Origin of the sequence: Streptomyces sp. NRRL S-118 (genome assembly GCF_000716335.1) — a bacterium.
In the GTDB taxonomy this organism is placed as follows: Bacteria; Actinomycetota; Actinomycetes; order Streptomycetales; family Streptomycetaceae; genus Streptomyces.
Genome location: NZ_KL591016.1, coordinates 2,999 through 60,240 on the forward strand (window position 1 = coordinate 2,999; position 57,242 = coordinate 60,240).

The 57,242-nt window shown below is 72.7% G+C and carries 50 protein-coding genes and 1 pseudogene (1 of these 51 cut by a window edge); 16 read left to right on the plus strand and 35 right to left on the minus strand.

Annotated elements, in window-relative coordinates; genetic code table 11:
* Positions 1–239: 239 nt before the first annotated feature.
* Positions 240–635, minus strand: a complete 396-nt coding sequence (locus IH00_RS0124405) for a winged helix-turn-helix transcriptional regulator (protein WP_031077059.1) — start codon at positions 633–635, stop codon at positions 240–242.
* A 94-nt stretch (positions 636–729) separates the two neighbouring features.
* Between IH00_RS0124405 and IH00_RS0124410 the strand changes: the two genes are divergently transcribed.
* Together IH00_RS0124410 and rarD are read left to right on the plus strand one after the other, a co-directional pair.
* The gene (locus IH00_RS0124410) at positions 730–1,593 is read left to right on the plus strand and encodes an SDR family oxidoreductase (RefSeq protein ID WP_031077061.1); all 864 of its coding nucleotides are present in this window, start codon (positions 730–732) and stop codon (positions 1,591–1,593) included.
* A 127-nt stretch (positions 1,594–1,720) separates the two neighbouring features.
* Complete coding sequence (gene rarD / locus IH00_RS0124415) at positions 1,721–2,821, plus strand: EamA family transporter RarD (protein ID WP_052411607.1); 1,101 nt, start codon at positions 1,721–1,723, stop codon at positions 2,819–2,821.
* A 6-nt stretch (positions 2,822–2,827) separates the two neighbouring features.
* On the opposite strand, the gene IH00_RS44245 is transcribed toward rarD, so the two are convergent.
* On the minus strand, positions 2,828–3,229 hold the full coding sequence (locus tag IH00_RS44245; RefSeq protein ID WP_234334947.1) for an SRPBCC family protein: 402 nt from the start codon (positions 3,227–3,229) through the stop codon (positions 2,828–2,830).
* A gap of 18 nt (positions 3,230–3,247) precedes the next feature.
* A pseudogene (locus IH00_RS44250) lies at positions 3,248–3,814 on the minus strand (CGNR zinc finger domain-containing protein); the annotation flags it as partial.
* Between the two features lie 144 nt (positions 3,815–3,958).
* On the opposite strand from IH00_RS44250, the gene IH00_RS0124425 reads away from it, so the two are divergent.
* A complete protein-coding gene (locus IH00_RS0124425; protein ID WP_031077066.1) occupies positions 3,959–4,414 on the plus strand; it encodes a VOC family protein in 456 nt (151 codons plus the stop codon).
* A gap of 203 nt (positions 4,415–4,617) precedes the next feature.
* Positions 4,618–5,931 carry a M28 family metallopeptidase gene (locus IH00_RS0124430; RefSeq protein WP_031077068.1) on the plus strand — a complete coding sequence of 438 codons (1,314 nt, stop codon included), beginning with the start codon at positions 4,618–4,620 and terminating at the stop codon, positions 5,929–5,931.
* A 345-nt stretch (positions 5,932–6,276) separates the two neighbouring features.
* On the opposite strand, the gene IH00_RS0124435 is transcribed toward IH00_RS0124430, so the two are convergent.
* Complete coding sequence (locus tag IH00_RS0124435; RefSeq protein WP_031077070.1) at positions 6,277–7,476, minus strand: LolA family protein; 1,200 nt, start codon at positions 7,474–7,476, stop codon at positions 6,277–6,279.
* 124 nt (positions 7,477–7,600) lie between these two features.
* Entirely contained in the window at positions 7,601–8,611 is a 1,011-nt protein-coding gene (locus IH00_RS0124440) for a polyprenyl synthetase family protein (RefSeq protein WP_031077073.1), read from the minus strand.
* Between the two features lie 184 nt (positions 8,612–8,795).
* On the opposite strand from IH00_RS0124440, the gene IH00_RS44255 reads away from it, so the two are divergent.
* From IH00_RS44255 to IH00_RS0124480, 8 genes are all read left to right on the plus strand, one after another.
* Entirely contained in the window at positions 8,796–11,120 is a 2,325-nt protein-coding gene (locus IH00_RS44255; protein WP_031077075.1) for a CocE/NonD family hydrolase, read from the plus strand.
* Positions 11,121–11,178: 58 nt separating this feature from the next.
* Entirely contained in the window at positions 11,179–12,414 is a 1,236-nt protein-coding gene (fahA, locus tag IH00_RS0124450; RefSeq protein ID WP_031077077.1) for a fumarylacetoacetase, read from the plus strand.
* A 119-nt stretch (positions 12,415–12,533) separates the two neighbouring features.
* Positions 12,534–13,304: a GntR family transcriptional regulator gene (locus IH00_RS0124455; protein ID WP_031077079.1), complete on the plus strand. Its 771-nt coding sequence runs from the start codon at positions 12,534–12,536 to the stop codon at positions 13,302–13,304.
* A 136-nt stretch (positions 13,305–13,440) separates the two neighbouring features.
* Positions 13,441–13,668 carry a 4Fe-4S dicluster domain-containing protein gene (locus IH00_RS0124460; protein ID WP_031077081.1) on the plus strand — a complete coding sequence of 76 codons (228 nt, stop codon included), beginning with the start codon at positions 13,441–13,443 and terminating at the stop codon, positions 13,666–13,668.
* A gap of 10 nt (positions 13,669–13,678) precedes the next feature.
* Positions 13,679–15,061 (plus strand): ABC transporter substrate-binding protein, encoded by a 1,383-nt coding sequence (locus IH00_RS0124465; RefSeq protein ID WP_052411608.1) that lies wholly within the window; start codon positions 13,679–13,681, stop codon positions 15,059–15,061.
* Complete coding sequence (locus tag IH00_RS0124470) at positions 15,058–16,029, plus strand: ABC transporter permease (protein ID WP_052411609.1); 972 nt, start codon at positions 15,058–15,060, stop codon at positions 16,027–16,029. The genes IH00_RS0124465 and IH00_RS0124470 overlap by 4 nt, the downstream gene beginning before the upstream one ends.
* Positions 16,026–16,763 carry an ABC transporter ATP-binding protein gene (locus IH00_RS0124475; protein WP_031077088.1) on the plus strand — a complete coding sequence of 246 codons (738 nt, stop codon included), beginning with the start codon at positions 16,026–16,028 and terminating at the stop codon, positions 16,761–16,763. Before IH00_RS0124470 ends, IH00_RS0124475 begins: the two co-directional genes overlap by 4 nt.
* 166 nt (positions 16,764–16,929) lie before the next feature.
* Positions 16,930–19,704: a fumarate reductase/succinate dehydrogenase flavoprotein subunit gene (locus tag IH00_RS0124480; protein WP_031077090.1), complete on the plus strand. Its 2,775-nt coding sequence runs from the start codon at positions 16,930–16,932 to the stop codon at positions 19,702–19,704.
* Between the two features lie 11 nt (positions 19,705–19,715).
* Here the strand turns inward: IH00_RS0124480 and IH00_RS0124485 are convergent, their stop codons facing one another.
* From IH00_RS0124485 to IH00_RS0124560, 16 genes are all read right to left on the minus strand, one after another.
* Positions 19,716–20,546, minus strand: a complete 831-nt coding sequence (locus IH00_RS0124485) for a dioxygenase family protein (RefSeq protein WP_031077093.1) — start codon at positions 20,544–20,546, stop codon at positions 19,716–19,718.
* A 41-nt stretch (positions 20,547–20,587) separates the two neighbouring features.
* Positions 20,588–21,541: an AraC family transcriptional regulator gene (locus tag IH00_RS0124490; RefSeq protein WP_031077094.1), complete on the minus strand. Its 954-nt coding sequence runs from the start codon at positions 21,539–21,541 to the stop codon at positions 20,588–20,590.
* Between the two features lie 198 nt (positions 21,542–21,739).
* Complete coding sequence (gene nuoN / locus IH00_RS0124495) at positions 21,740–23,407, minus strand: NADH-quinone oxidoreductase subunit NuoN (RefSeq protein ID WP_031077097.1); 1,668 nt, start codon at positions 23,405–23,407, stop codon at positions 21,740–21,742.
* On the minus strand, positions 23,404–24,975 hold the full coding sequence (locus IH00_RS0124500; protein ID WP_031077099.1) for an NADH-quinone oxidoreductase subunit M: 1,572 nt from the start codon (positions 24,973–24,975) through the stop codon (positions 23,404–23,406). Before IH00_RS0124500 ends, nuoN begins: the two co-directional genes overlap by 4 nt.
* A 5-nt stretch (positions 24,976–24,980) precedes the next feature.
* Positions 24,981–26,921, minus strand: a complete 1,941-nt coding sequence (gene nuoL / locus IH00_RS0124505; protein ID WP_031077101.1) for an NADH-quinone oxidoreductase subunit L — start codon at positions 26,919–26,921, stop codon at positions 24,981–24,983.
* Positions 26,922–26,935: 14 nt separating this feature from the next.
* Positions 26,936–27,235 (minus strand): NADH-quinone oxidoreductase subunit NuoK, encoded by a 300-nt coding sequence (gene nuoK, locus IH00_RS0124510; protein ID WP_031077103.1) that lies wholly within the window; start codon positions 27,233–27,235, stop codon positions 26,936–26,938.
* Positions 27,232–28,116: an NADH-quinone oxidoreductase subunit J gene (locus IH00_RS0124515; RefSeq protein ID WP_031077105.1), complete on the minus strand. Its 885-nt coding sequence runs from the start codon at positions 28,114–28,116 to the stop codon at positions 27,232–27,234. The genes nuoK and IH00_RS0124515 overlap by 4 nt, the downstream gene beginning before the upstream one ends.
* Positions 28,113–28,751, minus strand: coding sequence for an NADH-quinone oxidoreductase subunit NuoI (gene nuoI / locus IH00_RS0124520; RefSeq protein WP_031077106.1), 639 nt, complete (start codon positions 28,749–28,751; stop codon positions 28,113–28,115). The genes IH00_RS0124515 and nuoI overlap by 4 nt, the downstream gene beginning before the upstream one ends.
* Positions 28,738–30,102, minus strand: a complete 1,365-nt coding sequence (gene nuoH, locus IH00_RS0124525; RefSeq protein ID WP_031077107.1) for an NADH-quinone oxidoreductase subunit NuoH — start codon at positions 30,100–30,102, stop codon at positions 28,738–28,740. The genes nuoI and nuoH overlap by 14 nt, the downstream gene beginning before the upstream one ends.
* On the minus strand, positions 30,099–32,588 hold the full coding sequence (locus IH00_RS0124530) for an NADH-quinone oxidoreductase subunit G (RefSeq protein WP_031077110.1): 2,490 nt from the start codon (positions 32,586–32,588) through the stop codon (positions 30,099–30,101). Before IH00_RS0124530 ends, nuoH begins: the two co-directional genes overlap by 4 nt.
* On the minus strand, positions 32,585–33,928 hold the full coding sequence (nuoF, locus tag IH00_RS0124535; RefSeq protein ID WP_031077111.1) for an NADH-quinone oxidoreductase subunit NuoF: 1,344 nt from the start codon (positions 33,926–33,928) through the stop codon (positions 32,585–32,587). The genes IH00_RS0124530 and nuoF overlap by 4 nt, the downstream gene beginning before the upstream one ends.
* The gene (nuoE, locus tag IH00_RS0124540) at positions 33,928–34,767 is read right to left on the minus strand and encodes an NADH-quinone oxidoreductase subunit NuoE (RefSeq protein WP_031077112.1); all 840 of its coding nucleotides are present in this window, start codon (positions 34,765–34,767) and stop codon (positions 33,928–33,930) included. Before nuoE ends, nuoF begins: the two co-directional genes overlap by 1 nt.
* Positions 34,768–34,817: 50 nt before the next feature.
* On the minus strand, positions 34,818–36,140 hold the full coding sequence (locus IH00_RS0124545; RefSeq protein WP_031077114.1) for an NADH-quinone oxidoreductase subunit D: 1,323 nt from the start codon (positions 36,138–36,140) through the stop codon (positions 34,818–34,820).
* Positions 36,137–36,865, minus strand: a complete 729-nt coding sequence (locus IH00_RS0124550) for an NADH-quinone oxidoreductase subunit C (protein WP_031077117.1) — start codon at positions 36,863–36,865, stop codon at positions 36,137–36,139. Before IH00_RS0124550 ends, IH00_RS0124545 begins: the two co-directional genes overlap by 4 nt.
* On the minus strand, positions 36,862–37,416 hold the full coding sequence (locus IH00_RS0124555; protein WP_031077121.1) for a NuoB/complex I 20 kDa subunit family protein: 555 nt from the start codon (positions 37,414–37,416) through the stop codon (positions 36,862–36,864). Before IH00_RS0124555 ends, IH00_RS0124550 begins: the two co-directional genes overlap by 4 nt.
* Positions 37,417–37,444: 28 nt before the next feature.
* Positions 37,445–37,804 (minus strand): NADH-quinone oxidoreductase subunit A, encoded by a 360-nt coding sequence (locus IH00_RS0124560; RefSeq protein WP_031077122.1) that lies wholly within the window; start codon positions 37,802–37,804, stop codon positions 37,445–37,447.
* A gap of 692 nt (positions 37,805–38,496) precedes the next feature.
* Here IH00_RS0124560 and IH00_RS0124565 point away from each other — a divergent pair.
* The gene (locus tag IH00_RS0124565) at positions 38,497–39,336 is read left to right on the plus strand and encodes a C40 family peptidase (RefSeq protein ID WP_031077124.1); all 840 of its coding nucleotides are present in this window, start codon (positions 38,497–38,499) and stop codon (positions 39,334–39,336) included.
* A gap of 96 nt (positions 39,337–39,432) precedes the next feature.
* On the opposite strand, the gene IH00_RS0124570 is transcribed toward IH00_RS0124565, so the two are convergent.
* Complete coding sequence (locus IH00_RS0124570; protein ID WP_031077126.1) at positions 39,433–40,725, minus strand: geranylgeranyl reductase family protein; 1,293 nt, start codon at positions 40,723–40,725, stop codon at positions 39,433–39,435.
* A 98-nt stretch (positions 40,726–40,823) separates the two neighbouring features.
* Between IH00_RS0124570 and IH00_RS0124575 the strand changes: the two genes are divergently transcribed.
* Positions 40,824–41,357 carry a GNAT family N-acetyltransferase gene (locus tag IH00_RS0124575; protein ID WP_031077128.1) on the plus strand — a complete coding sequence of 178 codons (534 nt, stop codon included), beginning with the start codon at positions 40,824–40,826 and terminating at the stop codon, positions 41,355–41,357.
* A gap of 22 nt (positions 41,358–41,379) precedes the next feature.
* Here IH00_RS0124575 and IH00_RS37665 read toward each other — a convergent pair whose 3' ends face one another.
* From IH00_RS37665 to IH00_RS0124605, 6 genes are all read right to left on the minus strand, one after another.
* Positions 41,380–43,830, minus strand: coding sequence for a zinc-ribbon domain-containing protein (locus tag IH00_RS37665; RefSeq protein ID WP_039947383.1), 2,451 nt, complete (start codon positions 43,828–43,830; stop codon positions 41,380–41,382).
* Between the two features lie 81 nt (positions 43,831–43,911).
* Positions 43,912–44,607, minus strand: coding sequence for a demethylmenaquinone methyltransferase (locus IH00_RS0124585; RefSeq protein WP_031077132.1), 696 nt, complete (start codon positions 44,605–44,607; stop codon positions 43,912–43,914).
* 98 nt (positions 44,608–44,705) lie between these two features.
* Positions 44,706–45,305 carry an imidazolonepropionase-like domain-containing protein gene (locus tag IH00_RS0124590; protein WP_031077135.1) on the minus strand — a complete coding sequence of 200 codons (600 nt, stop codon included), beginning with the start codon at positions 45,303–45,305 and terminating at the stop codon, positions 44,706–44,708.
* A 7-nt stretch (positions 45,306–45,312) separates the two neighbouring features.
* Positions 45,313–46,512 (minus strand): cyclic dehypoxanthinyl futalosine synthase, encoded by a 1,200-nt coding sequence (mqnC, locus tag IH00_RS0124595; protein WP_031077137.1) that lies wholly within the window; start codon positions 46,510–46,512, stop codon positions 45,313–45,315.
* A gap of 100 nt (positions 46,513–46,612) precedes the next feature.
* Entirely contained in the window at positions 46,613–48,253 is a 1,641-nt protein-coding gene (locus IH00_RS0124600; RefSeq protein ID WP_031077139.1) for a serine/threonine-protein kinase, read from the minus strand.
* A gap of 186 nt (positions 48,254–48,439) precedes the next feature.
* Complete coding sequence (locus tag IH00_RS0124605; RefSeq protein ID WP_031077142.1) at positions 48,440–49,318, minus strand: menaquinone biosynthetic enzyme MqnA/MqnD family protein; 879 nt, start codon at positions 49,316–49,318, stop codon at positions 48,440–48,442.
* A 260-nt stretch (positions 49,319–49,578) separates the two neighbouring features.
* On the opposite strand from IH00_RS0124605, the gene IH00_RS0124610 reads away from it, so the two are divergent.
* Positions 49,579–49,782, plus strand: a complete 204-nt coding sequence (locus tag IH00_RS0124610) for a cold-shock protein (protein WP_003967102.1) — start codon at positions 49,579–49,581, stop codon at positions 49,780–49,782.
* Between the two features lie 101 nt (positions 49,783–49,883).
* Here IH00_RS0124610 and IH00_RS0124615 read toward each other — a convergent pair whose 3' ends face one another.
* From IH00_RS0124615 to IH00_RS0124635, 5 genes are all read right to left on the minus strand, one after another.
* Complete coding sequence (locus tag IH00_RS0124615; RefSeq protein WP_031077144.1) at positions 49,884–51,011, minus strand: CapA family protein; 1,128 nt, start codon at positions 51,009–51,011, stop codon at positions 49,884–49,886.
* Positions 50,978–51,652, minus strand: a complete 675-nt coding sequence (locus tag IH00_RS0124620) for a tyrosine-protein phosphatase (RefSeq protein ID WP_078887932.1) — start codon at positions 51,650–51,652, stop codon at positions 50,978–50,980. Before IH00_RS0124620 ends, IH00_RS0124615 begins: the two co-directional genes overlap by 34 nt.
* Before the next feature lie 76 nt (positions 51,653–51,728).
* Entirely contained in the window at positions 51,729–52,874 is a 1,146-nt protein-coding gene (locus IH00_RS0124625; RefSeq protein ID WP_031077147.1) for an MFS transporter, read from the minus strand.
* 76 nt (positions 52,875–52,950) lie between these two features.
* The gene (locus IH00_RS0124630) at positions 52,951–53,553 is read right to left on the minus strand and encodes a dihydrofolate reductase family protein (protein ID WP_031077150.1); all 603 of its coding nucleotides are present in this window, start codon (positions 53,551–53,553) and stop codon (positions 52,951–52,953) included.
* A 156-nt stretch (positions 53,554–53,709) separates the two neighbouring features.
* Positions 53,710–54,492: a hypothetical protein gene (locus IH00_RS0124635; protein WP_031077153.1), complete on the minus strand. Its 783-nt coding sequence runs from the start codon at positions 54,490–54,492 to the stop codon at positions 53,710–53,712.
* A gap of 699 nt (positions 54,493–55,191) precedes the next feature.
* On the opposite strand from IH00_RS0124635, the gene IH00_RS0124645 reads away from it, so the two are divergent.
* Complete coding sequence (locus IH00_RS0124645) at positions 55,192–55,998, plus strand: maleylpyruvate isomerase family mycothiol-dependent enzyme (RefSeq protein ID WP_031077156.1); 807 nt, start codon at positions 55,192–55,194, stop codon at positions 55,996–55,998.
* A 76-nt stretch (positions 55,999–56,074) separates the two neighbouring features.
* Here IH00_RS0124645 and IH00_RS0124650 read toward each other — a convergent pair whose 3' ends face one another.
* The gene (locus IH00_RS0124650) at positions 56,075–56,692 is read right to left on the minus strand and encodes a hypothetical protein (RefSeq protein ID WP_031077158.1); all 618 of its coding nucleotides are present in this window, start codon (positions 56,690–56,692) and stop codon (positions 56,075–56,077) included.
* A 176-nt stretch (positions 56,693–56,868) separates the two neighbouring features.
* Positions 56,869–57,242, minus strand: the 3' portion of a protein-coding gene (locus IH00_RS0124655; RefSeq protein WP_031077161.1) for a TetR/AcrR family transcriptional regulator. It continues 277 nt past the right edge of the window; only the last 374 of its 651 coding nucleotides appear in the window; its start codon lies off the right edge, out of view; the stop codon is at positions 56,869–56,871.

The window sequence follows — 57,242 nt, forward strand, 5'->3', positions numbered from 1 at the left end:
GACCTCACCACACTCCTCACCGGCAACGACACCTGGACAGTCGTCGGATAGCGGAAGCGAAACCGCTGCGACACGACGAACGAGGGGCGTCCTCCCCGGGAGGGCGCCCCTCTGGCGTGCGCACCCTGTCCGTGTGCGCACCGTGTCCGTGTGCGCACCGTGTCCGTGTCCCGGTTGGACCCGCACGACCGGGTGCGGCCCGCCCGACCCGCAGGGCGGTCGTCACGGCACGGCCGGTATCACCGGTCCAGTGGGCTGTCGGTCTGCTGCTGCTTGGCCCTGTCGTACGCGGCGCGTGCCTCCACGACGTCGCCCAGCCTTCGCTCCGTCCAGCGCGCCAGGCCCCAGACCTGCTCGGCCGCCTCCTTGCCGAGCTGCGTGAGCGAGTAGTCCACCCGCGGCGGGATGACGGGCCGGGCATCGCGGTGGACGAAGCCGTCCCGCTCCAGGGTCTGGAGCGTCTGGGCGAGCATCTTCTCGCTCACCCCTCCGATGGTGCGGCGCAGCTCGCTGAACCGGTACGACCGCTCGAGCAGGGCAGCGAGGACGAGCACGCCCCAGCGGCTGGTGACGTGTTCCAGGACGAGCCGGGAGGGGCACATGCGCTCGTTGACATTCGGTGCGCTAACGCTCATGCCAGTACCTTACTTCAAAGTGGGTACTTTCAAATAGTTAGCGCTCCCCCTACGGTCGATGGCGAAGCGACAGGAACAGCAACGGAGACCATCCATGAGCATCGTCATCACCGGCGCCACCGGACAGCTCGGCCGCCTCGTCATCGCCGAGCTGCTGGAGCGGGGTGTCCCGGCGGCCGGTATCGCAGCCGTCGTACGCGACAAGCAGAAGGCCGCCGACCTGGCGGAGCGCGGCATCGAGCTGCGGATCGCCGACTACAACCGGCCCGAGAGCCTGGCCGGCGCGTTCGGGGCCGGTGACCGCGTCCTGCTGATCTCCGGCAGCGAGGTGGGGCAGCGCGTGCCGCAGCACGCCGCCGTCATCAGCGCGGCCAAGGCGGCGGGCGTCGCGCAGCTCGCGTACACGGGCGTCCTCGGCGGCCCCGACGCGGACTTCGAGCTGGCCGCCGAACACAAGGCGACCGAGCGACTGATCCTCGACTCCGGTGTGCCGTACACGCTCCTGCGCAACGGCTGGTACACCGAGAACTACACCGCCCGCCTCGCCACGGTCCTGGAGCACGGCGCCGTCGTGTCCAACACCGGCGAGGGCCGCGTCGCCTCCGCCGCCCGCGCCGACTACGCGGCCGCGGCCGCCGTCGTCCTGACCGGCGAGGGCCACCTGGGCACGGTGTACGAGCTGAGCGGCGACGTGGCGTGGTCGATGAGCGAGTACGCCGCCGAGGTCACCCGCCGGTCCGGCAGGACGGTGGTCCACCGCGACGTCCACGCCGAGGCGCATCTCGCGGTGCTCACCGGCGCGGGCGTCCCGGAGCCGTTCGCCGCGATCCTCGTCGACGTCGACGAAGCCATCCGGCGCGGGCGGCTCGCGGGCACCGGCGGCGACCTGGCGCGGCTGATCGGGCGCCCCACGACGCCGCTCGCCGACACCGTCGCCGAGGCGCTCCGGCAGCTGTGACCGCCCCCACGCAGGCGTCATGACCGTATCGCGATACGGGCATGACAGCCTGTCCCGTCCGGCGCTACCTTCTCCAGAAGGCCCTGGAACCAGCGGCTGCGGAGCAGGACGGGACAGGAGGCGGTCGATGGCGGCGGCGAAGAATGGCGGCGACCAGCGGGCGGGACTCCTGTACGGGATCGGGGCCTACGGCATGTGGGGCCTGGTCCCCCTCTTCTGGCCGCTGCTCAAGCCCGCGGGCGCCGTCGAGATCCTGGCCCACCGGATGGTGTGGTCGCTGGCGGTCGTCGGTATCGCGCTCCTCGCGCTGCGCCGCTGGGGCTGGATACGTGAGCTGCTGCGGCAGCCGCGCAAGCTGGGTCTGATCGCGGTCGCCGCGGCCGTGATCACCGTCAACTGGGGCCTGTACATCTGGTCCGTCAACACCGGCCACGTGGTGGAGTCGTCCCTGGGCTACTTCATCAATCCGCTGGTGACCATCGCCCTGGGCGTCCTGCTCCTCAAGGAGCGGCTGCGGCCCGCCCAGTGGGCGGCGGTGGGGACCGGTTTCGTCGCGGTGGTGGTGCTGACCCTGGGCTACGGGCGTCCGCCGTGGATCTCGCTCACGCTCGCCTGCTCCTTCGCCGTGTACGGCCTGGTGAAGAAGAAGGTCAATCTGGGCGGCCTGGAGTCGCTGGCCGCCGAGACCGCGATCCAGTTCCTGCCCGCCCTCGGCTACCTGCTGTGGCTGGGCTCCCAGGGCTCGGCCACCTTCGGTACGCAGGGCCCGGGGCACGCGGCGCTGCTCGCCGCGACGGGTGTGGTCACCGCCACGCCGCTGGTGTGCTTCGGCGCCGCGGCGATACGGGTGCCGCTGTCGACGCTCGGGCTGTTGCAGTACCTGGCGCCGATGTTCCAGTTCGGGCTGGGCATCCTCTACTTCCACGAGGCCATGCCCCCGGAGCGGTGGGCGGGCTTCTCGCTGGTGTGGCTGGCGCTGTCGGTGCTGACGTGGGACGCGCTGCGCACGTCGCGGCGTACGCGGGCGGAGGCGGCGCGGCTGGCAGCGGCTGCGCGGGCGTCCCGGCCCGCGCGCCCGGCCGACGCCGGCTCGCCGGGGTCCGGGGACTCCCCGGCCACGGCCTCCGAGCCGGCCGCACCGGTGGTTCCGGCGACGGCGGCACCCACGGCTCCGGCGACGGCGGCTCCCGCCGTCGCCGACCCGTCCGGGCAGGCGCCGCGCCGCTGACCCCCCTCAGGTTCGCAGCTCCCCGGCGACCCGCTCCATGACCGCCTTCCAGTGCGTACGGCGCCGTTCGCGCTCCCCGGCATCCGCCAGGTGCTCCTGGTGGAAGCGGAGCACCGTCTTTCCGGGCCCCGTGGCGGAGACGGCGACCTGGATGGTCGTGCCGCCGTAGGTGACGCGGATCCGGTCGCCCGGCCGGTGGCTGCGCACCTCACCGGTGACGCCGTCGGCCGTCTCGTACCGTGCGCCCTTCTCCGTGGGCAGTCCGTCGACCACCCCGAGCCACAGTGCGACGCCCTCAGGGCTCGCGATGAAGTCCCACACGGCGTCGGCCGGCAGGGGCAGGGTCTTCGACACGCCGATCTCCCAGCCGGCGTCCTTCGTCAGTCCGGTCGTACCGCTTGCAGGCATCGGGTCTCCTTCCGGTCCGGTGCGGGCGCGATGGGCCCGGACCTTGTGGCGGTTGCCGCACCGTTCCATCGCGCACCAGCGGCGACGGCCGGGGCGGGAGGTGTCGACGAAGAGCAGGTGGCAGTCGTGGGCGCCGCACTCGCGGATGCGTCGTGCGTACGCGCCGGTGAAAAGGTCGATCGCGTCGCGGGCGACCGTCGACAGCAGCCCGGTCACCGTCCCGGTACCCGGCACCCACTCCCGCGTGCCGTCGGAGGTCATGCGGACGGCGAGCGGCGGCCGGGCGGCGCAGGCGTTGAGCACCGCGACATCCGCCGGATCGGGATCGCGGCCGTGGGCGCGGCGGGAGGCGAGGCCGTGCAGGGCGTCGCGCACCTCCCGTGCGGCGGCCAGGTCCCCGTCGCGGACGTCGAGCCGGAGCCCGGGATCGAGCCGCGAGGCCGCCACCCAGTCCCGCAGCCCGGCCGGGGTGTCCAGCACCTCGTAGCGCGCGAGCGGGCCGGGACCGCCCGTCGTCAGCAACTCCAGGCACAGCGCGCCCGGGTCGAAGCGGTACGGGCGGCCTTCCGGCGTACGCAGGACCAGGCCGGGTCCTCCTGCGCCCCGTTCGGCGGCACCCTCCGCGCTCGCCGCGTCCACCCCGCTCGCCCCGCTCGCCCCGCTCGCCGCGCACGAAACGTCCGGCGCGTTCGTTGCCCTCTCCCTCACGTAACCAATATAAGTGGTTACATGACGACGCTCCACTGGAAACTCGTGATCGACGCCTCCGACCCGCACGCCCAGGCAGAGTTCTGGGCCCAGGCCCTGGGCTACCTCGTCGAGGACAACTCCGCCCAGATCGCCCGGCTCATCACCCTCGGCCATGTCTCGGAGGAGCGGGACACCATCGAGGCACACGGCCGACGGGCCTGGCGGGATCTGGTCGCCGTCCGGCATCCGGACGATCCGTACGACGAAGCGACCGGCATCGGGCACGGACGGCGGCTGCTGTTCCAGCGCGTGCCGGAGGTGAAGACCGTCAAGAACCGTCTCCACCTCGACCTGCACGCCGGCCCCGGGCGGCGGGACGCCGAGGTGACCCGGCTGGAGGGGCTGGGGGCGACCGTACTGCGCCGGGTGGAGGAACCCGGGGGCGAGTGGACCGTGATGGCCGATCCGGAGGGCAACGAATACTGCGTGCAGTGACATGTAACCGACAGATGAACAGTCCGTCCGGTGAGCGAACGCGCGTGTCCGGAACCGCACCTTGACGGCACGTCAAAATCTCGCTGAACATTCAGCACGCACAGCGCACCAGAAGCTACAGCTCCAACGCCCCGCGCCCGCCCGGCGCGGGGCGTCTCGCACGTTCCGTTCCCATCCCCGTACGGAATCCCCGGAGCCCCCACATGAACCTCTCCAGAGGAACCGCCGCGGCCGCCGCGGCTCTCGCCGTCGCAGGGCTGCTCGCCACGGCGTCCCCGTCCGTATCGGCCCCCGCCGCGGCCGGCACCGCCGCCGCTGCACCCGACATACCCATAGCCAACGTCAAGGCGCACCTCTCGCAGTTCCAGTCCATAGCCGGCGCCAACGGCGGCAACCGCGCCCACGGCCGCTCCGGCTACAAGGCGTCGATCGACTACGTGAAGGGCAAGCTGGACGCCGCCGGGTTCACCACCACCGTCCAGCAGTTCACGTACAACGGCACCACCGGCTACAACCTCGTCGCCGACTGGCCCGGCGGTGACGCCAACCAGGTACTGATGGCCGGGGCGCACCTCGACTCGGTCTCCTCCGGCGCCGGCATCAACGACAACGGCTCCGGCTCCGCCGCGGTCCTGGAGACCGCGCTCGCCGTCTCCCGCGCCCAGTTCAAGCCCGCGAAGCACCTGCGCTTCGCCTGGTGGGGCGCGGAGGAGCTGGGCCTGGTCGGCTCGAAGTACTACGTCAACAACCTGCCGACGACCGAGCGCGCCAAGGTCACGGGCTACCTCAACTTCGACATGATCGGGTCGCCGAACCCCGGTTACTTCGTCTACGACGACGACCCGACGATCGAGAAGACCTTCAAGGACTACTTCGCCGGTCTCGGCGTCCCGACGGAGATCGAGACCGAGGGCGACGGCCGCTCCGACCACGCCTCGTTCAAGAACGTCGGCATCCCGGTCGGCGGCCTGTTCACCGGCGCCAGCCGTACGAAGACCAGCGCGCAGGCGCAGAAGTGGGGCGGTACGGCCGGCCAGGCCTTCGACCGCTGCTACCACTCCTCGTGCGACTCCACGTCGAACATCAACGACACGGCGCTCGACCGGAACAGCGACGCGGTCGCGCACGCCATCTGGACGCTGTCCGCCGGTACGACGGAGCCGCCGACCGGTGACACCTACGAGAACGCCGCGGACGTGGCCATCCCGGACAACGGCGCCGCCGTGACATCGACGGTCACCGTCGCGGGCCGCACCGGCAACGCCCCGGCCGCCCTCAAGGTGGGCGTGGACATCATCCACACCTGGCGGGGTGACCTGGTCGTCGACCTGGTTGCTCCGGACGGCACGGCGTACCGCCTCAAGAACTCCAGCAGCAACGATTCCGCGGACAACGTCCAGACGACGTACACGGTCGACGCGTCGAGCGAGGCGGCGAACGGGGCGTGGAAGCTGCGCGTCCAGGACGTGGCGGCCCAGGACACGGGCTACATCAACGCGTTCCGCCTGACCTTCTGAGCGCGGCACTCCCAGCGGCCGGTGGCCGTACGCCCGGGACGTCCCGCGTACGGCCACCGGTATTCACCTGCCGGCAGGCACCCGGCGGTGCTCACCCACCGGTGCTCACCACCCGGTGCTCACCATCCGGAGTTCGACCGCCGGCCTACGACCGCCGACCTTCACCGACCGGCGTTCACCGACCGCCTTCGCCCACCGGCCTTCACCTGCCGGTGAGCAACCGCCGGCTTTCGCCCACCGGCCTTCACCCGCCGGTGAGCAACCGCCGGCTTTCGCCCACCGGCCTTCACCCGCCGGTGGGCATCCGGCGCCGGGCGACCGCCGGTGGCCGACCGCCGTCCTCCGTCACTTCGCGCCGTCGGCGACCTCGACGAGCCGCTCCGGGCTGACCGCGCCCGCGTACAGCGTGCCGTCGTCCGTCAGCAGGGCGTTGACCAGCCGGGTCTTGAAGATGGTGCCCGAGCCGAACTTCCCGGAGACCTTGTCGCCGAGGACGTCCAGGAACCGGTCGGCCTCCGCGGGGACGCCCTCTCCGCTCTCGCCGCCCGGGGCGCTCAGCTGCGCCACGGCCGTCCAGCCCTCACCGATGACGTTCGGACCGGCGAAGTCCTCCGGCAGGTCCTTGGAGAGGTCCTTCCCGAGATCCTTCGGCATGTCCTTCGGCAGGTCCTTCGCGAGGCCCTCCGGAAGCTCCTCCGGGGCCTGCGGCTCCTCCGTCACCTTCGCGTCCTTGGGCGGGGCGAACGTCGAGGCGGCCGGCGCGCCGAAGTCGACCTTCGTGAAGCCCGCGTCGATCGCGGCCTTGCCGCCGCCGCTCGGCATGAGCGTGAACTTCAGCGGGACGCCCTTCTCCGCGTCCACCGCCACCTTGATGGAGCCGATCGTGGAGCCGCTCTGCTTCGGCTTGATGAGCAGCTGGTACGCGTCGCGCCCGGCGATCCGCGCCGTGCCGTCGACCGTGACCGACGTCGTGTCGTCGACGGCCTTCAGCGCCTCCTCCGCGAGGCCCTGGGGAGTGGCCTGGAACTCCGGCTCGTGACCGCTGCCCGAGCCCTTGCCGTCCGCGTTCTTCTCGGTGGAGTGGACCGCTTCCCGGCTTGCGCCGTCGTACGCCCACACGTCCTCGCCGTTGCGGATCAGGCTGTACTCGGCGGCGTCGTCCACGAAGTCCAGGCGCTGCTTGCCGGGCCCGTCGGCGGCCACCCGAAGGGTGTGCGTGCCGGAGGCGAGCTCCATCAGCTTGCCCACGGCCGGGTCGTCCCCGCCCTCGCCGCCACCGCCGGCCGCACCGACGAGGCCCTCCAGGCCCGCGAACGACGGCAGCCCCAGGTCCGTCGTGACCTTCACCGTGCCGGACAGCTGCTGCACATCCGACGCGGCGATCTTCTCCACCAACTGTTGTGCCGTGATCTGCGGCAGTTCGGGGTCACCGGAGGCCGCGAGCGCCGGGACCAGCCCGATCGTCGCCGCCGCCACCCCCGCCACCGCGACCGGAACCGCGTACCGCGCCGTCCTCCGGCGCCCCGCGCTGTCGTTCGGTGCCATGTGTGCCTACCTCCGTGGTCAGCGATCCTTCCGGTATCCATCTGACCAAGGCGGCACCCCGGGAGGCGTCAGCCCCCGGGCTCAACTTCCGTACTGCTCAGGGATGACCCCGACCCCGAGATCCCTAGCCCGCGCGGTGCACCACGAGGTCGCACAGCTCCTCGAGCGCCGCCTTCGCGTAGCACTCCGGCAGCGGCGCCAGCGTCGCCCTCGCGTCCTGGGCGTACCGCACGGTGTCGCGGCGCGCCAGCTCCAGCGCCGGGTGGACGCGCAGCCGTCGCAGTGCCTCGGCGTGCCGGTCGTCGTCCGTCAGGTCGCTGTCCAGCAGCGCGACCAGCTCCTGGTCGTCCGCGGTCCCGGACGCCGCCGCCTGCGCGCGCAGGTGGAGCACCGGAAGCGTGGCGATGCCCTCGCGCAGGTCCGTACCCGGCGTCTTGCCGGACTCGTGCGAGTCGGACGCGATGTCCAGCAGGTCGTCGGCGAGCTGGAAGGCGACGCCCAGGCGCTCGCCGTACTGCGTGAGGATGTCCACCACCTGCTCGTCGGCGCCGGACATCATCGCGCCGAAGCGTCCGGAGACGGCGATCAGCGAGCCGGTCTTGCCGGCGATGACGTCCAGGTAGTGATCGACCGGGTCGCGCCCGTCGCGCGGGCCCGCGGTCTCCAGGATCTGCCCGGTGACGAGGCGCTCGAACGCCTCCGCCTGGATGCGTACGGCTTCGGGGCCGAGATCCGCCAGGATGTGTGAAGCCCGAGCGAACAGGAAGTCACCCGTGAGGACGGCCACCGAGTTGCCCCAGCGCGCGTTGGCGCTGGGAACGCCGCGCCGCACGTCGGCCTCGTCCATGACGTCGTCGTGGTAGAGCGTCGCCAGGTGGGTGAGCTCGACGACCACGGCCGAGGGCACGATCCCGGGGGCGTGCGGGTCGCCGAACTGCGAGGCGAGCATCACCAGCAGCGGGCGGAAGCGCTTGCCCCCGGCCCGCACCAGGTGCTGGGCGGCCTCGCTGATGAACGGCACGTCGCTCTTGCAGGCATCGAGGAGCCCTGCCTCGACAGCCGCCAATCCGGTCTGGACATCGGCTTCGAGAGCCTGGTCCCGCACGCTCAGCCCGAACGGCCCGACTGCGGTCACGAGGGGATCTCCTGTCTGCTGACGATCACACGGATTGTCGATGTGTCGCTGGATTCACTCAAGTCAGCGTATCCGGTCGCCTTTCGATCACCGTGGGCGCCTTCCCGCCACCCCCGGTATGTTCAGGATCAGCCGATACGCCCGGAAAAAGGGGTATACATCCGGAACCTTGGTGAGGTCCCCCATGCGCCTGCGCTCCTCCTTTCCTTACGGGACGACGCACGAGGACGTTCGCGTCACCCTGCCCGACAGCACCCGTCTGTACGCACGGGTCTGGCGGCCGCTGACCGACGAGCCGGTGCCCGCGCTGCTGGAATACGAGCCGGGCCGGCTGACCGACGCGACCGCCCCGCGGGACACCCAGCGCCACCCCTGGTACGCCGGCCACGGTTACGCCTCGGTACGGGTGGACGCACGCGGCCACGGCAACAGCGAGGGCGTACCGGGGCCCGCCCACGACACGGCCGGCCCCGCCGACGGCACGGCGGTGGTGGACTGGCTGGCCCGTCAGCCGTGGTGCACCGGCCGGGTCGGCATGTTCGGTATCGGCGCGGGCGGCTCCGCCGCACTACGGGTCGCGGCACTCGCCCCCGAGCCGCTGCGGGCCGTGGTGGCGGTGTGCGCCACGGACGACCCGTACGACACCGGGGTCCACTACCTGGGCGGAGCCGTCATGGCCGCGGGCCTGCACGCCGCGTCGGCGGCGCGGCTCGCCCGCGCCGCGCGGCCGCCGGACCCGGTGTACGCGGGCGAGCTGTGGCGCGAGATGTGGCTGGCCCGGCTGGAGACCCTGGACCCGCCGGCCCGTACCTGGCTGGCCCACCCCACGCGGGACACCTACCGGCGCGGTGCCCGCGGACCGGTGGACCTCGGGGCGGTCCGCGCCGCGGTCCTCGCGGTGGGGGGTCTGCACGACCCGTACCGCGACGCCGTGCTGCGGCTGGTCGAGCGGCTGCCGCGGGAGCGGGTGCGCGGGATCATCGGCCCCTGGGCGCACCGGTACCCGGACCAGGACCTGCCGCCCGGCCCCGCGATCGGCTTCCTCCAGGAGACCCTGCGCTGGTGGGACCACCACCTCAAGGGCCTCGACAACGGGGTCATGGACGAGCCGCTGCTGCGCTCCTGGATCGGCTCCTCGCGCCCGCCCGCGACGGCGTACCGGGAGCTGCCGGGACGCTGGGCGGCCGAGGACGCCTGGCCGTCCCCGCACGTCGCACCCGTCGCGTACGCCCTGCAGGGGTCGCCCGTCCCGGTGCGCTCCCCGCTGCGCACCGGCCTGGACGCGGGCCGGGTGGTCCCGTCCGGGAACGACGCCGACCTGCCGCCCGACCAGCGCGCGGAGGACGCGTACGCGGCCTGCTTCGACTTTCCCGTCCCCGAGGACGGCCCTCCGCTCGAAATTCTCGGCCGCCCGCGCGTCACCCTCGCCCTTCACCCCCTGGACCTGCACCCCCTCGACCTGCGCCCCCTCACCCGGCCCGGATCCCCGGGCACCGCCGCCACCACGGCACCACCGCCCCGGCCGGGCCCGTCCACTGCGCCCCCGGTGCCTGTCGCGCCCGGCACCGAAGCCGACGAAGCCGCCGAGGTCAACGAAGCCGCCGAGGTCGACGAGGCCGACGCGCCCGACCGACCCGCCTCGTCTACCGCGCCCCCGGAGCCTGCCGCGTCCACCGAGCCCACCGACGCCGACGCCGACGCCGACGGTGACGGTGACGGTGACGCGCCCAGCCCACCCGACGCGCCCGGCCCGTCCAGTCCGCCCGGCCCACCCGACGCGCCCGGCCCACCCGCCGGGCAGGTCGTCGTCCGGATCTGCGACGTCGCGCCGGGCGGCGCCTCCACGCTCGTCACCCGCGGCGCCCTCGCCCTGTCCCCCGGCCGTACGGTCCACACCGTCGAGCTGAACGCCACCGGCCACGCCTTCCGGCCGGGCCACCACGTGCGTCTCGCCGTCTCGTCCGCGTACTGGCCCTGGCTGTGGCCCCTCCCGGACGCCCCGGGCTTCACTCTCGACCCGGCCGGCAGCTCCCTCGCCCTCCCCCTGCGCGCGCCCGCGCCCGCAGGCCGCGGCCGCGACGGCGCCGTCCGCTTCGAGCCCCCGGAGCAGGCCGAACCGCTCGGGGCCAACCATCCCGCCACCCTCGACGAGGCCCAGCGGCCCGCGCTGCTCCTCGTCCGTGACGTCGCGCGGGGTGAGTGGCGGCTGGAGGCCGACGTCCCGGGCAGCGGCCTCCGCATCCACCCCGACGGCCTCGAATTCACCGAGGACGCCGTGGAGACGTACACCGTCACCGAGTCCGATCCGCTCTCCGCCCGCGCCCGCTCCGAGTGGCACATCCGCCTCCACCGCCCGGACCTGTTCTGGAACGTCACCGTCGACACCCGCTCCGAGATCGCCTGCGAGGCCGGCCACTTCCTCACCACCGACGAGGTGATCTGCGCGGCAGGCACCGAGGTCCTCTTCCACCGGACCTGGCACGACCGCATTCCCCGTACCGCCGGATGATCACTGCGGCGCCGTCGTAACGTGTCCCCCACACACGTGGAAAGCGAGGCAAGCACCGATGCCCGAGCAGTCCGAGCACAGCCCGCTCGACCTGGCCGAAGGCGACCCCTTCGGTCCGCACAACCTCCCGTACGGCGTCTTCAGCACCGCCGACGAACCCGGCCGTCGCCGGCTGGGCGTCCGCATCGGCGACCACGTCCTCGACGCGGGTGCGGCGGCCCACACCCTCGGCTCGCCGTACGCGGCGCTGCTCGCCCAGCCCAGCCTGAACGCCCTCCTCGCGGCGGGTCGCACGGCGTGGCGCGACGTCCGCCGGGCCCTGACCGCGTGGGTCACCGTGCCGGCGCACCGCGCCGACATCGAGCCGCTGCTGCACCCGCTCGCCGACGTCACCCTGCACCTGCCGTACGAGGTGGCGGACTACGTCGACTTCTACGCGTCCGAGCACCACGCCACCAACGTCGGACGGATCTTCCGGCCGGACGGCGAGCCGCTGACACCCAACTGGAAGCACCTGCCGATCGGTTACCACGGCCGCTCCGGAACGGTCGTGGTCTCCGGCACCGAGATCGTGCGCCCCGCCGGGCAGCGCAAGACCCCCGCCGACGCGACGCCCGTCTTCGGGCCGTCGGTGAAGCTGGACATCGAGGCGGAGGTGGGCTTCCTCGTCGGCACCCCGTCGGAGATGGGCCGGCCGGTCGGGCTGGCGGACTTCCGCGACCACGTCTTCGGCCTCACGCTGCTCAACGACTGGTCGGCCCGGGACATCCAGGCATGGGAGTACGTGCCGCTGGGCCCGTTCCTCGGCAAGTCCTTCGCCACGTCCGTATCGGCGTGGGTGACGCCGCTGGAGGCCCTGGACGCCGCCCGCGTCGACCCGCCCGCCCGCGACTTCCCGCTCCTGCCGTACCTGGACGACAGTGCCGAGGAGGAGCCCGGCGGCTTCGACCTGCGCATCACGGTCCGTATCAACGGCGAGGTCGTCGCGGAGCCGCCCTTCTCCACGATGTACTGGACCGCCGCCCAGCAGCTGGCACACATGACCGTCAACGGCGCCTCGCTGCGCACGGGCGACCTGTACGGCTCCGGCACCGTCAGCGGCCCGGAGGTCCACCAGCGCGGCTCGCTGCTGGAGCTGACCTGGAACGGCCAGGAGCCGCTGGAACTGTCCGCCGGCAAGCGGACGTTCCTGGAGGACGGCGACGAGGTCACGCTCACCGCGTGGGCGCCGGGCCCCGACGGCGTGAAGGTCGCGCTGGGCGAGGTGACGGGCCGCATCACGTCCGCCCAGTAGTGGCAGATCTTGCCCCCTCGCCCGCAACACCGCAGGTCAGGACGGCCTCATAGCGCGCTTTCAGTGGCGCAATACTGCTGCAACACCACAGGTGGGCATGCGTCGGTATGGTCCGACGCATGCCCACCGAACGCATCCGAGAGCACGCCGGGGCGACCACCGTCGCCGCCCGGCGGCGCCGGTTGCGCGCCGACCGGGCCCGGCAGCTCGCCGACCTGCTGCGCCACCAGATCATCAGCGGTGCCCACCCCGCCGGAACGCTGCCCCACGAGGGCACCATCGGCCGGGACTACGGCGCCAGCCGCAACACCGTGCGCCAGGCACTGGACCTGCTGCGCGCCGAACAGCTCGTGGACCGGGTCCCGGGCGTCGGCACGGTCGTCGTCTGCCGCAAGTACCGGCACGGACTGAACCGCCTCCAGGGCCTGGCGGAGACCCTCCACGAACAGGGCACGGTCACCAACCAGGTCCGCACCATGGCCCCGGTCCCGGCGCCCGTGCCGGTCGCAGGGCGGCTGCGGCTGCCGCCGCACACCGACGTCCTCTGCATCGAGCGGCTCCGGCTGCTCAACGATCTGCCGCTCTCGCTCGACGTCACGTACATCCCCATGGACATCGGCGCCGGCCTGATCGGCTGCGACCTGGAGAACACGGACGTCTTCCGCCTCCTCGAAGAGCTCACCGGACAACCCCTCGGCACGGCCGACATCACCCTCGAAGCCGTCAACGCGGACGCGCACTCCGCCGCCGTCCTCCAGGCGCCGCGCGGCGCGGCCGTCCTGATGCTGGAGCGGCTCACGCACCTCGCCGACGGCCGGCCGGTCGATCTGGAGTTCATCCGCTTCCGCGGCGACCGGCTCACCATGCACGGCCTGCTGCACCGCGTGTAACCACCCCGTCGGCTTCCCCGACCCCACCCTTCCGTCGCCTCCCTTTCGCCCCCTCCCTCCCGTCACCTCGCCGCCTCCCTTTCGCCCTCTTCCTCCCGTTCCCTCCTCCTGTCCACTCCCTTCCCCGGAGACAGCCATGCCCTTGGTGCCCCAGCGGGCCGACGTGCCCGTGACCATCGACGAGTCGAAGTGCATCGACGGCTGCACCCTCTGCGTCGACATGTGCCCCCTGGACTCACTGGCGATCGACCCCGCGAACGGCAAGGCGTTCATGCACGTGGACGAGTGCTGGTACTGCGGCCCGTGCGCGGCCCGGTGTCCCACCGGAGCCGTCACGGTCAACATGCCCTACCTGCTCAGGTGAAAGGCCCGCCATGTCCCGCACCACCACCGCCGCACGCACGCGTACCGGCACCCCCGCCCCGGGGCGCCGCACCACCACCGCCCTGGCACGCGCCCTCCCGCTCGCCCTCCTCCTCACCGCCTGCGGCGGCAGCCCGCAGGCCGACGACTCGGCCGTCACCGTCACCATCGGCTACCAGTCCAAGACCATCAACACCGTCACCGCCGGGACCCTGCTGCGCTCCCTCGGCCACTTCGAGCGCGAGCTGCGCGCCCTCGGTGAGCGGGACGGCCGGACGTACAGGGTGGTCTGGCAGGACTACGCCACCGGCGCGCCGATCACCGCGCAGATGACCGCCGGCAAGATCGACATCGGCTCCATGGGGGACTTCCCCCTGCTCCTCAACGCTGCCCGCGGCAGGCAGCTGGACCGTCCGACCAAGCTCGTCTCGGTCACCGGGTACAACCTGCGCGGCGCCCTCAACACCATCGTCACCGCCCCCGGTTCGTCGCTGACCACGCTGGAGGACCTGCGGGGCAGGAAGGTCTCCACCAGCGTGGGCTCCGCCGCCGACGGCACCCTGGTGCGTGCCCTGGAGCAGAAGGGCATCACCGTCCGCAAGCTCAACCAGCAGCCCGCGGTGGGCGCTTCGGCGCTCTCCGCGGGGAGCATCGACGCGCTCTCGCAGTTCGTCGCCTGGCCCGGGCTGCTGGCCTTCCAGGGCAAGGCGAAGGCGCTGTACGACGGCGGCGAGCTGAACGTGCCGACCTTCCACGGCGTCACCACCCGCGCGGCCTTCGCCGAACAGCACCCGGGTGTGGTCGACGCCTTCCTGCGGGCCCAGCGCACGGCCACCGCGTACCTGCGCACCCACCCCGTCGACGCCAGCCGCAAGGTCGCCGCGGCCACCGGTCTGCCCGCCGAGGTGGTCCACCTCTACAACGGCCCGAACGGCATCGCGACCTTCGACCCCACGATCAAGCCCCGGCTCGTCGCGGCCCTGAAGCAGGACGTGCCGATCCTCGTGGCGGCCGGCCTCGTGCGGGACGGGGACGTGGACGTGGACGCGTTCGTCGACGACAGCCACATCCGCCGCGTGTACGGCGCCGGTTACGCCGAACAGCGCGCCGCCCTCGCGCCCCCGTCCCGCAGCGAGGTCTGGCTCGGGGACGGCACCACGACCTTCGCCACCCCGGCCGAGGCACTGCGCCACGTCGCCGCCCACCGGGACCGGGTGCGGGCGGCCTACGTGCCCGACACCACCACCGGGACCCTCTGGTTCGCCGACCGGTCGGTGTGGCTCCAGGACGGCGACCGGCGGCTGCCGTTCCAGACACGTTCCGCCGCCGACGCCTACCGCGCCGCACACCCCAACGCGCGGCTCCTCACCTACGAACAGGCGCTGCGCCCATGACGTACGCACGCCGAGCGGCCTCGCTCCTCACCGCCCTCGTCCTGTGGCAGTTCCTGACCACTTACGACATCGACCTGTGGCTGCGCTTCGGCCAGTTCCCGACGGTCACCGACGTGGCGTCCACCTTCGCCGACCGCGTCGCCACCGCCCCGTACTGGCAGGACGTCGGCGACAGCCTCACCCGCATCCTCCTCGGCTTCGTGCTCGCGGCCGCCGCGGGCGTCACGCTGGGCACGGCGATCGCCCGCTCGCGGCTGGTCGCGGATCTGCTGGGGCCCGTCCTGGAGGTGCTGCGCCCGATCCCCGCCATCGCGCTCGTACCGATCGCGATCCTGCTCTTCCCGAGCAACGAGCAGGGCATCGTGTTCATCACCTTCACGGCCGCGTTCTTCCCCGTGCTGGTCTCCACCCGCCACGCCGTGCGCGCGCTGTCGCCGCTGTGGGAGGAGGCGGTGCTCACCATGGGCGCGAGCCGGGCCCGGGTGCTGCGCTCCGTCGTCCTGCCGGGGGCGCTGCCCGGCATCTTCGGCGGACTGTCCGTCGGGATCGGCGTCTCGTGGATCTGTGTGATCTCGGCGGAGATGATCTCGGGCGAGTACGGCGTCGGCTACCGCACCTGGCAGGACTACACGGTCGTCGACTACCCCGGCGTCCTGGTCGGGATGGCGACGATCGGGATCCTCGGCTGGCTGACCTCGACCGGCGTGGAGCTGGTCGGCCGCCGCGCCACGGGCTGGCTTCCGCGCGGTGACGCCCGGCTCGCGTCCCCGCCCGCCCGCGCCGGTCGCACCGCCCCGGGCCTTCGCCGGCGGCCTCCCGGGACGGCGCGCCATGCCCCTGGCGCGCCGCCCGCGCCCGAGTTCCCCGCAGCCCCCGCAGCCCCCGCAGCCCCCGAGGAGCGTTCCGCCGTGACTCCCGCAGCCCCGACCGGCACCCCGGCCCCGACGACCACCGGTCCCGCGTCATGACGGCCGCGCCGGCCCCCACCGCCACCCGCACGGGAGCGCGGCTCACCCTGTCCGGTGCCGTGCTGGGCAGGCCGGACGCCCCGCTCCCGCTCCGCACCGACCTCGACGTCGCGCCCGGCGAGGTCCTCACGGTCGTCGGCCCCTCCGGCTGCGGCAAGTCCACCCTGCTGCGCACGCTCGCGGGCCTGCTGCGGCCGCTGGACGGCAGCGTCGCCCAGGACGGACGGCCCATCACCGGGCCCGGCCGGGACCGTGCCCTGGTGTTCCAGGAGGACGCGCTGCTGCCGTGGCGGACCCTGCGGGCCAACGTCGAACTGCCCCTGGCCGTCGCGGGCGTACCGCGTCCGGAGCGGCGGGCGCGGGCCGAGGAGTGGCTCGCCCGGGTGGGGCTCGCCGAGCACGCGCACAAGCACCCGCACCGTGTCTCCGGCGGCCAGCGCCAGCGCGCCCAGCTCGCCCGCGCCCTCGCCGCCGAGCCGCGTGCCGTGCTGATGGACGAGCCGTTCGGCGCGCTGGACGCCCAGACGCGGGCGGACATGCAGCGGCTCCTGGTCGACGTGCTGAAGGACACCGCGGCGACGGTCGTCTTCGTCACCCACGACGTCGACGAGGCGCTGTTCCTCGGCGACCGGATCGCCCTCCTCGCCACCGGCCGGGTGCTGGACGTCCCCCGCGACGCCCCGGACCGCACCGCCGGCCTGCGCCGCACGGTCCTCGCCTCCCTGACCGGCTGACCGACCCGGCCGGCCGCCCCGCCCACCGCCCGTCCCCCGCCCGACAACCCGACCTCCGCCCACCACCCACCGCCCGCCCACCGCCCACCGGTCGACCTCCGCCGACCGCCCGCCCGGCTGTCCGAACCGGCCCCGACCGAGCGCTCCCCCGACCGAAAGGCCCCCCGTGCAGATCCCCGCCCTCACCGACGCCGAGGAGCTCTCGTGCGACGTCCTCGTCATCGGCGGCGGCACCGCCGGCACCATGGCCGCGCTCACCGCCGCCGAGCACGGCGCCCGCGTGCTGCTCCTCGAGAAGGCCCACGTACGCCACTCCGGGGCTCTCGCCATGGGCATGGACGGGGTCAACAACGCCGTGATCCCCGGCCGTGCCGAACCGGACGACTACGTCGCCGAGATCACCCGCGCCAACGACGGCATCGTCGACCAGTCGACCGTGCGCAGGACGGCGACGCGTGGCTTCGCGATGGTCCAGCGGCTGGAGTCGTACGGCGTCAAGTTCGAGAAGGACGAGCACGGCGCGTACGCGGTCCGCCAGGTCCACCGCTCCGGCTCGTACGTGCTGCCCATGCCGGAGGGCAAGGACGTCAAGAAGGTGCTGTACCGGCAGTTGCGCCGCCGCGAGATGCGCGAGCGGATCCGCATCGAGAACCGGGTGATGCCGGTCCGGGTCCTCACCGGCCCCGACGGGCGGGCGATCGGCGCGGCGGCCTTCCACACCCGCACCGGCGCGTTCGTCGCCATCCGCGCGGGCGCGGTGATCCTCGCGACGGGCGCGGCCGGCCGCCTGGGCCTGCCCGCCTCCGGCTACCTCTACGGCACGTACGAGAACCCCACCAACGCCGGGGACGGCTACTCCATGGCGTACCACGCGGGGGCCGAGCTGACCGGCATCGAGTGCTTCCAGATCAATCCGCTGATCAAGGACTACAACGGTCCGGCCTGTGCCTACGTGGCCAATCCGTTCGGCGGTTACCAGGTCAACCGGCACGGCGAGCGCTTCGTCGACTCGGACTACTGGTCGGGACGGATGATGGCGGAGTTCGCCGCCGAGGTGGCGAGCGACCGCGGCCCGGTCTACCTCAAGCTGAGCCACCTCCCGGAGGAGTCCGTCGCCGCCCTCGAATCGATCCTGCACTCCACCGAGCGTCCGACCCGCGGCACCTTCCACGCGGGCCGCGGCCACGACTACCGCACGCACGACGTCGAGATGCACATCTCCGAGATCGGCCTGTGCGGCGGCCACTCCGCGTCGGGCGTACGCGTCGACGACCACGCCCGGACGACCGTTCCCCGCCTGTACGCGGCCGGGGACCTGGCCTGCGTCCCGCACAACTACATGATCGGCGCGTTCGTCTTCGGCGACCTGGCGGGCGCGGACGCCGCCCGGTACACCGCGTACACCGGTGCGCTGCCCGCCGACCAGCTGGCCGAGGCCCATGAGCTGATCTACCGTCCCCTGCGCCATCCGGACGGCCCGCCGCAGACCCAGGTCGAGTACAAGCTGCGCCGGTTCGTCAACGACTACGTCGCCCCGCCGAAGTCGGGGGCCCGGCTGTCGCTCGCACTGGAGCACTTCGAGCGGATGCGCGCCGACATCGCGGCGATGGGCGCGCGGACGCCGCACGAGCTGATGCGCTGCGCGGAGGTGTCCTTCATCCGCGACTGCGCGGAGATGGCCGCCCGCGCCTCGCTCGCCCGCACCGAGTCGCGGTGGGGCCTGTACCACGAGCGCACGGACCACCCCGACCGGGACGACGACGGCTGGCTGCACCACCTGGACCTGCGCAAGTCGCCGTCCGGGGCGATGGAGTTCACCGCCCGCCCGGTGGCGCCGTACCTGGTGCCGGTGGACGGGTTCGCGCCGTCCGGGGGGCCGTCCCGGCACCTCGGCGAGGTCCACCCCGAGCAGGTGGCGACGGCCGGTCCGCGGGAGGTGGCACCCATCGGCTCGGGCCGGCAGGCGGGTGGCGGGCGGACGGCCGTACCGGCCGGGGGGCAGGCTGCCGCGCCGGGCAGCGGACAGGCGGCCGCGGTGTCGCACAACCCGCGGATCCTGGACCTGCTCTCCCTCGCCGAGGCCGAGGCCGGGCCCGGCCTCGCCTCGCTGCGGCCGTACCTGGACGACCCCGACCCGGCGGTGCGGCGTGCGGCCGTCGACACCCTGACGGAGACGGCACCGTCCGGTACCGGGCCCGCGCTGGCGGGGGCGCTCGCCGACGCCGACGCGGCGGTCCGCGCGGCGGCGGCCGCGTCGCTCGTCGAGCTGGTCGAGACGCTGCCGCCGGAGCCGGCGCTGCGCGGGGGGCTCGTCGCCGCGCTGGGTTCGCGGGACCCGGTGGTGCGGGCCGCCGCGCTGTCCGCGCTGCGCACCCTGCGCCTGGGGGACGCGGAGCTGTTCGCACCCGCGCTGGCCGACGCGGACATCGCGGTACGCATCGAGGCGGTGCGCGCCCTGGTGTCGGTGGACGCGGCGGGCGAGCTGGCCGCCGCCGCGGCGGACCCGGCCCGTGAGGTCCGCGTCGCGACGGCGAAGGCCTTGGCAGCGGTCCCGGACCGGGGCGATGCCGTCCTGGTCACGCTCGACGGTCTGCTGCGTGACGAGGACGCCCTGGTCCGGGCCGCCTCCTTCCAGGCGCTGGCGACGGCCGGCTGTCCCACACGGCAGGCCGCCGCCGCTGTCGGCGCGCTGGCCGACCCCGCCTGGCAGGTACGCGCGGGCGCCGCGGCCGCGCTCGGCGCCGCCGGCTCCGGCGACGCCGTGCCGGCCCTGCGCGCCTCACTGGGGGACGCGAACGCCGACGTCCGCAAGGCGGCGGTGCTCGCCCTGCTCCGGCACGTGGAGCACCAGGACGCCCGCGCCGCCCTGGCGTCGGCGACCGAGGACCCGGACGCCGACGTACGGGCGTACGCCTCCCGCGTGCACGCTTCCCGGGGGTGAGGCGTCCGGGGTCACCCGGCTCGCCACAGCGCGGGCGCGGCGGGCGGTTCCCAGCCGGCCTGCGCGGTGTGGGGTTGCAAGCAGACGTAGACGCGGCCGGCGTGGGTGACCCGGGCGCCCGCCGGGTAGGTGGTGCCGGCGGCCCAGGTGCCGCCGGGGGCGGTGGGTGACGGTCCCGGCCCGGGGGTCTGCGGTACGTCGAGGACGAAGTCGAAGGCGGCTTCCCTCGCGCCGCCGGTGTCGCGCACCGTCATCAGCAGCCGCGGGTCGAACAGCGCGTCGGTGTTGTTGCGCGGCTCGCCGGGGAAGTACAGCTGCGTGGTGAGCACGGGCCGTCCGGGCGCCTGCACCTTGACGTGCAGGTGCCGGGTGCGGCCCGGGTAGAGGCCCGGCACGATCGTGCTGAGCCGGAACGCGCCCTGGGCGTCCGTGAACTGGTGGCCGCGGAAGCGGAAACCGGTGTTGTCGTACGCGCCGTCGACGTCGGCCTGCCAGAAGTCCAGCAGCACGCCGCCGAGCGGGCGGCAGGCGAGGCCGAAGACCCAGCCGCTGACGGTGAGGCGTACGCCGGGGGTGCCGGACTCCACGAGCGAGGTGCGGCGGGGGGAGTCGGGCTTGAAGTAGGGCCCCTCCATCTGCGGCGGGGTGGGGTCGTCGCCGTCGTCGCACGCGGGGGTCGGTTCCGGTGTCGTGGCGCCGGCGGCCGTGCCGGCCCGGGCCAGTTGCGGTACTCCCATCAGGGCGACGGGCGTGGCGACCCCGGCCGCGAGGGCGGCGCGGAGCACCGCCTTGCGGCTCGGGTGGCCGGTGGGGCTCGCGGGGGTGGTGCGGTCGCCGTCCATGCCTGCTCCTTGTGAGGGGCGGTCGGGGGTCGGCAACGAACCTAGGCGGGCGGTCCGGCGGGGGCGATGGACTCGATCCGGTGGTCGTGGTGAATATCCGCACCGCGCCGGAAGTCGCCCGGGCTCACCCCCGTCTCGCGCCGGAAGAAGCGGGAGAAGTAGGCCGGGTCCGCGATGCCTATGGACCGGGCGATCTGGCGGACGGTCAGATCGGTGCGCGCCAGCAGCCGTTTGGCCTCGTGCGTGCGGGCCTCGCGAATGAGCTGGCCCGGCGTGCGGCCCGTCGCCGTCTTGACCGCATCCGCCAGGTACCCGGACGTCACGCCGATACGGCGGGCGCAGGCGTGCACCGACCACAGGTCCGGATCGGCGCCCGCGATCAGCCGCGTGAACTCCTCGGCCACCGCGTTGGCGCGGGCAGGGGCGGGCTCCTCCGGGTCGGGGCCGGCCGGCCGCCCACCGAGCCGGGCCGCCCGGACGACGAGGACGTGCAGGAGCGCCCGCAGGACGGAGGCGAAGCCGTCGGCGCCGCGGCGGTACTCCTCGTCGAGGTCGGCGATCAGCCGGGTCGTTTGGGCGTCGGCGTGCGCGTCCAGCGTCAGCCAGGGCCGTTCGCTCAGGTCCCGCAGCAGGTCGCGGTCGTCCGGGTGGTCGACGAGGAAGTGCTCGGTGAAGAGCAGGACGGAGCCGTCGAGGCCGGACACGTCCTGCCAGTGGTGCACCTGGCCCGGTGCGATGACGCACAGGTGGGGCGGGCGCAGCTCCCAGCGGGCGAGGTCGACGACGTGCGCGCCGGTGCCGGCGGTGACGTGGACGATCTCGTAGAAGGTGTGCCGGTGCGGGAAGGAGGCACGGGACATCGGGCCGATGGTGTCGAAGGTGCCGATGGCGAACGGCATCACATTGGGCATCGGCACTTCGAGGCGGTGCATGGGCACGGCTCCGGGGGCCGGGGGGAGGCTCTTCGTGCCGGGTGGCACCGTGGTTCCGCGCATCGTCCGCCCTCCTGAAGGTCGCGTCGGCCGAGTCCCGTCCGCCGTGCGGGCGGACGACGCTACGCCGCGGACGCCCCCTAGGTCCAGACCAATTCGGCCCGGCTTCACGATGGCACGGCCGGCGCCGGGACGGAACGCCGAGGGCGGCCGGCGGGCGCCCACGCGCCTGCCGGCCGCCCTCCGACGGCCGTGCGGTTGCTACCTCACGAAGGTTCCGGCCTGCCCGGCCAGATCGAGGAAGTACTGCGGCGCCACGCCCAGCACCAGCGTCACGGCGACGCCCACGGCGATGGTGGTCATCGTCAGCGGCGACGGCACGGCGACCGTGGGCCCCTCCGGCTTGGGCTCGCTGAAGAACATCAGCACGATGACCCGGATGTAGAAGAAGGCGGCGATGGCCGACGAGATCACACCGACGACCACCAGCACCCCGGCGCCGCCTTCCGCCGCCGCCTTGAACACGGCGAACTTCCCGGAGAAGCCGGACGTCAGCGGAATGCCGGCGAAGGCGAGCAGGAAGACCGCGAAGACGGCCGCGACGAGCGGCGAACGGCGCCCCAGACCCGCCCACTTGGACAGGTGCGTCGCCTCGCCGCCCGCGTCCCGCACGAGCGTGACGACGGCGAAGGCACCGATGGTCACGAACGAGTAGGCGCCCAGGTAGAACAGCACGGACGAGATGCCGTCGGGGTTGGCCGCGATGACACCGGCGAGGATGAACCCGGCGTGCGCGATGGACGAGTAGGCCAGCAGCCGCTTGATGTCGGTCTGGGTGATCGCGACGATCGCACCGGCGAGCATGGTGACGATCGCGACGCCCCACATGACCGGCCGCCAGTCCCAGCTCAGCCCCGGCACCACCACGTACAGCAGGCGCAGCATCGCGCCGAACGCCGCCACCTTGGTGGCCGCCGCCATGAAGCCGGTGACCGGTGTGGGGGCGCCCTGGTAGACGTCCGGGGTCCACATGTGGAACGGCACCGCGCCCACCTTGAACAGCAGGCCCGTCAGCACCATCGCGAAGCCGATGAGCAGCAGCACGTCACTGCCCATGGTCTCGGCGAGGGCCGGGGTGACCGCCGTGACCGATCCGTCCACCACCTCGGCGATGCGGGCGTACGAGACGGAGCCCGCGTACCCGTACAGCAGGGCGATGCCGAACAGCAGGAACGCCGACGAGAAGGCGCCCAGCAGGAAGTACTTCACCGCCGCCTCCTGCGACATCAGCCTCTTGCGGCGGGCGACGGCGCAGAGCAGGTAGAGCGGCAGGGAGAAGACCTCCAGCGCGATGAACAGCGTCAGCAGGTCGTTGGCCGCCGGGAAGACCAGCATGCCACCGACGGCGAACAGCGCCAGCGGGAAGACCTCGGTCGTCGTGAACCCGGCCTTGACGGCCGCCTTCTCGTGCTCACTGCCGGGCACGGCGGCGGCCTCGGCCGCGAACGAGTCGATCCGGTGGCCGTGGTGGACCGGGTCGAGCCGGCGCTCGGCGAAGGTGAACACCGCGACCACCGAGGCCAGCAGGATGGTGCCCTGCAGGAAGAGCGCCGGCCCGTCCACCGCGATGGCGCCCATCGCGGCGATGCCGGCCTTCGTCGAGCCGTACCCGCCGGCCGCGAGGCCGATCACCGCGGCGAAGGCGGCGGCCAGCGCCACGACGGTCAGGAACACCTGCGCGTGGTAGCGGGCGCGGCGCGGGACGAACGCCTCCAGCAGCACTCCCAGCACGGCGGCACCCACCACGATCAGTGTGGGGGCCAGCTGGGTGTACTCGATGGTCGGCGCCCCGATCTTGTCGACCGGTTCGGCAGCCGTCGTCCACAGGCTGTGGACAGCCGCTGCCGCATGGACAGCTGTTGCACTCACTTGGCCGCCTCCACCTCGGGCCGGGGGTCCTTCTGCTGTACGTCCGACATGGTGTGGCGCACCGCCGGATCGACGATCTCGGTCACCGGCTTCGGGTAGACGCCGAGGAGCAGCAGGAGCGCGATCAGCGGCGCGACCACCACCAGCTCACGGGCCTTGAGGTCGGGCATCGCCCGCACCTCCTCCTTCACCGGGCCCGTCATCGTCCGCTGGTACAGGACGAGGGTGTAGAGCGCGGCGAGGACGATGCCGGAGGTGGCGACGATGCCCGCCACCGGGTAGCGGGCGAACGTGCCCACCAGCACCAGGAACTCGGAGACGAACGGGGCGAGACCCGGCAGCGACAGGGTGGCCAGGCCGCCGACGAGGAACGTCCCGGCGAGCACCGGCGCCACCTTCTGCACACCGCCGTAGTCGGCGATGAGCCGGGAGCCGCGCCGCGAGATCAGGAACCCGGCGACCAGCATCAGCGCGGCCGTCGAGATCCCGTGATTGATCATGTAGAGCGTCGCACCGCTCTGCCCCTGGCTCGTCATGGCGAAGATGCCCATGATGATGAACCCGAAGTGGGAGATCGAGGCGTACGCGATCAGGCGCTTGATGTCCCGCTGCCCGACCGCCAGCAGCGCCCCGTACACGATGCTGATCAGCGCGAGCACGATGATCGCGGGCGTCGCCCACGTGGACGCCTCCGGGAAGAGCTGGAGGCAGAAGCGGAGCATCGCGAAGGTGCCGACCTTGTCGACGACCGCCGTGATGAGCACGGCGACCGGGGCGGTCGCCTCGCCCATCGCGTTCGGCAGCCAGGTGTGCAGCGGCCACAGCGGGGCCTTGACCGCGAAGGCGAAGAAGAAGCCCAGGAACAGCAGCCGTTCGGTGGTGGCCGCCATCTCCAGCTCGCCGCTCGCCCGCGCCTCGGCGATCTCCGTCAGCGAGAAGTTCCCCGCGACGACGTAGAGCCCGATGACGGCGGCGAGCATGATGAGCCCGCCGACGAGGTTGTAGAGCAGGAACTTGACCGCGGCGTACGACCGCTGGGCCGCGGCGTTCTCGTCGGAGCCCGCGTGCGCCCGGTCCCCGAAGCCGCCGATGAGGAAGTACATCGGGATGAGCATGGCTTCGAAGAGGATGTAGAAGAGGAAGACGTCGGTGGCCTCGAAGGAGAGGATCACCATCGCCTCGACCATCAGGATCAGGGCGAAGAAGCCCTGGGTCGGCCGCCACCGCTTCGACTGCGTCTCCAGGGGGTCGGCGTCGTGCCAGCCGGCCAGGATGACGAACGGGATCAGCAGCGCGGTCAGCGCGACGAGCGCCACCCCGATGCCGTCCACTCCCAGCTCGTAGCGCACCCCGAAGTCGGCGATCCAGGAGTGGGACTCGGTGAGCTGGTAGCGGTCGCCGCCGGGGTCGAAGCGGACCGCGACGACCGCGGCCAGCACGAGCGTGGCGAGCGAGACCAGCAGCGCCAGCCACTTGGCGGCCGTGCGGCGCGCGGCCGGCACGGCGGCGGTGAGGACCGCTCCGACGGCCGGCACGGCCGCCGTGAGCGTCAGGAGGGGGAAGGACATCGCGGTCACACTCCCCTCATCAGCAGGGTCGCGGCGATCAGCACCGCCGTACCTCCGAACATCGAGACCGCGTAGGAGCGGGCGAAGCCGTTCTGCAGCTTGCGCAGCCGGCCGGACAGACCGCCGAACGAGGCGGCGGTGCCGTTGACGACCCCGTCGACCAGGGTGTGGTCGAGGTAGACCAGGGAACGGGTGAGGTGCTCGCCGCCGCGGACCAGGACGACGTGGTTGAAGTCGTCCTGGAGCAGGTCGCGGCGGGCGGCGCGGGTGAGCAGCGAGCCGCGCGGCGCGACCACCGGCACGGGCCGGCGGCCGTACTGCGCGTACGCGATGCCGACGCCCACGAGCAGCACCACGACCGTGGAGGCGGTGACCGCGCCCGCGCTGATCGGCGGGTGGCCGTGCTCGAACGCGGTGACCGGCTCCAGCCAGTTGACGAACGCGCTGTTCAGCGAGAACAGCCCGCCCGCGAAGACCGACCCGAAGGCCAGCACGATCATCGGGATCGTCATCGACCGGGGGGACTCGTGCGGGTGCGGCATCTCCCCGGGCCGCACGTCGATGCCGGGCTCCACACCGGGCGTCCTGTCCGGGTCGGGGGCGGGCTGCCAGCGCTTCTCACCGAAGAAGGTCATGAGCATCACGCGGGTCATGTAGTACGCGGTGATGCCGGCGCCCAGCAGGGCGACGCCGCCCAGGATCCAGCCCTCGGTGCCGCCCTTGGCGAAGGCCGCCTCGATGATCTTGTCCTTGGACCAGAAGCCGGACAGGCCCGGGAATCCGATGATCGCCAGGTAGCCGAGGCCGAAGGTCACGAAGGTGACCGGCATGTACTTCCGCAGGCCCCCGTACTTCCTCATGTCGACCTCGTCGTTCATGCCGTGCATGACCGAGCCGGCACCGAGGAAGAGCCCGGCCTTGAAGAAGCCGTGCGTCACCAGGTGCATGATCGCGAACGCGTAGCCGATCGGGCCCAGGCCGGCGGCCAGGACCATGTAGCCGATCTGCGACATCGTGGAGCCGGCCAGCGCCTTCTTGATGTCGTCCTTGGCGCAACCGACGATCGCACCGAAGAGGAGCGTGACCGCACCGACCACCGTGACGGCGAGCTGCGCGTCCGGGGCGCCGTTGAAGATCGCGCCGGAGCGGGTGATCAGGTAGACGCCGGCGGTCACCATGGTCGCCGCGTGGATCAGGGCCGAGACGGGGGTCGGGCCCTCCATCGCGTCCCCGAGCCAGGACTGCAGCGGCACCTGCGCCGACTTGCCGCAGGCGGCCAGCAGCAGCATCAGCCCGATCGCCGTCAGCATGCCCTCCGACGTCTCGCCGGTGGAGGAGAGCACCGGGCCGAAGGCGAAGGTCCCGAAGGTGGTGAACATCAGCATGATGGCGATCGACAGGCCGACGTCGCCGACCCGGTTGACCAGGAAGGCCTTCTTCGCGGCCGTGGCCGCGCTCGGCTTGTGCTGCCAGAAGCCGATGAGCAGGTACGAGGCGAGGCCGACGCCCTCCCAGCCGAAGTACAGCAGCAGGTAGTTGTCGGCGAGGACCAGCAGCAGCATCGCCGCGAGGAACAGGTTCAGGTAGCCGAAGAAGCGGCGCCTGCGCTCGTCGTGCGCCATGTACCCGATCGAGTACAGATGGATGAGCGTGCCCACACCCGTGATGAGCAGCACGAACGTCATCGACAGCTGGTCGAGCTGGAAGGCGATGTCCGCCCGGAAGCTCTCCACCGGCACCCAGGCGAACAGGTGCTGGTGCAGGGCCCGTTCCCCCGAGCCCTTGCCGAGCATGTCGAAGAAGAGCACCGCGCCGATGACGAAGGAGGCGGCCGCGAGCAGTGTGCCGAGCCAGTGCCCGGCCCGGTCCAGCCGGCGGCCGCCGCACAACAGGACGGCCGCTCCGAGCAGAGGCGCCGCGACGAGCAGCGCAATCAGGTTCTCCACGATTCAGCGACCCCTCAGAGCTTCATCAGGCTGGCGTCGTCGACCGAGGCCGAGTGGCGGGAACGGAACAGCGACACGATGATCGCGAGCCCGACGACGACCTCCGCGGCGGCGACGACCATCGTGAAGAAGGCGATGATCTGGCCGTCGAGATTGCCGTGCAGACGGGAGAAGGCGACGAACGCGAGGTTGCAGGCGTTGAGCATCAGCTCCACGCACATGAAGACCACGATCGCGTTCCGCCGGATCAGCACCCCGGCCGCTCCGATGGTGAACAACAGGGCGGCCAGGTAGAGGTAGTTGACCGGGTTCACTGCGCGTTCTCCTCCTCACGGTCCCGGGCGTCGCCGGGCTCACGGGCCTCGGGGACGTCCCGGGCCTCGCGGTCCCCGCCGAGCCGCTCCTCGGCGCGCCGCTCCAGGGCCCGCAGGTCCTCCAGCGCCTCGCGCGACACGTCACGGATCTGGCCGCGCGCCCGCAGCGTCTTGTTGACGGTGAGCTCGGACGGCGTGCCGTCCGGCAGCAGGCCGGCGATGTCCACCGCGTTGTGCCGGGCGTAGACACCGGGCGCGGGCAGCGGCGGCAGGTGCTTGCCCTCGCGCACCCGCTGCTCGGACAGCTCCCGCTGGGTGCGGGCCCGCTCGGTGCGCTCCCGGTGCGTCAGGACCATCGCGCCGACCGTGGCCGTGATGAGCAGCGCGCCGGTGATCTCGAAGGCGAAGACGTACTTGCTGAAGACGAGCGCCGCGAGGCCCTCCACGTTCCCTCCGGCGTTCGCCGTGCCGAGGCCGTTGAAGGTGCGCAGCGAGGCATGGCCGATGCCGGCGACGAGGAGGATGCCGAAGCCGAGCCCGCAGGCCGCGGCCAGCCAGCGCTGCCCCTTGATCGTCTCCCTGAGGGAGTCGGCGGCGGTGACGCCGACCAGCATGACGACGAAGAGGAACAGCATCATGATCGCGCCGGTGTAGACGACGATCTGGACGATGCCCAGGAAGTACGCGCCGTTGGCGAGGTAGAAGACCGCCAGGACGATCATGGTCCCGGCGAGGCACAGCGCGCTGTGCACCGCCTTGTGCATCAGGACCGTGCACAGGGCGCCGATGACGGCGATGATGCCGAGCACCCAGAACTGGACGGCCTCGCCCGTGGACGTCGCGGTCACGGCGGCCAGCGGGGCGGTGGCGAACCCGCTCATGTCCCGATCACCTTCTTCGAGGCGGGCTCGGTCGCGCCGAAGTCCGAAGCGGCTTCCTGCGGCTGCTCGCCGCCCGGTTCCTCGCCCTTGCTGACGGCGGTCTGCCGGACCGTGCCGGGCGCGGCCCCGGTGACCAGGCCCCGGTAGTAGTCCTGCTCGTCCATGCCCGGGTGGATGGCGTGGGGCGAGTCGACCATGCCCTCCTCCAGGCCCGCGAGGAGCTGCTCCTTGGTGTAGATCAGGTTCTCGCGGGAGCTGTCGGCGAGTTCGAACTCGTTCGTCATCGTCAGCGCCCGGGTCGGGCAGGCCTCGATGCACAGCCCGCACAGGATGCAGCGGGCGTAGTTGATCTGGTAGACGCGGCCGTACCGCTCACCGGGCGAGTAGCGCTCCTCGTCGGTGTTGTCCGCGCCCTCCACGTAGATGGCGTCGGCGGGGCAGGCCCAGGCGCACAGCTCGCAGCCGACGCACTTCTCCAGGCCGTCCGGGTGCCGGTTGAGCTGGTGCCGGCCGTGGAAGCGCGGCGCCGTGGTCTTCTGCTGCTCCGGGTACTGCTCGGTCAGCCGCTTCTTGAACATGGCCTTGAAGGTCACGCCGAAGCCTGCGACCGGGTTCTGGAAGTTACTCTCGGACACCGTCGGCCTCCTTTCCGTCACTGTCAGTATTGACCCCACCACTGACAATCAACTCGCCCTCGCGGCGAGGCCGTCGGCGAGGCACCGGCGGCAGGCTCTGACCGGGCAGCGGCGGTACGGGGAAACCGCCGGCCATCGGGTCGAACTCGGCGGGCGGCTCGGCGGCCTCCGCCTCCTGCTTGGACTTCTTGTCGCGGAAGACGTCGGCGACGAAGGACAGCAGCAGGACCGCGATCACCGCGCCCGCGACGTACAGCACGATCTCCTGGAAGTCGTAGTTCTCGTTGCGCAGGGCGCGGACGGTCGCCACGAGCATCAGCCAGACGACCGAGACCGGGATGAGGACCTTCCAGCCGAGCTTCATCAGCTGGTCGTAGCGGACGCGGGGCAGTGTGCCGCGCAGCCAGATGAAGAAGAACAGCAGCAGCTGCACCTTGAGGACGAACCAGAGCATCGGCCACCAGCCGTGGTTGGCGCCCTCCCAGAACGTGGAGACGGGCCACGGGGCCCGCCAGCCGCCCAGGAAGAGGGTCACCGACACCGCGGAGACCGTCACCATGTTCACGTACTCGGCGAGCATGAACATCGCGAACTTGATGGAGCTGTACTCGGTGTTGAAGCCGCCGACCAGGTCGCCCTCGGACTCCGGCATGTCGAACGGGGCCCGGTTGGTCTCCCCCACCATGGTGACGATGTAGATGAGGAAGGAGACCGGCAGCAGCAGGACGTACCAGCGGTCCGCCTGCGCCTCGACGATCGCCGAGGTCGACATCGACCCGGAGTAGAGGAAGACGGAGGCGAAGGCGGCGCCCATCGCGATCTCGTACGAGATCATCTGCGCGCAGGAGCGCAGGCCGCCCAGGAGCGGGTAGGTCGAGCCGGACGACCAGCCGGCGAGCACGATGCCGTAGATGCCGACGGACGCGACGGCCAGGATGTAGAGCATCGCGATCGGCAGGTCGGTCAGCTGCATCGTGGTGCGCTGCCCGAAGATCGAGACCTCGTTGCTGGCCGGACCGAACGGGATCACGGCGATCGCCATGAACGCGGGGATCGCGGCGACGATCGGCGCGAGCACGTACACGACCTTGTCGGCCCGCTTGACGACCACGTCCTCCTTCAGCATCAGCTTGACGCCGTCCGCGAGGGACTGGAGGAGACCCCACGGCCCGTGCCGGTTCGGCCCGATGCGCAGCTGCATCCAGGCCACCACCTTGCGCTCCCACACGATGGAGAACAGCACGGTGACCATGAGGAAGGCGAAGCAGAAGACGGCCTTGACGACGACGAGCCACCACGGGTCGCGGCCGAACATCGACAGGTCTTCCGCTGCCAGGGTGTACGGGATCATGCCTCCACCTCCGTGGGGGCCGCGGAGTTCGGGGTCGCGGGGGCGATGCGGACCAGCCGGCCGGGCGCGGCGCCCGTGGTGGACAGCACACCGCCGGGGGTCGAGTTGAGCGGGAGCCAGACCACGCGGTCGGGCATCGGCGTGACCCGGAGCGGGAGTTCGACCACGCCGGACGGGCCCGTCACCGCCAGCAGGTCGCCGTCCTTGACGCCCGTCTCGGCCGCGGTCGCCGGGGAGAGGCGGGCGACCGAGGCGTGCCGGGTGCCGGCCAGGGCCTCGTCGCCCTGCTGGAGGACGCCGAGGTCGAGCAGCATGCGGTGCCCGGCCAGGACCGCCTCGCCCGCGCCCGCGCGGGGCAGCGGCCGTGCGGACTCCGCCGGGGCGGCCGCCCGCGTGCCGTCCCAGGCGCCGAGCCGGTCCAGTTCGCGGCGCACGGCCTTCACGTCCGGCAGCGCGAAATGGACGTCGAGGGCGTCGGCCAGCATGTGCAGCACCCGCGCGTCGGCCGGGGCGGGCGGCCGCGTCATGTGCTGCGGCTTCAGCGCGGCGTCGAACATCCGCACCCTGCCCTCCCAGTTGAGGAAGGTGCCGGACTTCTCGGCGACCGCGGCCACCGGGAACACGACGTCCGCCCGCTCGGTGACCTCGCCCGGGCGCAGCTCCAGCGACACGACGAACGCCGCGTCGAGGGCCTCCCGCGCGCGGGCCGGATCGGGCAGGTCGGCGAGCTCCACGCCCGCGACGACGAGGGCGCCCAGCTCACCGGTGGCCGCGGCCTCCACGATCTGGCCCGTGTCCCGGCCGTACCGGTGCGGCAGCTCCCGTACGCCCCAGGCGGTGGCGACCTCCTCCCGCGCGCGCGGGTCGGTCGCGGGACGCCCGCCGGGCAGCAGCGACGGGATCGCGCCCGCCCAGAGCGCGCCGCGCTCACCGGCCCGGCGCGGGATCCACACCAGCTCCGCCCCGGTCGCCGCCGCGGCCCGCACGGCGGCGGACAGCGCGCCCGGCACACCGGCCAGCCGCTCACCGACCACGATCACCGCGCCGGGTGCGCGCAGCGCCTCCGATGCCGTGGTCCCGCCGGCGTCCAGCCCGGTCCCGGAGGCGAGCGCGTCGAACCACTCGGTCTCGGTACCGGGCGCGGCCGGCAGGAGCGTGCCTCCCGCCTTCTCCAGGCCCCGGGTGGCGTACGGTGCCAGCGCGAAGGTGCGCTGGCCGCGCTTGCGCCACGCCTTGCGCAGCCGCAGGAAGACCCCGGGCGCCTCCTCCTCGGCCTCCAGGCCGGCGAGCAGCACCGCCGGGGCCCGCTCCAGGGACGCGTACGTGACGCCGTGGTCCCGTCCGCGTCCGGCGACGCGGGCGGCGAGGAAGTCGGCCTCCTCGCTGCTGTGCACGCGGGCGCGGAAGTCGATGTCGTTGGTGTCGAGGGCGACCCGGGCGAACTTGGCGTACGCGTAGGCGTCCTCGACGGTCAGCCGGCCGCCGGTGAGGACGCCGGTGCGCCCCCGGACCAGGCCGCGCGCCGCCGCCTCCAGCGCCTCCGGCCAGCTGGCCGGCTCCAGCTCACCCGTCCCGGCGCTGCGCACCAGCGGCGTGGTGAGCCGGTCGCGCTGCTGCGCGTACCGGAACGCGAAGCGCCCCTTGTCGCACAGCCACTCCTCGTTGACCTCCGGGTCCTCGGCGGCCAGCCGCCGCATGACCTTGCCGCGCCGGTGGTCGGTGCGGGTGGCACAGCCTCCCGCGCAGTGCTCGCACACCGAGGGGCTGGAGACCAGGTCGAAGGGGCGGGAGCGGAACCGGTACGCCGCCGAGGTCAGCGCGCCGACCGGGCAGATCTGGATGGTGTTGCCGGAGAAGTACGACTCGAACGGGTCGCCCTCGCCGGTGCCGACCTGCTGGAGCGCCCCGCGCTCGATCAGCTCGATCATCGGGTCGCCGGCGACCTGGTTGGAGAAGCGGGTGCAGCGGGCGCACAGCACGCACCGCTCGCGGTCGAGCAGCACCTGTGCGGAGATCGGCACGGGCTTGGCGTACGTCCGCTTCCGCCCTTCGAAGCGGGAGTCGGCCCGGCCGTGCGACATCGCCTGGTTCTGCAGCGGGCACTCGCCGCCCTTGTCGCAGACGGGACAGTCCAGCGGGTGGTTGATGAGCAGCAGCTCCATCACGCCCACCTGCGCCTTCTCCGCGACGGGCGAGGTCAGCTGGGTCCTGACGACCATGCCGTCGGTGCAGGTGATGGTGCAGGAGGCCATCGGCTTGCGCTGGCCCTCCACCTCGACGATGCACTGCCGGCAGGCGCCGGCCGGGTCGAGGAGCGGGTGGTCGCAGAACCGGGGGATCTCGATGCCGAGCTGCTCGGCGGCGCGGATGACCAGCGTCCCCTTGGGGACGGAGATCTCGGCCCCGTCGATGGTGAGCGTGACGAGGTCTTCGGGCGGGACGGCCGCGCCGCCGCCCCCTGCGGGGCTGGATGCCATGACGGTCACGCCGTCACCTCCACGTGGTTGTCCGCCCAGGCGGTCGACTTGGCCGGGTCGAAGGGGCAGCCCTTGCCCGTGATGTGCTGCTCGTACTCGTCGCGGAAGTACTTCAGCGAGGAGAAGATCGGCGATGCGGCGCCGTCACCGAGGGCGCAGAAGGACTTGCCGTTGATGTTGTCGGCGATGTCGTTGAGCTTGTCGAGGTCGCTCATGGCGCCCTTGCCGGCTTCGATGTCCCGGAGCAACTGGACGAGCCAGTACGTGCCTTCGCGGCAGGGCGTGCACTTGCCGCACGACTCGTGGGCGTAGAACTCGGTCCACCGGGTCACGGCCCGCACGACACAGGTCGTCTCGTCGAAGCACTGGAGCGCCTTGGTGCCGAGCATCGAGCCGGCGGCGCCCACGCCCTCGTAGTCGAGCGGGACGTCGAGGTGCTCGTCGGTGAACATCGGCGTGGAGGACCCGCCGGGCGTCCAGAACTTCAGCCGGTGGCCCGGCCGCATGCCGCCGCCCATGTCGAGCAGCTGGCGCAGCGTGACGCCGAGCGGCGCCTCGTACTGGCCGGGCGAGGCGACGTGGCCGCTGAGCGAGTACAGCGTGAAGCCGGGGGACTTGTCGCTGCCCATCGACTTGAACCAGTCCTTGCCCCGGTTCAGGATCGCGGGAACCGACGCGATCGACTCGACGTTGTTCACCACAGTGGGGCACGCGTACAGACCGGCGACCGCGGGGAAGGGGGGACGCAGCCGGGGCTGGCCACGGCGGCCTTCGAGCGAGTCGAGCAGCGCGGTCTCCTCACCGCAGATGTACGCGCCGGCGCCCGCGTGCACGGTGAGTTCGAGGTCGAGTCCGCTGCCGAGGATGTTCGTGCCGAGGTAGCCCGCCGCGTACGCCTCGCGCACGGCTTCGTGCAGCCGTCGCAGGACGGGCACGACTTCGCCGCGCAGATAGATGAAGGCATGGCTGGACCGGATCGCGTAGCAGGCGATCACGATCCCCTCGATGAGGGAATGCGGGTTCGCGAAGAGGAGCGGGATGTCCTTGCAGGTCCCGGGCTCCGATTCGTCGGCGTTGACAACAAGATAGTGCGGCTTGCCGTCTCCCTGCGGGATGAACTGCCACTTCATGCCGGTGGGGAAGCCCGCGCCGCCCCGGCCGCGCAGGCCGGAGTCCTTGACGTACGCGATGACGTCGTCGGGCGTCATCGCGAGGGCCTTCCTCAGCCCCTCGTACCCGTCGTGCCGCTGGTAGGTGTCCAGCGTCCAGGAGCCCGGCTGGTCCCAGAAGGCCGACAGGACCGGTGCGAGCAGCTTCTCGGGGCTGGTCATCTCGGTCGCCAACGTCATCACTCCCCCTCCTCGTCGACCGGGCCGACCGGACCGGACGGGTGCTGCGGGTCGGAGGCCGAGGTCGGCTGCGGCGCGTCGTGCGAGCTCAGGTGTCCGGAGCCGGGCATGGGCGCGTCGTGCGGGGCGGCGTCCTGCGGGGCCTCGCCGCGCGGGTGCACCACGCGCGCGCCGGGTGCGGCCTCGCCCTTGGCGAGCCGGAGCCCGACCAGGGAGGCGGGGCCCGCGCCGCCCGTCGCCTCCACCGCGCCGGGGCGCTCGTCGGGGAAGCCGGCCAGGATCCGGGCGGTCTCCTTGTACGTGCACAGGGGTGCGCCGCGCGTCGGCGTGACGGGGCGGCCGGCGCGCAGGTCGTCGACGAGCCTCCTGGCCGACTCGGGGGTCTGGTTGTCGAAGAATTCCCAGTTGACCATCACGACGGGGGCGAAGTCGCAGGCGGCGTTGCACTCGATGTGCTCGAGGGTGACCTTGCCGTCCTCGGTGGTCTCGTTGTTGCCGACGCCGAGGTGCTGCTTGAGCTCGTCGAAGATGGCGTCGCCGCCCATGACGGCGCACAGGGTGTTGGTGCACACCCCGACCTGGTAGTCGCCGGAGGGCTTGCGCCGGTACATGGAGTAGAAGGTGGCGACGGCGGTGACCTCGGCGGTGGTCAGGCCCAGGGTCTGGGCGCAGTACCTCATGCCGGTGCGGGAGACGTACCCCTCCTCCGCCTGCACCAGGTGCAGCAGCGGCAGCAGCGCGGAGCGGCTGTCCGGGTAGCGGCCGATGATCGCCTCGGCGTCCGCGTCCAGCCGGGCCCGCACCTCGTCGGGGTAGTCCGGGGCGGGGAGCTGCGGCATCCCCAGGCTGGTGGGGGGTTCGGGGGTTCCCCCCCGAGAAGACACAGTGGTCACCGGTCGACGCCTCCCATCACGGGGTCGATGGACGCGACGGCGACGATGACGTCGGCGACCATGCCGCCTTCGCACATCGCTGCCATGGCCTGGAGGTTGGTGAAGGACGGGTCGCGGAAGTGGACCCGGTAGGGGCGGGTGCCGCCGTCGGAGACGACGTGCACACCGAGCTCGCCCTTGGGCGACTCGACCGCGGTGTACGTCTGGCCGGGCGGCACCCGGAAGCCCTCGGTCACCAGCTTGAAGTGGTGGATCAGGGCCTCCATGGAGGTGCCCATGATCTTCTTGATGTGGTCGAGGGAGTTGCCGAGGCCGTCGGGGCCCAGGGCGAGCTGGGCGGGCCAGGCGATCTTCCTGTCGGCGACCATCACCGGGCCCGGCTCCAGCCGGGCCAGGCACTGCTCGACGATCCGCAGCGACTGGCGCATCTCCTCCAGCCGGATGAGGAAGCGGCCGTAGGCGTCGCAGGACTCGGCGGTCGGCACGTCGAAGTCGTACGTCTCGTAGCCGCAGTACGGGTCGGTCTTGCGCAGGTCGTGCGGGAGCCCGGTGGCGCGCAGGATGGGGCCGGTGGCGCCGAGGGCCATGCAGCCGGACAGGTCGAGGTAGCCGACGTCCTGCATGCGGGCCTTGAAGATGGGGTTGCCGGTGGCGAGCTTGTCGTACTCCGGCATGTTCTTCTTCATCGTCTTCACGAACTCGCGAAGCTGGTCGATGGCACCGGGCGGCAGGTCCTGGGCGAGGCCGCCGGGCCGGATGAACGCGTGGTTCATGCGCAGGCCGGTGATCAGCTCGTACAGGTCCAGGATCATCTCGCGGTCCCGGAAGCCGTAGATCATGATCGTGGTGGCGCCGAGCTCCATGCCGCCGGTGGCGATGCACACCAGGTGGGAGGAGATCCGGTTGAGCTCCATCAGCAGGACGCGGATGACGGTCGCCCGGTCGGGGATCTGGTCCTCGATGCCGAGCAGCTGCTCGACGCCCAGGCAGTACGCCGCCTCGTTGAAGAACGGCGTCAGGTAGTCCATGCGCGTGACGAACGTGGTGCCCTGCGTCCAGGTCCGGTACTCGAGGTTCTTCTCGATGCCGGTGTGGAGGTAGCCGATGCCGCAGCGGGCCTCGGTGACGGTCTCACCGTCGAGCTCCAGGATGAGCCGCAGCACGCCGTGGGTGGACGGGTGCTGGGGGCCCATGTTGACGACGATCCGCTCGTCGTCGGCCTTGGCCGCCGACTGGACGACCTCGTCCCAGTCGCCGCCGGTGACCGTGTAGACGGTGCCCTCGGTGGTTTCGCGGGCGCTGGCAGGTGGAGTGGTCACGAGTACGACCTCCGCTGGTCCGGAGCCGGGATCTGGGCGCCCTTGTACTCGACGGGGATGCCGCCGAGGGGGTAGTCCTTGCGCTGCGGGAAGCCCTGCCAGTCGTCGGGCATCATGATCCGGGTCAGGGCGGGGTGGCCGTCGAAGATCAGGCCGAAGAAGTCGTACGTCTCGCGCTCGTGCCAGTCGTTGGTCGGGTACACCGCGACCAGCGAGGGGACGCGCGGGTCGCTGTCCGGGGCGGAGACCTCCAGGCGGATCAGCCGGCCGTGGGTGAGCGAGCGCAGGTGGTACACGGCGTGCAGCTCGCGGCCCTTGTCGCCGGGGTAGTGGACACCGCTCACGCCCGTGCAGAGCTCGAAGCGGAGGGCGGGGTCGTCGCGCAGGGTGCGGGCGACGCGCACGAGGTGCTCGCGGGCGATGTGGAAGGTGAGCTCGCCGCGGTCGACGACCGTCTTCTCGATCGCGTGGTCGGGCAGGAGCCCCTGCTCCTCCAGGGCGCCCTCCAGCTCGTCGGCGACCTCGTCGAACCAGCCCCCGTAGGGGCGGACGGCCTCGCCGGGCAGGCGGACGGAGCGGACCAGGCCGCCGTAGCCGGAGGTGTCGCCGCCGTTGTTCGCGCCGAACATGCCGCGCTGGACGCGGATCTCCTCGCCCTGGTCGCCGCGCTGCCCGGGCAGGTTCTGCGCGCTGAGGTCCTTCTCGGGGTTCGGCTGCTCGCTCACCGCAGGAGCCCCTTCATCTCGATGGTCGGCAGCGCCTTGAGCGCCGCCTCCTCCGCCTCGCGGGCGGCTTCCCGGGCGTTGACCCCGAGCTTGGAGCTCTGGATCTTCTGGTGGAGCTTGAGGATCGCGTCCATCAGCATCTCCGGACGGGGCGGGCATCCCGGCAGATAGATGTCGACCGGGACGATGTGGTCCACGCCCTGCACAATCGCGTAATTGTTGAACATTCCGCCCGACGAGGCGCACACGCCCATGGAGATCACCCACTTCGGGCTGGGCATCTGGTCGTAGACCTGGCGCAGGACGGGCGCCATCTTCTGGCTCACCCGGCCCGCCACGATCATCAGGTCGGCCTGGCGCGGCGAGCCGCGGAAGACCTCCATGCCGAAGCGCGCCAGGTCGTACCGCCCGGCGCCGGTCGTCATCATCTCGATGGCGCAGCAGGCGAGACCGAAGGTCGCGGGGAAGACGGACGCCTTGCGCACCCAGCCCGCGGCCTGTTCGACCGTCGTCAGCAGAAAACCGCTCGGCAGCTTCTCTTCGAGTCCCATGTAGGTGCCCCTCAGCCCCTTAAGTCCCTCAGTCCCAGTCCAGGCCGCCGCGCCGCCACACGTACGCGTAGGCGACGAAGACGGTGAGCACGAAGAGCAGCATCTCCACGAGCCCGAACAGCCCGAGCGCGTCGAAGCTGACGGCCCAGGGATAGAGGAAGACGATCTCGATGTCGAAGACGATGAAGAGCATCGCCGTCAGGTAGTACTTGATGGGGAAGCGGCCACCACCGGCCGGAGTGGGTGTCGGCTCGATACCGCACTCGTACGCCTCAAGCTTCGCCCTGTTGTACCTCTTTGGGCCGATAAGCGTGGCCATGACCACGGAGAAGATCGCAAACCCTGCCCCGAGGGCGCCGAGCACGAGGATGGGCGCGTAGGCATTCACGCTCCTCGCTCCTTCCAGTCGTCCTTGACCGTTGGACCGCACCGGGCATCCGTCTCGCCGCCTCGGGAGATCGCGTACATGTGAGGCAGTTCACAAGCCCGACTGCTTCGCATCCTATGCCCGTCGATCTGTGATCTGCGACACGGGGTACGACAACGTCTTTGTGATCTCCACCACCTGGCGAAGGATCATGAATCCCGATGAGCGCCGATCTTCATACGGAGTGTGTCGACGGGGGTGCGGTATGTGACAAGAAGGGGGGTTACCGCTGGTCGGAGGGGGCTTGCCCTATCAAGGGATGTCCACTACAGGCAAATTCGCCCTGGACTCCTCCGGGTGATATAGGCGCTTCACCTCACTCGCCCGAGGGGTGCGCGGGGACCGATGTGGACGCGTGCGCGGTTTCACGATCTTTCGGGCGTCCGGGCGGCGACCTCTCCGTGACCTGCGTCACTCGGAATCCATGCCGCCGAAAGCGGGCTTGGCCACGCGGGTGAAGGGATGGTAAGCGCGCGGCAATTCGGGCGTTTCGCGGAAACCCCATGATCACGGGCTTGATCACGTGCGTCCGTATTGTCCGTTACGGCGTCAATAAGGTCCACGGGGAAGCGGATTCACACATTCCACGCGCAACTGTGGCGCACACCACGTTTCTTGAAGGGAACCGTGGGGCCCTGATAGCGGTTGTACTCATGTCCCACACCGCTCACATACCCAGCCACCGGAAGCCCCGCCGCAGCGGCTCCAAGCTCGCGCTGCGCGCCGGAGTTGCCGGTGGCGTCCTCAGCACCGTCGCGGTGGCCGGTGCCGCGGGCCCGGCCCAGGCCGACCCGGTGACCGAGACCATCGAGATGCCCGCGCTCGGCGGTGGCGTCTCCGCGGACCTGTCGAGCGCCGTCGCCGCCTCCGCCGAGGCGACGCAGCAGATCGCCCTCGACATGGAGCTCCAGGCCCAGGAGAACGCCGCGGCGGTCAAGGCCGCCAAGGAGGCCAGGACCGCCAAGCAGGAGGCCGAGCGCAAGGCGGAGGCCGAGCGGAAGGCGGCGGAGAAGGCCCGCGCCGAGGCCCAGGAGCGCGCCAACCGCTCCACCGAGCGCACCACGCTCGCCGCCTCGGCCCCGGACTCCTCCGACTCCTCCGACGAGGGCGGCTCCTCCTACGACTCCTCGCCGGCGACCGGCTCGGCCGCGGCGATCGTCGCCTTCGCCCGTGCCCAGGTCGGCGACGCGTACGTCATGGGCGGCACCGGCCCCAACTCGTGGGACTGCTCCGGCCTCGTCCAGGCCGCGTACCGCCAGGCCGGCATCGACCTGCCGCGCGTCTCGGGCTCCCAGTCGAGCATGGGCACCTCCGTCTCGCTCGACAACCTCCAGCCCGGTGACATCCTCTACTGGGGCAGCCGGAGCAACTCGTACCACGTGGCGATCTACGTCGGCGGCGGCAACTTCGTCGGCGCGCAGAACCCGGGCACCGGCGTCGTCGAGCGGTCGCTCGACTACGACCCGCCGTCCGGCGCGGTCCGCGTCCTCTGACCGGAGCCGTACGCACACGGCAGAAAGGGCCGTCGCTCCCCCGCTCGGGGAGGGAGCGACGGCCCTTCGCCGTGTCCGGCCCGGCCGGCGCCGGGCTCAGGCCTTCGGCGCCACCTTCGACAGGCCATTGATGATCCGGTCCATCGCGTCGCCGCCCGTCGGGTCGGTGAGGTTGGCGAGCAGCTTCAGCGTGAACTTCATCAGCAGCGGATGCGTCAGGCCGCGCTGCGTGGCGATCTTCATGACCTTCGGGTTGCCGATCAGCTTCACGAAGGCGCGGCCGAGCGTGTAGTAGCCGCCGTAGGTGTCCTTCAGGATCTTCGGGTACGACTGGAGGGCCAGCTCCCGCTGGGCCGGGGTCGCGCGGGCGTGCGCCTGGACGATGACGTCCGCGGCGATCTGGCCGGACTCCATGGCGTACGCGATGCCCTCGCCGTTGAACGGGTTGACCAGACCGCCCGCGTCGCCGACCAGCAGCAGGCCGCGCGTGTAGTGGGGCTGGCGGTTGAAGGCCATGGGCAGCGCGGCACCGCGGATCGGGCCGGTCATGTTCTCGGGGACGTACCCCCAGTCCTCCGGCATCGAGGCGCACCACGCCTTGAGGACCTCGCGCCAGTCCAGCTCCTTGAAGGAGTCGGAGGTGTTGAGGACGCCGAGGCCGACGTTCGACGTGCCGTCTCCCATGCCGAAGATCCAGCCGTAGCCGGGCAGCAGCCGGTCCTCGCCCGGGCCGCGCCGGTCCCACAGCTCCAGCCAGGACTCCAGGTAGTCGTCGTCGTGGCGCGGGGAGGTGAAATACGTGCGGACGGCCACGCCCATCGGCCGGTCCTCGCGCCGGTGCAGCCCCATGGCCAGCGACAGCCGGGTGGAGTTGCCGTCGGCGGCGACGACCAGCGGCGCGTGGAAGGTGACCGGCGTCTTGTCCTCGCCGAGCCGGGCCTGCACACCGGTGATCCGGCCGGTGCGGTCGTCGATGACCGGCGCGCCGACGTTGCAGCGCTCGTACAGCCGCGCGCCGGCCTTCTGCGCCTGGCGGGCGAGCTGCTCGTCGAAGTCGTCGCGCTTGCGCACCAGTCCGTAGTCCGGGTAGCTGGCGAGTTCCGGCCAGTCGAGCTGGAGACGCACCCCGCCGCCGATGATGCGCAGGCCCTTGTTGCGCAGCCAGCCCGCTTCCTCGGAGATGTCGATGCCCATCGCGACGAGCTGCTTGGTGGCGCGCGGGGTCAGACCGTCGCCGCAGACCTTCTCGCGCGGGAACGCCGTCTTCTCCAGGAGCAGGACGTCCAGACCCGCCTTGGCCAGGTAGTACGCGGTCGTCGAGCCGGCCGGGCCCGCCCCGACGACGATCACATCCGCGGTGTGTTCGGAGAGGGACTGCTGCTCGGTCACGGCGGGGTCTCCCGAATACTCGAAATTGCGTACCGGACGGCACAGGTCATGTGCAGTCTAGGGGGACGTACGGATCACCGACCCGAAGGGCCACCCCGATGACTGAGCTGCTTCCCGGCGCCGTCGAGCCCGTTGTCCGCCTGCGCGTACCGACGGACGAGGACGCGTACGCCTGGCACCGGGTCTTCGACGATCCCGAGGTCATGGAGTTCTTCCAGGGCGGGCCGGCCGAGCTGTCCGTCTACCACGAGTTCACCGCCCGCCAGCGCCGGCACGACGCCGAGCACGGCTTCTGCCTGTGGACCCTGCTGGACGAGGGCGGCGAGGTCATCGGCTTCACGGGCGCGCAGCCGTGGCCGCACGCCTGGGGGCCGGCCGGGGAGATAGAGATCGGCTGGCGGCTGGCACGGTCCGCCTGGGGCAAGGGGTACGCGACGGCCGCCGCCCGCGCCACCCTGGAGCGGCTGCGGGCGGCGGGGGTCGAGCGGGTGGTCGCCATGGTGAACACCCGCAACACGCGGTCGATGGCGGTGGCCCGGCGGCTCGGGATGACCCGGGCGGAGACGTACGCCATCCCCGGCAGCGGCGGGCAGGAGGGGTACTGCTTCCGCCTCCCCCTGACCGCCGCCTGACGCGGCCGGACCTGCCGGCGCGTCAGTCCACGTCGTTGAGCGTCCAGGTGTCCAGGGCCACCTGGAACGTCTCACGGGCGGTGTCCCAGGCGTCCTCCTGCGCGGTGAAGTAGACGGCGTACTCGGTGCCGTCCGCGGCGATGTACGACTGGTCGACGGCGTGGATCGTCCGCCCGCCCTCGTCGGTGTACGTGTACTCCCAGATCGCGCCGGGCCGGCCCTGGAAGGTGTTGGCCTCCAGGCGCAGCCGCTGGTACCCGGCGTTCCTCTTGCGGGAGTTGGCCTCCAGGGTGGTGAGGTTCTCCAGCGAGGTGTACGGGGCGTCGTGGATCACGCCGACGAGGAAGTGCGCCATACCGGTGGACCCGGCGTAGGTGATCTGGCCCTTGGGCTCCTCCTTGACGCGGTCCCAGACGGAGGGGACGGCGAAGCTGAACCCGGCGGTGTCGGACACGAGCCGGTAGCCCTCGGGGACGGCGGGCGGCGTGGCACCGACGGGGTCGTCGACCGGGGTGGCCGTGGCGGAGGGGGCCGGGGAGGGTGTCCGGGAGGGCGCGGGGGCGGGTTTCGCGTCGCCCGCCGTCGGGCCGGGCGACGCGGTGCCCCCGGCCGTGGCGGAGGGCGCCGCCCCGACGGGTGACGGGGCCCCGCCGTCCCGCAGGAGGAGCGCCCCGGCGGTGGCGCCGCCCCCGACGACGAACGCCCCCGCGAGCACGGCCACCCACATCCCGACGCGCCGGGTGCCGGGCCGCGGGTCCGCCGGCCCGGAAACCCCGGCCGGGGCTTGCGGGGCGAGGGGAGCCTGCGGGGCGGGAGGAGCGGCAGGAGCAGCCGGGGCCTGCGGGGCGGCGGGCACCACCGGGGCCTGCGGGACGGCGGGCACCTCCGAGGCGGCCGGGGCGGCGGGCACCACCGGGGCCTGCGGGACGGCGGGCATCACCGGGACGGCAGGTGCGGCCAGGGCGGCCGGGGCCTCCGGGGCGGCGGGCATCACCGGGGCCTCCGGGGTCTCCGGGGTCTCCGGGGTCTCCGCGGCGGGGAACGCGGACGGGGCCTGCGGATACGCGGCCGGGCCGGCCGGGTACGCCGCGGGCGGCGGCGCCGGGGCGGTCACCGCGGACGGGGCGCGGTGCAGCACGCGCAGGAGCGCGGGCGCGGCGAGCGTCGCGGCGGACGTCCACAGCAGGCCGAACAGCAGCGCGTCCGCGCCGCTCGGGGCGACCTCGTAGGCGCCCTGGCCGCCGAAGCCGTCCACCGCCCCCGACACCCGGCCCGACACCCCGCTCACCGCGGTCAGCAGCAGGTACAGGCCCAGGAAGCAGCCGGCCGTGAGCAGGTGCGCGGACCGGTCGGGCGTACGGCGGGCCGCCCACAGGCCGAGCGTCAGCGCGGCCGCCACCCCGAGGGCGACGAGCCCGGCCACCGCGCCCGCGCCCAGCTCGTCACCGATCTCCGGCAGGCCGACGCCGCCGTGCCCGACGGTCGGCCCGACCAGGTCGAAGCGGCCCTGGAGGTCGTACTCCACCGGTACGCCCCAGCTCAGGCCGAGCACCGCGAGGCCGATGTTGGGCAGGACGGGCAGGGTGAGCAGCAGCGCCCGGCCGTCCACGTCGTCGCCGTTCGCGCAGGCGACGAAGCCGACGACCGCGCACACCGCCACCAGCACCCCCAGCACCCGCACGGCCGTGCCGAGCGCCCGCAGCGGCGCGTACCGCTCCAGGGTGTCGCGGCCCAGGACCCCGGCGCTCACCGCGGCGGTCAGGACGAGCGCGCCCAGCGCGGCGAGCGGAGCGGAGGAGGACACCTCCACCCCGGCCACCTCGGGCCGGGCGAACAGCCCGAGCACCAGCACCACGCCGCCGCCGAGCAACCCGGTGCGCACGGCCACGTCGGCGCCTTCGCCCCGCGACCGAAGCCGCCGCGCCCCCACGTACACCGCGGCGGCCCACAGGGCGGTGACGGTCAGCGGTACCAGGGAGAGTTCGGCGCCGCCCTGCGCGAAGGCACCGTCCTGCCCGAAGGCGTCACCGTCGCCGTAGCCGTACCCGCCGCCGTGGGGCCGTCCGCCGGACGCCGCGACCCCGAAGCCGCCGCCGAACGCCTGGAGCAGCAGTGCCAACGCGATCCGCAGCCGGTCGCTCCAGCCGACGACGACCTCGTCCTCCTGGCCGTACGACGGGACCGCCGCCGCCACGGCGAGCACCAGCAGCAGGGCGACCGGCCAGGCGACGGCCTTCGCCGCGGACGCCCAGTCGCCGCGCAGGGCCCGGCCGAGGAACAGCCCGACGGCCGTCGGCTGCGCGGGCTCGGGGGCGGGGGCGCCAGGGGCGTACGCGGGCGGCGGGGGGCCGGCCGGAGGCGCCGCGGGAGGCGGGGCCACCGGCGGCACGGGCAGCCGCTCCCGCCCGCACTTCGTGCAGAAGCGCGCCTCGTCCGCGGACGGGGTCCCGCAGTGCGGGCAGTACGACGCCATGGGTGCTCCGGGTGGAGGAGGGACGGGGAACGACAGCGACCCATCTTGCCGGTTGCCGACTCCCCGTCAACTCGCCGGGCGCTATGCCGACTTCGTACCCCGGTGCAGGGCCACGATCCCGCCCGTCAGGTTCCGCCAGGCCACCTTCGACCAGCCGGCCTTCTGCAGGAGGCCGGCGAGGACGGCCTGGTCGGGCCAGCTCTGGATGGACTCGGCGAGGTACACGTACGCGTCCGGGCTGGACGAGACGGCGCGGGCCACCGGCGGCAGCGCGCGCATCAGGTACTCCTCGTACACCGTCCGGAAGGGTGCCCAGGTGGGGTGCGAGAACTCGCAGATGACGACCCGTCCGCCCGGCTTGGTGACCCGGTACAGCTCGCGCAGCGCCGCGTCGGTGTCCTGGACGTTGCGCAGCCCGAAGGAGATGGTCACCGCGTCGAACGACTCGTCCCGGAAGGGCAGCCGCGTCGCGTCGCCCGCCGTCAGCGGCAGCCACGGGTGGCGCCGCTTGCCCTCGCGCAGCATGCCGAGCGAGAAGTCGCACGGCACGACGTACGCCCCGGTGCGCGCGAACGGCAGGGACGAGGTGCCGGTGCCGGCCGCCAGGTCGAGGACCTTCTGCCCGGGCCGGGCGTCGACCGCCTTGGCGACCTCCTTGCGCCACCGCCGGTCCTGGCCGAGCGAGAGCACGTCGTTGGTGAGGTCGTAGTTCGCCGCCACGTCGTCGAACATCGAGGCGACTTCGTGCGGCTTCTTGTCCAGGCTGGCTCGGGTCACGCACCCATTCAAGCAGGCACCCGGGTCCCCGGACCTGGAGGGCCCGGATGTCCTCCGGACCGGGCCGCGGGAGCCCGGCGGGATCCGGAGGACACGCCCTACGCCCTCCGGTACACCAGCCGCCCGCCGAGCACGGTGGCCACGCACGTGGAGGCGCCGCGCCGCACCAGCTCGGTGCGGTCCGGCACGTCGAAGACGGCGAAGCGGGCGGGGCCGCCCGCCGCGAGGGCCGGCAGCAGGACGAGCGGCACCGGGGAGAAGGACGGCGGCCCCGGCAGCACCGGCGGGCGTCCGCCCACGGCGAGCCCGGCCCGCCGCACCGCGTCCAGGGCCGCGCGGGAGCGCAGTTCACCGGCGACGGCGACCGTGCCGTGCGCCAGCATCCGCTGCACCCCGCGCCGTGCGCTGGCGCCCCGCAGGGACGCGTCGGCGCGGAACAGCGCCTGGGCGCGCTCCCCGGTGAGCGGTTCGGTGCCGAGCCGGTCCGCCTCGCGCGGGTCGGGGTGGTACGCCTGCTCCAGGAGCTCGGGCCCGTACGGGTTGAGCAGTCCGGGTGTGAGGATGCCGGGCCACCGCCGCACCCGCGCCTGCGGGTGCGCGGCGGCGAGCTCCTCGTACGGGCCGACGGCGGCGATGCGCGCGCCGTCGGCCAGGACCGCCGCCCCGGGCGTGGCTTCGGCGACGTGGATCGTCAGCACGGCCGGCTCAGTTCGCGCTCAGCAGCTTCAGCTCGGGGTGGGCGGTGCCACCCTCGATGGCGGTGGACGAGATGTGCGAGGCGACGCGCTCGTCGACCGGGTCGTTCGCCGGGTCGTCGTGGACGAGGATGTGCTCGTACGTCGTCGTGCGCTGTGCCGGGACGCGGTCGGCGGTGCGGATCATGTCGATCATCTCGCGCAGGTTGGAGCGGTGCTTCGCGCCCGCCGACGAGACGACGTTCTCCTCCAGCATGATGGACCCCAGATCGTCCGCGCCGTAGTGCAGGGTCAGTTGCCCGATCTCCTTGCCCGTGGTGAGCCAGGAGCCCTGGATGTGGGCGATGTTGTCCATGAAGAGCCGCGCGACGGCGATCATGCGCAGGTACTCGAAGAGGGTGGCCTGCGTACGGCCCTTCAGGTGGTTGTTCTCGGGCTGGTACGTGTACGGGATGAAGGCGCGGAAGCCGCCCGTGCGGTCCTGGACGTCACGGATCATGCGCAGGTGCTCGATCCGCTCGGCGTTCGTCTCGCCGGTGCCCATGAGCATCGTGGAGGTGGACTCCACCCCCAGGTTGTGGGCGATCTCCATGATCTCCAGCCACCGCTCGCCGGACTCCTTGAGCGGCGCGATCGCCTTGCGCGGCCGCTCGGGCAGCAGCTCGGCGCCGGCGCCCGCGAAGGAGTCGAGGCCGGCGGCGTGGATGCGGGTGATGGCCTCCTCGACGGAGACGCCGGAGATCCGGGCCATGTGCTCCACCTCGCTGGCGCCCAGCGAGTGGATGACGAGCTGCGGGAACTCCTTCTTGATGGCCGCGAAGTGCTTCTCGTAGTACTCGACGCCGTAGTCCGGGTGGTGCCCGCCCTGGAACATGATCTGCGTGCCGCCGAGCTCCACGGTCTCCGCGCAGCGGCGCAGGATGTCGTCGAGGTCCCGGGTCCAGCCCTTGGCGGTGTCCTTCGGCGGCGCGTAGAAGGCGCAGAACTTGCACGCGGTGACGCACACGTTCGTGTAGTTGATGTTGCGCTCGATGATGTACGTGGCGATGTGCTCCGTACCGGCGTAGCGCCGCCGCCGCACCGCGTCCGCCGCCGCACCGAGCGCGTGGAGGGGAGCCGACCGGTAGAGGTCGAGCGCCTCCTCGGGGGTGATCCGCCCACCCTCGGCGGCGCGGTCGAGAACGGACTGGAGGTCGGCCTTCTCGGTCACCGGGTGTGTCCCTTTCGGCAGGGTTCTGGACGGACCGAACCAGCCTACGCCAGCGCCTCCGGCGGGTTTCGGGGCGGTGGGGTGCCCGCCGGTCCCCCAATCACCCCGCCTTGTCCAGCAGGGCCCGCGGGTTGCCGGCCCGCGCCTCGTCCGAGGTGTAGACGAGCTGCTTCCCCTTGAGCGTCAGCTTCACCGTGTGCTTGTCACCCGTGCACTTGTTGCCGGGCCTGCCGCTGGACGAGCCCTCGGCGACCAGCGCCGTGGGGGTGGCGCTGCGGAGCACCAGCTTGTCCTCGCACACGAAGTTGCCGATGGCGTCGAGCTGGTTGACGGTACCGATCCCGGTGCCGGGCCTGCCGCCCTTGACCACCACGGTGAACGAGCCGCCCGGCACCTCGGTGCCGAAGACCTCCATCGTGAAGGGACCCTTCCACGTGCCGAGGAACTCCTTCGGCACGGCGTTCCCCGCGCCGCCGCCCGGGGAGGTGTCCCCCGGGGCGGTGCTCTGCGCCGGGGGCCGGGCCGTGTCGTGCGGGCCGTCGCCGCCGCCCGGGAGCAGGTCCAGGAGGAACGCGCCGCTCAGCGTCACCGCCGCCAGCGCGCCCGCGACGGCGAACGCCACCGTGCAGCTGAGCCGGCGGCCGCGGCCGGCTGCGGCAGGCTCGGAGGTCGTGCTGACCGACAGGGACACGGGCGTCCGGGGCGGGGGCACCGCGCCCACCGTCGGCACCCGGTCGAACGGCCCCGGCGGATCGACCGGCGGCCCGAAGACACCGGCGGGCGCCACCGCGGGGCTGCTGAACGGCACCGGCCCCGAGCCGGCCGCCGACGGGTCGGCCGCTGCCGGCTCCAGGTCGAGGAGCCGCACCGCCTCCCGGCTGAGCTGGGCGACCAGCGGGCCCGGCAGCCAGCCGCCGGCGACCAGCGCGGCCGCCCCGTCCGGCGCCAGCCGGCGGGCGACCTCGGCGGGCACGGGGCGGGCGGCCGGGTCCTTGGCCAGGCAGGCCGTGACCAGCTCCCGCAGCTCGCCGCCGAGGGTGCTGCCCAGCTCCGGCTCCTCGTGGACGACCTTGTACAGCAGCGCCGCCGAGGAGTCGCCGGTGAAGGGCGCCTCGCCGGTCGCCGCGTACGCCAGGACCGCGCCGAGCGAGAAGACGTCCGCCGCGCCGGTCACGCCCCTGCCGAGGATCTGCTCGGGCGCCATGTAGCCCGGTGAGCCGACCGAGACGCCGGTGGAGGTGAGGGAGGCGGTGCCGTCGGTGGCGCGGGCGATGCCGAAGTCGATGAGGCGCGGTCCGTCGAGGGCGAGCAGCACGTTCGACGGCTTCACGTCGCGGTGGACGAGCCCGAGGCCGTGCACGGCGGTCAGCGCCTCCGCGAGTCCGGCGCCCAGTGCCCGGACCGGGGCCGCGGGCAGGGGCCCGTGCGCGGCGACGGCGCGGGCGAGCGGCGGCCCGCTGACGTACCCGGTCGCCACCCAGGGAACGGGGGCGTCCGGGTCGGCGTCGAGCACCGGCGCGGTCCACTGCCCCCCGACCCGCCGCGCCGCGTCCACCTCGCGCCGGAAGCGTGCCCGGAACTCCTCGTCGAGCGCGAAGTGCGGGTGCACGACCTTCACCGCCACGGTCCGGCCGCCCTCGCTGCGCGCGAGGTACACCCGGCCCATTCCGCCCGCCCCGAGCCTGCCGAGCAGCCGGTAGGGGCCGATGGCCCCCGGTTCCCCCGCTTCCAGCGGCTGCATGCCGTCCTCCCCCGATTCACCGTGCTGTCCGTCCGGACACATACTGGTCGCGTACGCACCGCGGCACACCCCGCCCGCGCGGATATCCCGGGACGACGGAAACGGCACCGGACCGACGCGGGCCGTTCTCCCTCCCGTCGCCGGGAATTCCCGAGCACGGCGTACAGGCGGTACGGAGCGTACGAATTACGCGTGCTGTACGGCTTCCAGCAACTCGACGCGCACGTCCGCCGGAAAACCGGTGTCCGGTCCGGTCCGGCGGGCGAATTCCCGTACGCCGGCGAGCTGGTCCGGACCGAAACGGAAGTCCAGCGTCGTGAAGTACCGCTCCAGCAGCCGCGCGTCGAAGGCCTCCCAGCGGGCGGCCTGCTCGGCCACCTTCGCGACCTCTTCCAGCGACAGGTCGCGCGAGGCCAGGAATGCCTCGTGCACCCGGCGCGTCACCTGCGGTTCGAGCGCCAGGTACTCCTTGCGGACCGCCCACACCGCGAAGACGAACGGCAGACCCGTCCATTCCTTCCACATGAGCCCGAGGTCGTGGACCTGGAGGCCCAGCCTCGGCGCGTCGTGCAGCGAGGCCCGCAGGGCGGCGTCCCCGATCAGCACCGCCGCGTCCGCCTCCTGCATCATCACGCCGAGGTCGGGCGGGCAGGTGTAGTAGTCGGGCGCGACGCCGTACCGCTCGGCGAGCAGCAGCTGCGCCAGGCGGACCGACGTGCGGGAGGTCGAGCCGAGGGCGACGCGCGCCCCGTGCAGGTCCTCCAGCGGCCGCTGGGAGACGATCACGCAGGACATGACCGGGCCGTCGCAGCCCACGGCGAGGTCGGGGAAGGCGACGAGGTCGTCGGCGTGTCGCAGGTACTCGACGAGGGTGACCGGGCCGATGTCGAGGTCGCCGCGCACCAGCTGCTCGCTGAGCTTCTCCGGGGTGTCCTTCGTCAGCTCCAGATCGAGGAGCGTTCCGGTGCGGGCGAGGCCCCAGTACAGGGGCATGCAGTTCAGGAACTGGATGTGCCCGACGCGCGGGCGGCTCCGCTGCTGGTGACCGTCGGCTGAATTGTCCACATCCCGAGGCTAGACCCGCGAGGTGCCGCCGATGAGGCGGGGTGGCGCGTCAGCACCGCCGAATGATTCAAACATCCGGGTGACGTGATCTTTCCCTCTACCGCTTCCGGGAGGGTGCGTGCTACGCTCGGCGCAAGTTGCAGTTTGGTTTCCCTTGCAGTACAGAGCCTGCGGAGCATGTGACCCGCAGGCTTTTGTAGTTTTCAGACTTGTTTGGCAGGTTCTGGAGCAGGGCAACCCTTTGGCCCATAGGAGGGCTTATGGCTACCGGAACCGTCAAGTGGTTCAACGCTGAAAAGGGCTTCGGCTTCATCGCCCAGGACGGCGGCGGCCCGGATGTCTTCGTCCACTACTCCGCGATCAACGCCTCTGGTTTCCGCTCCCTCGAGGAGAACCAGGTCGTGAACTTCGACGTCACCCAGGGCCCGAAGGGTCCGCAGGCGGAGAACGTCACCCCGGCCTAAGTTGCCCGGGTCGGCGATCGCGCACGACTTAGCAGTACCCAAGGAGCCTTTTTGTGCGGCCGCCGCGTTCCGGTGCGGCCGCCGGCCGCAGGCCCTTCTCCTCAGGCGCCGGCCGGCACGAGCGCCCCGTCCGGGGCCAGGCCGACCCGCACGCCGTACCCCTGGCTGACCCGGTCGAGGGTGGTGCGCAGCCAGGCGCGGTCCGCGTGCGGGGCGGGCCCGAGACGCAGGCGGCTCGACCGCAGGACCGGCATGCGCAGTCCGGTGAGACGGCCGGTGCCCGGCTCCACCGAGACGAAGTACAGCGGGCGCAGGTCGTCGCGGTACGGCTCGTAACCGGTGATGCCCTCGTAGTCGTCGACGAAGTCGCCGCAGCCGTAGAGGATCAGTTTGCCCCGGTACAGCTCCAGCGGCCGCGGGTGGTGCGACGAGTGCCCGTGCACGACGTCGACGCCGCCGTCGGCCAGGGCGTGCGCGAAGCGGGTGTGCGCCCGCGGGACGCCGTAGCCCCAGTTGGAACCCCAGTGGACGGACGCGACGACCACGTCGCCCGGCCGCTTCTCGTCGCGCACGCGGCGGACGACCCCCGCCGCGGCGGCGTCGGACGGCTCGGCGACCCAGGCCACGCCCGGCCGGTCCGGTCCGGCGGCCCACTCCCCGGGCACGCCGCTGGACGGCATCCCGAACGAGAACACCAGCACCCGCCCGCCGCGCGCCAGCGGGACGGCCGCGGGCCGCCACGCCTCCTCGGCGTCCCGCCCTGCGCCGGCCGCGCGCAGCCCGCCGCCCGCGAGCACGTCGAGCGTCTCCCGCAGGCCCCGCCGCCCGAAGTCCAGCACGTGGTTGTTGGCCAGGACGCACACGTCGGGGCGGGCGGCGGCGAGGCAGGGCAGGTTGCCGGGGTGCATGCGGTACAGGACGGGCTTGTCCTCCGCGTGGTCGTCGCTGCGCGTGACGGCGGTCTCCAGGTTCAGCACGCGGGCGTCGGGGGCGGCGCCGTCGAGCAGCGCCAGGGCATCACCCCAGGGCCAGGTCCAGTCGACCGGCCGGGGGACGGGGCCGTTCACCGCTTCGGCGAGCTCGACGTACGCGCGGGCGTCCCGGATGTACTCCTCCCACAGAGTGGGGTCCCCGGGGTGGGGCAGGATCTGGTCGATGCCGCGCCCGAGCATCACGTCGCCGCAGAGGAACAGCGTCACCGGCTCCGGCGCGACCGGGTCCCCGCGCATGCCTCCACGCTACCGCCGCCGCTCGCTGCCGCCGCTGCGGCGGGCGCCGTTCCGTAGCCGGGCCAGGTCAGCTCGCGGCCCGGGTGGGCTGCCCGCCAGTCGGCGACCAGCCGTGCGGTGGCGAGCCGTGTGAGGGTGAAGTCCTCGACGATGTCCTCCTCGGGGACCCCCAGCAGCCCCAGGACCAGCGCCGCCAGCAGCCCGGTGCGGTCCTTGCCGGACGCGCAGTGGAAGACCGCCGGCCGGTCGTGCGCGCCGGCGATCACCTCGAGGGCGCGGCGCAGCTCCTTCACGCCGTCGTGAGCGACCTCCAGGTACCGCTCGGCCAGGTACGGGCCGGTCTCGACACCGGGACCGAGCGCGGCCTGGTCGTACGGGCGGTGCTCGATGCTCAGGTGGTGGTACGTGAGCGTGGGGTGCTCGGGTACGCGCCCCTTGGCGGCGATCTCCCAGTCGTACCGCAGGTCGATGACGGTTCCGACGCCGAGCTCCAGGAACCGGTCCCAGTCGTCACCGCGGAGTTTGCCGAGCGAGTCGGCGCGGTACAGCCTGCCCCACCGGACGGTGCGGCCGTCCGCGGTGCGGTACCCGCCCACGTCGCGGAAGTTGTGCAGGAGTTCGAAGCGCAGGTGTCGGTTCACCCGTGCAGCTTGGGGAGTGCCCGAAAAGGAGCGTTCTCCGCCCGCAGGGCGGACGGGACTGCGCGGACGACAGACCCTAGGTCCGCCGCAGCAGGTGGCGGGCCAGGCCCAGGCCGGCCAGGACCGCGACCAGCGCGCTCACGCCCGGCCAGCCCACGTGGGTGTACGCGCGCGTGGCGGCCCACGAGCCGAAGCCGCCGCCGAGGAACGCGCACACCATGTAGGCGGTGTTGAGGCGGCTGCGCGCCTCGGGGCGCAGGGCCCAGATCCGCACCTGGTTCGCGACCATGCCGGACTGCATCGCGACGTCGAGGAGCAGGGTGCCCAGTGCCAGGGCCGCAAGGCCCACCGCCCCGCCCAGGCCGCCCACGGCGAGGACGGCGGCGGAGAGGACGACGGCGAGGAAGCAGACGAGGTTGACCGCGTCGGGGCCCCGCCGGTCGACGCGGCGCCCCGCGGCCGGGGTGGCCAGCATGGTGGCGACGTTGACGAGCGCGAGGACACCGACGGCCTGGGCGCCGAACCCGTACGCCGGCCCCGTCAGCAGCAGCGCCGCACCGGTCCACACGGCGGTGAACGCGCCGAAGACCGTCGCCTGGTAGAGGCAGGAGCGCCGCAGCTCCGGCTCGTCCCGCAGCAGGCGCAGCGTGGCGGCGAGCAGTTGCGGGTACGGCTGCCGTGCCGCGGGCCCGGTCGTCGGCAGGGTGCGGGCCAGTACCGCCGCGACGGTCAGGGAGGCGGCCGCGGCGAGCACGTAGGGCGCCCGCCAGCCCAGCCACTCGCCGAGCGCCCCGCCGGCGGCCCGGGAGAGCAGCATGCCGCCGATGGAGCCCGCCAGCAGCGTGCCGGTGACGGCCCCGCGTCGCTCCTCCGGCACCAGCCCGGCGGCCATGGGCGCGACGAGCGGCGCGACGACGGTGGTCACGCCGATCAGCACGCTCAGCCCGGCGAGCGCCCCCAGGCCCGGCGCGGCGCTCGCCGCGAGCAGGCCCGCGCCGCTGACCCCGAGCAGCGTGGCGATCAGCGGGCGGTGCGGCACGCGGTCGCCGAGCGGTACGAGGAGGAAGATGCCGGCCGCGTACCCGAACTGCGCCGCCGTCACGACGAGCGCGGCCGTGTCGGCCGGTACGCCCAGACCGGCGGCGACGAGGGGGGTGACGGCCTGCGGGAAGTAAAGGTTGCCGACCGCCACTCCGCAGGCAACGGCCAGAAGGAGCACCATGGGCCTGCTCAGGGCGGTCTGTTTCCGGGTCGGCACCGCCCAAAGATCACCCGGCGCGGTGCCGTCGCACAATCGTTTATGCGGGACGCACCCGGTAGCGCAGGTGCGTCACGTCCGTGCCCTCCGCGACGGAGACGGGCCCCTCCAGCTCGTACGGCGCGCCCTTGAGGTCCGTGAAGAACGGCGTCCCGCCGCCGAGCAGCACCGGCACCAGGTCGATGCCGACCTCGTCCAGGAGTCCCGCGTCGAGGCACTGCTGGGCGATGGTGCCCGCGTTGACGCCCACGTTCCGGTCCCCGGCGAGCTCGCGCGCCAGCGCGACGGCGGCCTCCACCCCCTCGGTGACGAAGTGGAACGGCGCCCCTTCGCGGGGCCAGCCGTCCGGCACCGTGTGGGTGACCACGACGACGGGCACGCCCATCGGATGGTTGCCGCCCCACCCGTCGGTCAGGTCGAACAGCTTCCGCCCCACGACGAGCGCCCCGGTCTCCCGCACGAGCCGCCGCCAGTGCGTGGCGCTCACCTCGGTGAGCCGGAAGGTCAGCTCGGGGTGGGTGGTCCGGACCGTCACGTCGCCGTTGTCGTACCACTTGAACAGCTTGTCGAAGCCCGTCTCGTCGGGGCCGGAGATGTACCCGTCGAGGGACATGCTGGCGCCGGTGTACACCGTGGTGGTCATGGTGCTGCTCCTTCGGTGGGTCGTCGGGAGGGTGGACCGGCGCGGCGGGCGGAACTCATCGGTCCCGCCGGCTCCCCCGCGCGGGAAGGGCCCCCGCGGCCTCGCCGCGAGGGCCCTTCCGCACGGAGGGCCGGGGCCCGGCCCGGCCGTGCGCCGTCACTCCTTGGGAACGGTCCCCGTGCACTGGGAGAACGCCTTCTGCTCCAGGCACCGGAACAGCGGGCTCCACGCGCTGCTCGCGTCGGCCGCGCCCGCGGACACCGTGTCGGCGCAGGACTGGTCCTTCACGCCCCAGAGGGATCCGTCCGTCCAGCCGGCCTCGCGGGTCCGGTTCTCCACCGAGGTGAGGCAGGCGGCCGGCGCCTTGAGACGCTTGAGCTCCTCGACGAACTGCCGGTGCTTCGGATCCGTGAGGGAGCCGTGCAGCCGGTTCAGCTTCCCCTTGGCCCGGTTCCGCTGCTTGGAGTCGGGGCTCTGCAACGACTTCACCGAGGCGAAGTTCTCCTCCAGGACCTTTCTGATCCTCACCTGGTCCTGGGGCTTCTCCGGCCTGGACTGCGGGGACTGAAGGGCCGTCAGTCCAGCGCTGGCCGACCCCAGGTGTGCGAGGGTGAGAGCGCGCGTCTCCGGCGGCATGTCCGCCGCCTCGAGACCCTTCATCGCGTCGACCATCAGCCACCCGATCCTCTTGTACGACTTCTTGTCCTCCTCCGGGGTCTCCGGGTCCAGGGCCCCTCTCAGCGCCTCGGTCATCCCCGCCACGATCGTCGTGAGCTGGGCCTTCTCCTCCGGTGTCGTGCCGGAGTCCTGAATGGTCCTCAGCGTCGAGGCCATCTGCGTGAGGACCCTGTGGAGACCGGCCTTGTCCTTCGGCGACGTACCGGGGTCCTTGAGCGCGGCCCGCACCTTCTCCAGCGTGTCGCCGAGTTCGTCCTTCACTTCCCCTTGCACGTCGAGCTCGGCGATCCGGTTCCGGAGGTCCTTCTCCTCCTCAGGGGTCAGCTGCGGCGGTGACTCCGGGGGGTCCTCGGGTGGTGGCGGCGGATCGGGCGGATCAGGTGGATCCGGCGGATCCGGCGGCGGGGGAGGTGGATCGGGCGGATCCGGCGGATCCGGCGGATCCGGCGGATCTGGCGGCGGCGGAGGCGGATCGGGTGGATCCGGCGGCGGCGGAGGCGGATCAGGCGGATCCGGCGGCGGCGGAGAGGGCTGGGCGGGCAAGGAGGTGACGGACCCGGTGACGGCGCCGCCGGGCGCGGCCACGGCAGAGGTGACGCCTGCCGGCAGTGCCAGCGCGGCGGCCAGGCAGGAGGTACCGACGAAGCGGGAAAGGCGGCGCCGGGCGGTCTTCGGCATGAGGGTTCCAGGTGCGCTCTGTGGTGTGCTGCTGTGCCCCGCTGGCCGGCGCGGCCGCGCGGGCCACCCGGGGACACCGGAGTCATGGCTCGACGGTGTGCAGGCTTGCAGCAACCACTCTCACCCGGCCGGGTGACTCCCGCAAGCGGGCGCCCCGGCGCGCAGGGCCCTCGCACCGGCCGGGACGACGTCCGCGGGGGGCGGATCCCGCCGGCGTTGCGGTGCCGGGCGTCCGGCGTAGCGTGGATCGTGTCCCGGGGCGTACCCCCAAGGAGCCGCGCCATGGCCACTCCCACGATCGCGTCCGCCCTCGCCGTCCCCCGCACGCCGCCCGTGCGGGCGCGGGCGGTGAACGCCGCGGAGGTCCGGGCGATGACGGCCGCGCTGGGCCGGGTGGCTCCCGGCGACTGGTCGCGCGGGACCGCCTGCGAGGGCTGGACCGTGCGGGACGTCACCGCTCATGTGGTGGCGCAGTACGAGGAGTTGTCGCGGCCGTGGCTGATGGCAGGCCGGGTGCTCCGGGCCCGGCGGCGGTATCCGCACCTGACACCGCTCCACGGCCACAACCTGTGCCAGGTCGATGCCCGGCGCTCCGTCCCGCCGCACCGGCTGGTCGCACTGCTGGCCCGCTTCGGCCCGCGCGGCGTAAGCGCGGTGGACCGCGTCCCGCCCTCGGTGCGGCGGCGGATACGGCTGAGCCGGCTGTTCCCCGAGTCCAGGGAGCTCGCCGAGGACTCCTTCGACTACCTGGCCCGGGTGCTGATCAGCCGCGACACGTGGATGCACCGGGTCGACATCTGCGACGCCACCGGCCAGGAGTTGGTCCTGCGTGAACACGACGGCGAGGTCGTCGCCCAGGTGGTGCTGGACCTCGCCCTGCGCTGGGACGGCCCTCCGGCACTCCTGGACCTCGCGGGCCCGGCGGGGGGCCGCTGGCTCCTGGGCCGCGGCGCCCCCGCCGTGACCGTCCACGCGGACGCCGTCACCCTGCTGCGCCATCTCTCCGGTCGTGCCCCGCGCGGAGGCATCGTGTGCGAGGGGGACGCGGACGCGCAGGCGGCGGTGATGGCGGCGCGAGTGGTGTTCTGACGCGGTCATGGTGCCGGACCGTCCGCCGGGCGGACGGTCCGTCAGGAGGCGAGGCCTCCGCCGCACGGACGGCCCGTCAGGAGGAGGGGCGGCGGACCACCAGCATCGCGACCTCGAACTCCTCCAGCGACCGCACGGTCGCCCGGGCCTTGGACGTCGCGTCACCGCGCAGGGCCGCCACGGGGGCCCGGGAGGCCGCGAGGCTGTCGCGGTCGGCGTAGAGCGCACCCACGGCGCCGCGCCCGCCGGCGCGGTCGATGAGCAGCGAACCGCCGAGGAACCCCTGCATGGCCTGGAGCCTGGGCAGGGCGCCGTTCTGGAAGGCGTCCACCAGGAGGTCCGCGTCGGAGGGAGCGAACTCCATCCGGACCAGCCTGAAGCACGCGCCCTCGCCGGCCGACTCGGGTCGCGAGGCGACCGCCGCCTCCCAGTTGTCGACCGTCACCGTCGTCGCGAAGGGTGCGAGCATCCGTGAGCGCAGCTCCGCCATGCGCTCGGCGCCGGCCCGCAGCGCCTCCTCGTCCGCCCACCACGTCCCGGTCATGAGCTTGCCGAGCTCCCGGTCCACGAACAGCCCCGCGCCCCGGAAGCCGGCCTCCTCCTCCAGCCGCTCCCTGCCCTCCGTGGTCAGCGCCTGCACGGCCTGGTCGAGCGTGGCCGGATCACCTGTCGCGTAAGTCGTCCGTACGAACATGACTCCATGCGACGCCCGGTCCGCACGGCGGGCAAGGCGGCCGGGTTCATTCGGGTGAGGGGCCCCTCACGGCCGCTCCGGGACCGCCCTCACGCCCTGGCCGCCCGCCACCGTCACGTACGCCGCCGTCCCCACCGAAGGAACGCTCCAGCTGCGCGGCGGCTGGACCTTCCACCTCACCGGCTCGGTGACCAGCGCTGCCCGTCCATGAGGTTCCCGAGCCCCGTCCAGGCGAAGTTCATCAGCGTCGCCGCGGCCTCCTTCGCGGCGACCCCCGGGGTCTCGTTCGCCCACCCGGCGAGCGACTCCGCCGCGCCGACCAGCGCCTGGGCGAGGCCCGCCACGTCGCGGTCGCCGAAGGACGACTCCTGCTGCGCCTCGCGTGCGGCCGCACCGATCAGTTCGGTGACGAACGCCGCGATGTCGTCGCGCATCGCCGCCACCTCCGCGGCGAACGGCTCGCCATGGGTGCGTGCCTGCCGGTGCAGGATCGCCCAGCCGTCGGGGTTCTCGGCGGTGTGCGTGAAGAACGCCGTCAGGCCCGCCCACA

Excerpts from the sequence above, each read along its gene's own strand:
- IH00_RS0124490 (WP_031077094.1), bottom strand. The coding sequence starts at position 21,541 with ATGCGCGGAACCACGGTGCCACCCGGCACGAAGAGCCTCCCCCCGGCC.
- IH00_RS0124425 (WP_031077066.1), top strand. The coding sequence starts at position 3,959 with ATGACGACGCTCCACTGGAAACTCGTGATCGACGCCTCCGACCCGCAC.
- IH00_RS0124555 (WP_031077121.1), bottom strand. The coding sequence starts at position 37,416 with ATGGGACTCGAAGAGAAGCTGCCGAGCGGTTTTCTGCTGACGACGGTC.
- IH00_RS0124410 (WP_031077061.1), top strand. The coding sequence starts at position 730 with ATGAGCATCGTCATCACCGGCGCCACCGGACAGCTCGGCCGCCTCGTC.
- IH00_RS0124485 (WP_031077093.1), bottom strand. The coding sequence starts at position 20,546 with ATGGACGGCGACCGCACCACCCCCGCGAGCCCCACCGGCCACCCGAGC.
- nuoF (WP_031077111.1), bottom strand. The coding sequence starts at position 33,928 with ATGACGTTGGCGACCGAGATGACCAGCCCCGAGAAGCTGCTCGCACCG.
- rarD (WP_052411607.1), top strand. The coding sequence starts at position 1,721 with ATGGCGGCGGCGAAGAATGGCGGCGACCAGCGGGCGGGACTCCTGTAC.
- IH00_RS0124455 (WP_031077079.1), top strand. The coding sequence starts at position 12,534 with ATGCCCACCGAACGCATCCGAGAGCACGCCGGGGCGACCACCGTCGCC.
- nuoH (WP_031077107.1), bottom strand. The coding sequence starts at position 30,102 with ATGATCCCGTACACCCTGGCAGCGGAAGACCTGTCGATGTTCGGCCGC.
- IH00_RS0124470 (WP_052411609.1), top strand. The coding sequence starts at position 15,058 with ATGACGTACGCACGCCGAGCGGCCTCGCTCCTCACCGCCCTCGTCCTG.
- IH00_RS0124630 (WP_031077150.1), bottom strand. The coding sequence starts at position 53,553 with ATGACCACCACGGTGTACACCGGCGCCAGCATGTCCCTCGACGGGTAC.
- IH00_RS44245 (WP_234334947.1), bottom strand. The coding sequence starts at position 3,229 with ATGCCTGCAAGCGGTACGACCGGACTGACGAAGGACGCCGGCTGGGAG.
- IH00_RS0124465 (WP_052411608.1), top strand. The coding sequence starts at position 13,679 with ATGTCCCGCACCACCACCGCCGCACGCACGCGTACCGGCACCCCCGCC.
- IH00_RS44255 (WP_031077075.1), top strand. The coding sequence starts at position 8,796 with ATGCGCCTGCGCTCCTCCTTTCCTTACGGGACGACGCACGAGGACGTT.
- IH00_RS0124650 (WP_031077158.1), bottom strand. The coding sequence starts at position 56,692 with ATGTTCGTACGGACGACTTACGCGACAGGTGATCCGGCCACGCTCGAC.
- IH00_RS0124565 (WP_031077124.1), top strand. The coding sequence starts at position 38,497 with ATGTCCCACACCGCTCACATACCCAGCCACCGGAAGCCCCGCCGCAGC.
- nuoE (WP_031077112.1), bottom strand. The coding sequence starts at position 34,767 with ATGCCGCAGCTCCCCGCCCCGGACTACCCCGACGAGGTGCGGGCCCGG.
- IH00_RS0124500 (WP_031077099.1), bottom strand. The coding sequence starts at position 24,975 with ATGTCCTTCCCCCTCCTGACGCTCACGGCGGCCGTGCCGGCCGTCGGA.
- IH00_RS0124645 (WP_031077156.1), top strand. The coding sequence starts at position 55,192 with ATGGCCACTCCCACGATCGCGTCCGCCCTCGCCGTCCCCCGCACGCCG.
- IH00_RS0124615 (WP_031077144.1), bottom strand. The coding sequence starts at position 51,011 with ATGCGCGGGGACCCGGTCGCGCCGGAGCCGGTGACGCTGTTCCTCTGC.
- IH00_RS0124515 (WP_031077105.1), bottom strand. The coding sequence starts at position 28,116 with ATGAGCGGGTTCGCCACCGCCCCGCTGGCCGCCGTGACCGCGACGTCC.
- IH00_RS37665 (WP_039947383.1), bottom strand. The coding sequence starts at position 43,830 with ATGGCGTCGTACTGCCCGCACTGCGGGACCCCGTCCGCGGACGAGGCG.
- IH00_RS0124430 (WP_031077068.1), top strand. The coding sequence starts at position 4,618 with ATGAACCTCTCCAGAGGAACCGCCGCGGCCGCCGCGGCTCTCGCCGTC.
- IH00_RS0124435 (WP_031077070.1), bottom strand. The coding sequence starts at position 7,476 with ATGGCACCGAACGACAGCGCGGGGCGCCGGAGGACGGCGCGGTACGCG.
- IH00_RS0124405 (WP_031077059.1), bottom strand. The coding sequence starts at position 635 with ATGAGCGTTAGCGCACCGAATGTCAACGAGCGCATGTGCCCCTCCCGG.
- IH00_RS0124460 (WP_031077081.1), top strand. The coding sequence starts at position 13,441 with ATGCCCTTGGTGCCCCAGCGGGCCGACGTGCCCGTGACCATCGACGAG.
- IH00_RS0124600 (WP_031077139.1), bottom strand. The coding sequence starts at position 48,253 with ATGCAGCCGCTGGAAGCGGGGGAACCGGGGGCCATCGGCCCCTACCGG.
- IH00_RS0124475 (WP_031077088.1), top strand. The coding sequence starts at position 16,026 with ATGACGGCCGCGCCGGCCCCCACCGCCACCCGCACGGGAGCGCGGCTC.
- IH00_RS0124625 (WP_031077147.1), bottom strand. The coding sequence starts at position 52,874 with ATGGTGCTCCTTCTGGCCGTTGCCTGCGGAGTGGCGGTCGGCAACCTT.
- IH00_RS0124610 (WP_003967102.1), top strand. The coding sequence starts at position 49,579 with ATGGCTACCGGAACCGTCAAGTGGTTCAACGCTGAAAAGGGCTTCGGC.
- fahA (WP_031077077.1), top strand. The coding sequence starts at position 11,179 with ATGCCCGAGCAGTCCGAGCACAGCCCGCTCGACCTGGCCGAAGGCGAC.
- IH00_RS0124575 (WP_031077128.1), top strand. The coding sequence starts at position 40,824 with ATGACTGAGCTGCTTCCCGGCGCCGTCGAGCCCGTTGTCCGCCTGCGC.